Source organism: Nonomuraea sp. NPDC004580 (assembly GCF_040609855.1).
In the GTDB taxonomy this organism is placed as follows: Bacteria; Actinomycetota; Actinomycetes; order Streptosporangiales; family Streptosporangiaceae; genus Nonomuraea; species Nonomuraea salmonea.
In genome coordinates, this window is record NZ_JBEXLH010000004.1 from 166,415 (window position 1) to 220,059 (window position 53,645).

The 53,645-nt window shown below is 72.5% G+C and carries 60 protein-coding genes and 3 pseudogenes (2 of these 63 running past the window's edge); 37 read left to right on the forward strand and 26 right to left on the reverse strand.

What is annotated here, in order from left to right; translation table 11 throughout:
- Window positions 1-677, forward strand: the 3' portion of a protein-coding gene (locus ABZW11_RS07910) for a GntR family transcriptional regulator (protein WP_355413866.1). 445 nt of this gene lie to the left of the window's left edge; the window shows 677 of its 1,122 coding nt (coding positions 446-1,122); its start codon lies off the left edge, out of view; its stop codon occupies window positions 675-677.
- A 14-nt stretch (window positions 678-691) separates the two neighbouring features.
- Window positions 692-1,741 (forward strand): glycoside hydrolase family 76 protein, encoded by a 1,050-nt coding sequence (locus tag ABZW11_RS07915; RefSeq protein WP_355413868.1) that lies wholly within the window; start codon window positions 692-694, stop codon window positions 1,739-1,741.
- On the opposite strand, the gene ABZW11_RS07920 is transcribed toward ABZW11_RS07915, so the two are convergent.
- Window positions 1,733-2,116: a VOC family protein gene (locus tag ABZW11_RS07920; protein ID WP_355413870.1), complete on the reverse strand. Its 384-nt coding sequence runs from the start codon at window positions 2,114-2,116 to the stop codon at window positions 1,733-1,735. The genes ABZW11_RS07915 and ABZW11_RS07920 overlap by 9 nt on opposite strands.
- 100 nt (window positions 2,117-2,216) lie before the next feature.
- Entirely contained in the window at window positions 2,217-2,984 is a 768-nt protein-coding gene (locus ABZW11_RS07925) for a helix-turn-helix domain-containing protein (RefSeq protein ID WP_355413872.1), read from the reverse strand.
- 53 nt (window positions 2,985-3,037) lie between these two features.
- Here ABZW11_RS07925 and ABZW11_RS07930 point away from each other — a divergent pair, with 53 nt between their 5' ends.
- Window positions 3,038-3,457: an alpha/beta hydrolase gene (locus ABZW11_RS07930; RefSeq protein WP_355413874.1), complete on the forward strand. Its 420-nt coding sequence runs from the start codon at window positions 3,038-3,040 to the stop codon at window positions 3,455-3,457.
- Here the strand turns inward: ABZW11_RS07930 and ABZW11_RS07935 are convergent.
- Window positions 3,439-4,221: a hypothetical protein gene (locus tag ABZW11_RS07935; protein ID WP_355413876.1), complete on the reverse strand. Its 783-nt coding sequence runs from the start codon at window positions 4,219-4,221 to the stop codon at window positions 3,439-3,441. The genes ABZW11_RS07930 and ABZW11_RS07935 overlap by 19 nt on opposite strands.
- Window positions 4,222-4,538: 317 nt before the next feature.
- Between ABZW11_RS07935 and ABZW11_RS07940 the strand changes: the two genes are divergently transcribed.
- The 10 genes from ABZW11_RS07940 to ABZW11_RS07985 all read left to right on the forward strand — a co-directional run bounded on the left by ABZW11_RS07940 (window position 4,539) and on the right by ABZW11_RS07985 (window position 13,282).
- Window positions 4,539-5,762 (forward strand): histidine kinase, encoded by a 1,224-nt coding sequence (locus ABZW11_RS07940; protein WP_355413878.1) that lies wholly within the window; start codon window positions 4,539-4,541, stop codon window positions 5,760-5,762.
- Between the two features lie 11 nt (window positions 5,763-5,773).
- Window positions 5,774-6,472, forward strand: coding sequence for a response regulator transcription factor (locus tag ABZW11_RS07945; protein ID WP_355413880.1), 699 nt, complete (start codon window positions 5,774-5,776; stop codon window positions 6,470-6,472).
- Window positions 6,469-6,756, forward strand: a complete 288-nt coding sequence (locus tag ABZW11_RS07950; protein WP_355413882.1) for a hypothetical protein — start codon at window positions 6,469-6,471, stop codon at window positions 6,754-6,756. Before ABZW11_RS07945 ends, ABZW11_RS07950 begins: the two co-directional genes overlap by 4 nt.
- A gap of 275 nt (window positions 6,757-7,031) precedes the next feature.
- Window positions 7,032-8,459, forward strand: coding sequence for an amidase (locus ABZW11_RS07955; RefSeq protein ID WP_355413884.1), 1,428 nt, complete (start codon window positions 7,032-7,034; stop codon window positions 8,457-8,459).
- 10 nt (window positions 8,460-8,469) lie between these two features.
- Window positions 8,470-8,715 (forward strand): hypothetical protein, encoded by a 246-nt coding sequence (locus ABZW11_RS07960; protein ID WP_355413886.1) that lies wholly within the window; start codon window positions 8,470-8,472, stop codon window positions 8,713-8,715.
- A 115-nt stretch (window positions 8,716-8,830) separates the two neighbouring features.
- Entirely contained in the window at window positions 8,831-9,064 is a 234-nt protein-coding gene (locus ABZW11_RS07965) for a hypothetical protein (RefSeq protein ID WP_355413888.1), read from the forward strand.
- An 85-nt stretch (window positions 9,065-9,149) separates the two neighbouring features.
- Entirely contained in the window at window positions 9,150-10,478 is a 1,329-nt protein-coding gene (locus tag ABZW11_RS07970; RefSeq protein WP_355413890.1) for an FAD-binding oxidoreductase, read from the forward strand.
- A gap of 17 nt (window positions 10,479-10,495) precedes the next feature.
- Window positions 10,496-11,368, forward strand: a complete 873-nt coding sequence (locus tag ABZW11_RS07975) for an RNA polymerase sigma-70 factor (protein WP_355414060.1) — start codon at window positions 10,496-10,498, stop codon at window positions 11,366-11,368.
- A 154-nt stretch (window positions 11,369-11,522) separates the two neighbouring features.
- On the forward strand, window positions 11,523-12,629 hold the full coding sequence (locus tag ABZW11_RS07980; protein ID WP_355413894.1) for a histidine kinase: 1,107 nt from the start codon (window positions 11,523-11,525) through the stop codon (window positions 12,627-12,629).
- A complete protein-coding gene (locus tag ABZW11_RS07985) occupies window positions 12,626-13,282 on the forward strand; it encodes a response regulator transcription factor (RefSeq protein WP_355413896.1) in 657 nt (218 codons plus the stop codon). The genes ABZW11_RS07980 and ABZW11_RS07985 overlap by 4 nt, the downstream gene beginning before the upstream one ends.
- Before the next feature lies 1 nt (window position 13,283).
- Here ABZW11_RS07985 and ABZW11_RS07990 read toward each other — a convergent pair whose 3' ends face one another.
- Together ABZW11_RS07990 and ABZW11_RS07995 are read right to left on the reverse strand one after the other, a co-directional pair.
- Window positions 13,284-13,940: a maleylpyruvate isomerase N-terminal domain-containing protein gene (locus ABZW11_RS07990; RefSeq protein WP_355413898.1), complete on the reverse strand. Its 657-nt coding sequence runs from the start codon at window positions 13,938-13,940 to the stop codon at window positions 13,284-13,286.
- A 42-nt stretch (window positions 13,941-13,982) separates the two neighbouring features.
- Window positions 13,983-14,999: a LacI family DNA-binding transcriptional regulator gene (locus ABZW11_RS07995; RefSeq protein ID WP_355413900.1), complete on the reverse strand. Its 1,017-nt coding sequence runs from the start codon at window positions 14,997-14,999 to the stop codon at window positions 13,983-13,985.
- A 31-nt stretch (window positions 15,000-15,030) separates the two neighbouring features.
- Between ABZW11_RS07995 and ABZW11_RS08000 the strand changes: the two genes are divergently transcribed.
- Window positions 15,031-16,320, forward strand: coding sequence for an MFS transporter (locus ABZW11_RS08000; RefSeq protein ID WP_355413902.1), 1,290 nt, complete (start codon window positions 15,031-15,033; stop codon window positions 16,318-16,320).
- Here ABZW11_RS08000 and ABZW11_RS08005 read toward each other — a convergent pair.
- From ABZW11_RS08005 to ABZW11_RS08020, 4 genes are all read right to left on the reverse strand, one after another.
- Window positions 16,265-18,652: an excinuclease ABC subunit UvrA gene (locus tag ABZW11_RS08005; protein WP_355413904.1), complete on the reverse strand. Its 2,388-nt coding sequence runs from the start codon at window positions 18,650-18,652 to the stop codon at window positions 16,265-16,267. The genes ABZW11_RS08000 and ABZW11_RS08005 overlap by 56 nt on opposite strands.
- Window positions 18,653-18,806: 154 nt before the next feature.
- Window positions 18,807-19,427 (reverse strand): TetR/AcrR family transcriptional regulator, encoded by a 621-nt coding sequence (locus ABZW11_RS08010; protein WP_355413906.1) that lies wholly within the window; start codon window positions 19,425-19,427, stop codon window positions 18,807-18,809.
- Window positions 19,427-20,275 (reverse strand): oxidoreductase, encoded by an 849-nt coding sequence (locus tag ABZW11_RS08015; protein WP_355413908.1) that lies wholly within the window; start codon window positions 20,273-20,275, stop codon window positions 19,427-19,429. The genes ABZW11_RS08010 and ABZW11_RS08015 overlap by 1 nt, the downstream gene beginning before the upstream one ends.
- A gap of 90 nt (window positions 20,276-20,365) precedes the next feature.
- Window positions 20,366-20,557: a hypothetical protein gene (locus ABZW11_RS08020; RefSeq protein WP_355413910.1), complete on the reverse strand. Its 192-nt coding sequence runs from the start codon at window positions 20,555-20,557 to the stop codon at window positions 20,366-20,368.
- Between the two features lies 1 nt (window position 20,558).
- On the opposite strand from ABZW11_RS08020, the gene ABZW11_RS08025 reads away from it, so the two are divergent.
- Window positions 20,559-20,918, forward strand: a complete 360-nt coding sequence (locus ABZW11_RS08025) for a hypothetical protein (RefSeq protein ID WP_355413912.1) — start codon at window positions 20,559-20,561, stop codon at window positions 20,916-20,918.
- 31 nt (window positions 20,919-20,949) lie between these two features.
- Window positions 20,950-21,726: a maleylpyruvate isomerase family mycothiol-dependent enzyme gene (locus ABZW11_RS08030; protein WP_355413914.1), complete on the forward strand. Its 777-nt coding sequence runs from the start codon at window positions 20,950-20,952 to the stop codon at window positions 21,724-21,726.
- 4 nt (window positions 21,727-21,730) lie between these two features.
- On the opposite strand, the gene ABZW11_RS08035 is transcribed toward ABZW11_RS08030, so the two are convergent.
- Complete coding sequence (locus ABZW11_RS08035; RefSeq protein WP_355413916.1) at window positions 21,731-22,204, reverse strand: hypothetical protein; 474 nt, start codon at window positions 22,202-22,204, stop codon at window positions 21,731-21,733.
- Between the two features lie 77 nt (window positions 22,205-22,281).
- On the opposite strand from ABZW11_RS08035, the pseudogene ABZW11_RS08040 reads away from it, so the two are divergent.
- The 7 genes and pseudogenes from ABZW11_RS08040 to ABZW11_RS08070 form a co-directional block, all read left to right on the forward strand.
- Window positions 22,282-22,518: pseudogene (locus tag ABZW11_RS08040) on the forward strand (MgtC/SapB family protein); the annotation flags it as partial.
- A 136-nt stretch (window positions 22,519-22,654) separates the two neighbouring features.
- The gene (locus ABZW11_RS08045; protein ID WP_355413917.1) at window positions 22,655-23,047 is read left to right on the forward strand and encodes a GntR family transcriptional regulator; all 393 of its coding nucleotides are present in this window, start codon (window positions 22,655-22,657) and stop codon (window positions 23,045-23,047) included.
- Window positions 23,044-23,889, forward strand: coding sequence for an ABC transporter ATP-binding protein (locus ABZW11_RS08050; RefSeq protein WP_355413918.1), 846 nt, complete (start codon window positions 23,044-23,046; stop codon window positions 23,887-23,889). The genes ABZW11_RS08045 and ABZW11_RS08050 overlap by 4 nt, the downstream gene beginning before the upstream one ends.
- Window positions 23,886-24,848: a hypothetical protein gene (locus tag ABZW11_RS08055; RefSeq protein WP_355413920.1), complete on the forward strand. Its 963-nt coding sequence runs from the start codon at window positions 23,886-23,888 to the stop codon at window positions 24,846-24,848. The genes ABZW11_RS08050 and ABZW11_RS08055 overlap by 4 nt, the downstream gene beginning before the upstream one ends.
- Window positions 24,849-24,938: 90 nt before the next feature.
- Window positions 24,939-25,853, forward strand: coding sequence for a serine hydrolase (locus tag ABZW11_RS08060; RefSeq protein WP_355413922.1), 915 nt, complete (start codon window positions 24,939-24,941; stop codon window positions 25,851-25,853).
- Between the two features lie 31 nt (window positions 25,854-25,884).
- Window positions 25,885-26,457, forward strand: a complete 573-nt coding sequence (locus tag ABZW11_RS08065) for a dienelactone hydrolase family protein (protein WP_355413924.1) — start codon at window positions 25,885-25,887, stop codon at window positions 26,455-26,457.
- Between the two features lie 40 nt (window positions 26,458-26,497).
- Window positions 26,498-27,097 carry a TetR/AcrR family transcriptional regulator gene (locus tag ABZW11_RS08070; protein WP_355413926.1) on the forward strand — a complete coding sequence of 200 codons (600 nt, stop codon included), beginning with the start codon at window positions 26,498-26,500 and terminating at the stop codon, window positions 27,095-27,097.
- Between the two features lie 88 nt (window positions 27,098-27,185).
- Here the strand turns inward: ABZW11_RS08070 and ABZW11_RS08075 are convergent, their stop codons facing one another.
- Window positions 27,186-27,968, reverse strand: coding sequence for an SDR family oxidoreductase (locus tag ABZW11_RS08075; RefSeq protein ID WP_355413928.1), 783 nt, complete (start codon window positions 27,966-27,968; stop codon window positions 27,186-27,188).
- 86 nt (window positions 27,969-28,054) lie between these two features.
- Here ABZW11_RS08075 and ABZW11_RS08080 point away from each other — a divergent pair, with 86 nt between their 5' ends.
- From ABZW11_RS08080 to ABZW11_RS08090, 3 genes are all read left to right on the forward strand, one after another.
- Window positions 28,055-28,900 (forward strand): helix-turn-helix transcriptional regulator, encoded by an 846-nt coding sequence (locus tag ABZW11_RS08080; protein WP_355413929.1) that lies wholly within the window; start codon window positions 28,055-28,057, stop codon window positions 28,898-28,900.
- A 67-nt stretch (window positions 28,901-28,967) separates the two neighbouring features.
- Entirely contained in the window at window positions 28,968-29,558 is a 591-nt protein-coding gene (locus ABZW11_RS08085) for a TetR family transcriptional regulator (protein WP_355413931.1), read from the forward strand.
- Between the two features lie 46 nt (window positions 29,559-29,604).
- A complete protein-coding gene (locus ABZW11_RS08090; RefSeq protein WP_355413933.1) occupies window positions 29,605-30,816 on the forward strand; it encodes a cytochrome P450 in 1,212 nt (403 codons plus the stop codon).
- Window positions 30,817-31,022: 206 nt separating this feature from the next.
- Here ABZW11_RS08090 and ABZW11_RS08095 read toward each other — a convergent pair whose 3' ends face one another.
- Both ABZW11_RS08095 and ABZW11_RS08100 read right to left on the reverse strand, forming a co-directional pair.
- Window positions 31,023-31,694: a response regulator transcription factor gene (locus ABZW11_RS08095; protein WP_355413935.1), complete on the reverse strand. Its 672-nt coding sequence runs from the start codon at window positions 31,692-31,694 to the stop codon at window positions 31,023-31,025.
- Window positions 31,679-32,863 carry a histidine kinase gene (locus ABZW11_RS08100; RefSeq protein ID WP_355413937.1) on the reverse strand — a complete coding sequence of 395 codons (1,185 nt, stop codon included), beginning with the start codon at window positions 32,861-32,863 and terminating at the stop codon, window positions 31,679-31,681. The genes ABZW11_RS08095 and ABZW11_RS08100 overlap by 16 nt, the downstream gene beginning before the upstream one ends.
- A gap of 237 nt (window positions 32,864-33,100) precedes the next feature.
- On the opposite strand from ABZW11_RS08100, the gene ABZW11_RS08105 reads away from it, so the two are divergent.
- Both ABZW11_RS08105 and ABZW11_RS08110 read left to right on the forward strand, forming a co-directional pair.
- A complete protein-coding gene (locus tag ABZW11_RS08105; RefSeq protein WP_355413939.1) occupies window positions 33,101-34,033 on the forward strand; it encodes an ATP-binding cassette domain-containing protein in 933 nt (310 codons plus the stop codon).
- Window positions 34,030-36,288: an alpha/beta fold hydrolase gene (locus ABZW11_RS08110; protein WP_355413941.1), complete on the forward strand. Its 2,259-nt coding sequence runs from the start codon at window positions 34,030-34,032 to the stop codon at window positions 36,286-36,288. Before ABZW11_RS08105 ends, ABZW11_RS08110 begins: the two co-directional genes overlap by 4 nt.
- A gap of 68 nt (window positions 36,289-36,356) precedes the next feature.
- Here the strand turns inward: ABZW11_RS08110 and ABZW11_RS08115 are convergent, their stop codons facing one another.
- The 7 genes from ABZW11_RS08115 to ABZW11_RS08145 form a co-directional block, all read right to left on the reverse strand.
- Complete coding sequence (locus tag ABZW11_RS08115) at window positions 36,357-38,159, reverse strand: alpha/beta fold hydrolase (RefSeq protein ID WP_355413943.1); 1,803 nt, start codon at window positions 38,157-38,159, stop codon at window positions 36,357-36,359.
- Window positions 38,160-38,170: 11 nt separating this feature from the next.
- The gene (locus tag ABZW11_RS08120) at window positions 38,171-38,740 is read right to left on the reverse strand and encodes a TetR/AcrR family transcriptional regulator (protein WP_355413945.1); all 570 of its coding nucleotides are present in this window, start codon (window positions 38,738-38,740) and stop codon (window positions 38,171-38,173) included.
- A gap of 69 nt (window positions 38,741-38,809) precedes the next feature.
- Window positions 38,810-39,565 (reverse strand): GntR family transcriptional regulator, encoded by a 756-nt coding sequence (locus ABZW11_RS08125; protein WP_345406961.1) that lies wholly within the window; start codon window positions 39,563-39,565, stop codon window positions 38,810-38,812.
- A gap of 9 nt (window positions 39,566-39,574) precedes the next feature.
- Complete coding sequence (trpA, locus tag ABZW11_RS08130; protein ID WP_355413947.1) at window positions 39,575-40,366, reverse strand: tryptophan synthase subunit alpha; 792 nt, start codon at window positions 40,364-40,366, stop codon at window positions 39,575-39,577.
- Window positions 40,363-41,520: a tryptophan synthase subunit beta gene (gene trpB / locus ABZW11_RS08135; protein ID WP_355414062.1), complete on the reverse strand. Its 1,158-nt coding sequence runs from the start codon at window positions 41,518-41,520 to the stop codon at window positions 40,363-40,365. The genes trpA and trpB overlap by 4 nt, the downstream gene beginning before the upstream one ends.
- A 274-nt stretch (window positions 41,521-41,794) precedes the next feature.
- Window positions 41,795-42,817, reverse strand: coding sequence for a HAMP domain-containing sensor histidine kinase (locus tag ABZW11_RS08140; protein WP_355413948.1), 1,023 nt, complete (start codon window positions 42,815-42,817; stop codon window positions 41,795-41,797).
- The gene (locus ABZW11_RS08145) at window positions 42,814-43,461 is read right to left on the reverse strand and encodes a response regulator transcription factor (RefSeq protein ID WP_355413950.1); all 648 of its coding nucleotides are present in this window, start codon (window positions 43,459-43,461) and stop codon (window positions 42,814-42,816) included. The genes ABZW11_RS08140 and ABZW11_RS08145 overlap by 4 nt, the downstream gene beginning before the upstream one ends.
- A gap of 89 nt (window positions 43,462-43,550) precedes the next feature.
- Here ABZW11_RS08145 and ABZW11_RS08150 point away from each other — a divergent pair, with 89 nt between their 5' ends.
- From ABZW11_RS08150 to ABZW11_RS08165, 4 genes are all read left to right on the forward strand, one after another.
- Window positions 43,551-43,874, forward strand: coding sequence for a hypothetical protein (locus ABZW11_RS08150; RefSeq protein WP_355413952.1), 324 nt, complete (start codon window positions 43,551-43,553; stop codon window positions 43,872-43,874).
- Window positions 43,874-45,268: a S41 family peptidase gene (locus tag ABZW11_RS08155; RefSeq protein ID WP_355413954.1), complete on the forward strand. Its 1,395-nt coding sequence runs from the start codon at window positions 43,874-43,876 to the stop codon at window positions 45,266-45,268. The genes ABZW11_RS08150 and ABZW11_RS08155 overlap by 1 nt, the downstream gene beginning before the upstream one ends.
- Before the next feature lie 29 nt (window positions 45,269-45,297).
- On the forward strand, window positions 45,298-45,573 hold the full coding sequence (locus ABZW11_RS08160; RefSeq protein WP_355413956.1) for a recombinase family protein: 276 nt from the start codon (window positions 45,298-45,300) through the stop codon (window positions 45,571-45,573).
- Window positions 45,574-45,846: 273 nt separating this feature from the next.
- Complete coding sequence (locus ABZW11_RS08165; protein WP_355413958.1) at window positions 45,847-46,716, forward strand: oxidoreductase; 870 nt, start codon at window positions 45,847-45,849, stop codon at window positions 46,714-46,716.
- Here the strand turns inward: ABZW11_RS08165 and ABZW11_RS08170 are convergent.
- Window positions 46,713-47,738 (reverse strand): helix-turn-helix domain-containing protein, encoded by a 1,026-nt coding sequence (locus ABZW11_RS08170; protein WP_355413960.1) that lies wholly within the window; start codon window positions 47,736-47,738, stop codon window positions 46,713-46,715. The genes ABZW11_RS08165 and ABZW11_RS08170 overlap by 4 nt on opposite strands.
- A gap of 72 nt (window positions 47,739-47,810) precedes the next feature.
- Here ABZW11_RS08170 and ABZW11_RS08175 point away from each other — a divergent pair, with 72 nt between their 5' ends.
- Window positions 47,811-48,575, forward strand: a complete 765-nt coding sequence (locus tag ABZW11_RS08175; protein WP_355413962.1) for an NAD(P)H-dependent oxidoreductase — start codon at window positions 47,811-47,813, stop codon at window positions 48,573-48,575.
- Window positions 48,576-48,578: 3 nt separating this feature from the next.
- Here ABZW11_RS08175 and ABZW11_RS08180 read toward each other — a convergent pair.
- Window positions 48,579-48,764 (reverse strand): annotated as a pseudogene (locus ABZW11_RS08180) (rhodanese-like domain-containing protein); the annotation flags it as partial.
- Between the two features lie 24 nt (window positions 48,765-48,788).
- Here ABZW11_RS08180 and ABZW11_RS08185 point away from each other — a divergent pair.
- Window positions 48,789-49,337 carry a helix-turn-helix domain-containing protein gene (locus ABZW11_RS08185; protein WP_355413964.1) on the forward strand — a complete coding sequence of 183 codons (549 nt, stop codon included), beginning with the start codon at window positions 48,789-48,791 and terminating at the stop codon, window positions 49,335-49,337.
- Here ABZW11_RS08185 and ABZW11_RS08190 read toward each other — a convergent pair.
- The gene (locus tag ABZW11_RS08190; protein WP_355413966.1) at window positions 49,312-50,070 is read right to left on the reverse strand and encodes a MerR family transcriptional regulator; all 759 of its coding nucleotides are present in this window, start codon (window positions 50,068-50,070) and stop codon (window positions 49,312-49,314) included. The genes ABZW11_RS08185 and ABZW11_RS08190 overlap by 26 nt on opposite strands.
- A 40-nt stretch (window positions 50,071-50,110) precedes the next feature.
- Window positions 50,111-50,257: pseudogene (locus ABZW11_RS08195) on the reverse strand (SDR family oxidoreductase); the annotation flags it as partial.
- A gap of 185 nt (window positions 50,258-50,442) precedes the next feature.
- Here ABZW11_RS08195 and ABZW11_RS08200 point away from each other — a divergent pair.
- A complete protein-coding gene (locus tag ABZW11_RS08200; protein ID WP_355413968.1) occupies window positions 50,443-51,903 on the forward strand; it encodes an FAD-dependent monooxygenase in 1,461 nt (486 codons plus the stop codon).
- Between the two features lie 238 nt (window positions 51,904-52,141).
- Here the strand turns inward: ABZW11_RS08200 and ABZW11_RS08205 are convergent, their stop codons facing one another.
- Window positions 52,142-52,567: a DUF5655 domain-containing protein gene (locus ABZW11_RS08205; protein WP_355414064.1), complete on the reverse strand. Its 426-nt coding sequence runs from the start codon at window positions 52,565-52,567 to the stop codon at window positions 52,142-52,144.
- On the opposite strand from ABZW11_RS08205, the gene ABZW11_RS08210 reads away from it, so the two are divergent.
- Window positions 52,525-53,001 (forward strand): hypothetical protein, encoded by a 477-nt coding sequence (locus tag ABZW11_RS08210; protein ID WP_355413970.1) that lies wholly within the window; start codon window positions 52,525-52,527, stop codon window positions 52,999-53,001. The genes ABZW11_RS08205 and ABZW11_RS08210 overlap by 43 nt on opposite strands.
- The gene (locus ABZW11_RS08215; RefSeq protein WP_355413972.1) at window positions 52,944-53,237 is read left to right on the forward strand and encodes a Tn3 family transposase; all 294 of its coding nucleotides are present in this window, start codon (window positions 52,944-52,946) and stop codon (window positions 53,235-53,237) included. Before ABZW11_RS08210 ends, ABZW11_RS08215 begins: the two co-directional genes overlap by 58 nt.
- 9 nt (window positions 53,238-53,246) lie before the next feature.
- Here the strand turns inward: ABZW11_RS08215 and ABZW11_RS08220 are convergent, their stop codons facing one another.
- On the reverse strand, window positions 53,247-53,645 hold the 3' portion of the coding sequence (locus tag ABZW11_RS08220) for a LysR family transcriptional regulator (RefSeq protein ID WP_355413974.1). The gene runs 492 nt beyond the window's last position; the window shows 399 of its 891 coding nt (coding positions 493-891); the start codon falls outside the window, past its right edge; the stop codon is at window positions 53,247-53,249.

Consider the following 53,645-nt stretch of genomic DNA (forward strand, 5'->3'; position numbering starts at 1 on the left):
TGGTCGACGCAGGGCTCGCCGAGGGGCTGATCGTCTTCCCCGTGCACGGGGAGTACTACAACGCCGGGCTGCTGCGTACCATCCTCGACGGCTACCCGCTCGTCCTCGTCGACCGCTATCTCGCCGGCATCCAGGTGTGCGCCGTGCACACCGACAACGTGGCCGCCGCGCGGGCCCTGACCGAGCGCGTGCTCGACCAGGGGCACCGGCAGGTCGCGTTCGTCTCGCCGCCACCGGAGAACACCTCCAGCATCGAGGAACGGCTGGAGGGCTTCCGCGCCGCCTTCGCCGGGCGCGGCCTGTCCCTCGGCGACGCGCGCCAGCTGACCGGCCTGTCCAGCACCCTGCCCGGCGCGTTCACCCAGGAGAACGTGCTCGCCGACGTCGAACGCATCCGCGCCTTCCAGGCCGGCGAGCCCGGGGTGACCGCGTTCGTCGTGTGCGAGTACAACCTGGCCCGCGTCATGGACAGGGCCATCGCCGGCGCCTCGCCGCGCCCCCTGATCGCCTGCTTCGACTCGCCGCTCGACCCGATCGCCGGGCCGGAATTCCTGCACGTTCGCCAGGACCAGCGGGAGATGGGCCGGCAGGCGGTGGACCTGCTGCTCGCCCAGGTGCGCGGCGAACCGGTGCCGCCGCGCTCCATCGTCCCCTTCTCGATCGTCGAGCCCAGCTGACCCACGGAGGACCTTTGACGCCCCCTGCCCTCTGGAACGACCGCGCCGAGCTGGCTCAGCGCAGCCTCGACCACTACTTCGCCGCCCCCGGCGACCAGCTCTTCCACAACTGGCACCCGCTGGAGCCCGGCGACGACGACGTCTTCAACTACTGGTGGCTCGCGCACGCCATGGACGTCCGGATCGACGCCCACCGGCGCAGCTCCGACCCCGCCAGGCTCGACCAGGCCGCCGCCATCCTGGCCGGCATCCGCCGCCGCAACGGCGGCGCGCTGTTCAACGACTACTTCGACGACATGCTCTGGCTCGCACTCGCCACCCTGCGCCTGGCCGAGGCCACCGGCTCCGCCGACCTGCGCGGGGACGCCGTCGTGATCTGGCAGCACGTGCTCGACCACGGCTGGAACGACCACGAGGGCGGCGGCATCGCCTGGCGCGTCCAGCAGCCGTACTACAAGAACACCCCCGCCAACGCGCCGTTCGTCATCCTGTCGGCCCGGCTGCACCGCGCGACCGGCGAGGCCCGCTACCTCGAGTGGGCGGTCAGGACGATGGACTGGCTGGAGGACGCGCTGGTGCGGCCCGACGGGTTCGTCGAGGACGGCGTCAACCGGCAGGAGGACCACGCCATCGACGTGGACTGGCGCTTCACGTACAACCAGGGTCTGTACGTCGGCGCGTGCGTCGAGCTCGCCCACGCCCTCGACAAGGACGAGCACCTCGCCCGCGCCGCCCGCACGGCCAGGACCGCGATCACCGAGCTGGCCTCCGACGGCGTCTTCGCCGACGAGGGTGAGGGCGGCGACGAGGGCCTGTTCAAGGGCATCTATTACCGGTACGCCCACCTGCTGGTCTCGGTGCACGACGTACCCGACGTCCGCGACTTCCTGCTGGACAGCACCGAGCGGCTGTGGGGCTCGTGCGTCCGCGACGGACTCCTGCTGGCCGGCCAGGACTGGAACCGGCCCCCTGGTCCCAAGGTCTCCCTGTCGGCGCAGCTCAGCGCCGTGATGGCGACCGAGGTATGCGCTGCCCTGGCCACCACCACGGCCGGCTCAGCGTAGGGGACCGGTGATGATCCACAGATGCCCGAACGGGTCCCGGATCCGTCCCGACCGTTTCCCGTAGGGGCGATTCTCGATCGGAACGACCACCTCGGCGCCGTGGGCGATCATCCGTTCGCCCACGGCGTCCGCATCCTCGATCTCGACCTCGATGAGCACCGGCGAGCCGCCGAGGTCCTCGGGTGATCGCCACCCCCACGCCTGAACGGCCGGCGACACCCGAAACGATCCCCCTTTGACGCGGTGCTCGATCATGCTCGGCCGGCCGTCCTCGGCCGGGGGAGCGGTGAACACCTGCTCCGCACCCAGGGCCGCCTGGTAGAAGGCGGAGGCACGGACGGGGTCGGGGACGATGAGACGTGGAAAGAGCATCATGCGCCCATCGTCCTGGCGGTCCGGATCCAGGGTCTTGAAGATTCGGGAACGCCCCTCGGCGAACGCGCCTTCCGCGGGACCTGGTAGGGCCGGTGCATCGTCAGGCGGCCAAGCCTTCGGTGCGTAGCCACTCCGTCGGTGTGCATCCGGCCATGGCGCGCCATTCCCGGGTGAAGTGCGCCTGGTCGGCGAAGCCCGACTCCGCGGCGATCGTCGCCAGGCTGATCGTTTGAGTGCGGGCGGCTGCTGCGAGCGCGCCGCGTGCGGTTTCGAAGCGCAGGAGCCGTTGGTACCCCTTTGGGGTCACGCCCAGCGCGGCGCGGACCGTACCGCTCAGGTGGCGGCGGGAGCATCCCAGGAGGCCGGCCGCCTCTTCCACTCTCGCGGTGCTGGACAGCGCCTTCAGCGCGGCCCGTACATCCCGCCCTTCGGCATGCCTTTGATGCCGTGCCCAGCCGGTGAGCAGGGCGTTCTCGACCAGGGCGCGGCGTTGCGGCCACGACCGGCAGGCCGCCAGTTGCTCGGGCAGGTGCGCCATCGCCGGGGACACGTCCGCGAGGTCGGCGATCTGCCCGCTCAGCTCCGACGCCGGTACGCCCAGCAGCGCTCCGGCTCCCAGCGGGCTGAGCGTCAGCCAGACACCGCGCGTACCGCCCCGTTGCCGCAGCTCGGCGGCGTCCAGGTGCAGCCCGGCGACGGCGGCGCTGAACCGCCGCGGCGGTTCCGGCCGTTCGAGCCAGGCGATCTCGACCGCGTCCGACTCCGGGATGGTGACGGTGATCGTGGACGAGGGCAGCCCGCGGTGCGCGCTCGGGCCCAGCTCGTACGGGCTCAACGCCACCACGAACGAGGCCAGGGCGTGAGTCATCACTCCACAGTACGGGTTCGTCGCCAGTTGGAAGGATGGGGACATGTACGTCGATGAGGTCGGGCACGCAGGCGAAGCCACTGCGGTTCCCCGGGGCGACGCTGGGGCTCCTCGCCGCCAGCGCGCCGCTCGCCAGGCAGGAGTGGTTCGCGAAGCTCCAGGCCAAGCAGTTGTTCATCCCGGACGAGCTGCTGGCCGACTACGTCCGTGACAGTGCGCGTACGAGCCGGGCGACCCTGCTCGCGAGCGTCGGCGAGAACATCCGCTTCACCCTTCCCACCGGATGGTCCGAGTTCGGGAATCCGGTGCTGGTGATGGTGGGGGAGCGCGAGCGCGGGTTGATGCACGCCTCCGCCCGTGCCATCCACGACGCAGCCCCCGGCAGCCGGCTCATCACCGTACCGGACTGCGGCCACGGCATCCCCCTCCAGTGCCCGGACCTGTTCGCCGACCATCACCCCTTCGGCCCGTAAGCCGTCATGAGGACGTACACGACAGCGAGAACTCCGACCAAGACCAGAGCACGCCTGGTCGGCGGCGGCCCGGCCCGCAGCAGCGAGAACCCGAGGGGGATGAGGGCCACGCAGAGACCGCCCACGGCGAGGAAGGACTGCGGGATCTGGGTGCCTTTGAGCGGCCCGAGCGCGAGCATCGCCATCAGACCGAGCGCCACCGACCGCCCCAGCCCCAGGGCACCGGACCGATAGGCGCCGACGGCCAGCACGACCCACCCGAAGAACGCCGGCCCCGAGATGGCCCTGAACGGATGCCACCGCGTCTCGCCCCAAGCCGTGTAGTAGGCGTCGACACCGTCGAGCATCATCCGCAGACCGAGACTGTCGGTGAGATGAAAGGCCAGGTGATCGGTCCCGAACTGGAAGATCCTGGTGAACAGACCCACGATCACCAGACATCCTCCCCACATCCCCCACAGGGGACTGGTGGCGGCGATCCGCTGCGCCAGCGTCACGACCCCCGGCCACAGCATGATGAACCCGGCCGCGAAGCAGGTGTAGGCGGCGGTGATGAGCGCAGGGTGCTGGCTGTAGGCGATGAGCTGCTGCGGAACGAAGAAGTGAAACGGCGAACGCAGCAGCGTCCCCGCCATGATCAGGAGAGGCCCGCCGATCAGCGACACCGCACTGACCCACCGCCCAGGGAACGGGTGCTGCCTTTCCAGGCCGGCCGCGGCATTGGCCTGCCGCCGCTCCCCATCGCTCTGCCGCCATCGCGCCACACGCCGCTGGATTTGGGACATCATTCGGTTCCCGCCCGTCCTGTCGCTGCCTCCCGGCACGATCCGCCGGGTCCAGCAGCATCGTCGCGAGCAGGACGAGGTGAGCGCGTCTGTCCCAGGTCGCATCTTTCCGCCGGTCAAGCGCCGGCGCTACGACCCCGGTCAGACGTGAGACGCCCCGGTCGTGGTCAGCCGACCCCGTACGGACGCGAGAGGTCGCACCGCACACGGGGACCGGTGGTCGGACCACGGTTGGATGCGGAAAGTCCGACCGTGGTCAGATGCCGGGCCGGGTGCGGGGGCGATACGGTCCGGGCATGAAGTGGGGCGGGCAGCGGCTCGATGGGTGGATCGTCACCGACGTGGTGACGGCGATCGTCGTGGCGCTGATCATCAGATACGCCGTCGCCGATCCTCCTGGGCCGTCGTCGTGGTGGCCGGCCTGGGCGGCGTGGCCGATCGGGGCGGTCCTCGCCCTGCCGATCGCCGTACGGCGGCGCGGATCTCGTGCCGTGCTCGCCTTCGCGGCCGTCACGGCTGTGCTGGCGACCGTGGCCGGCGCCGTGGCGGCTGGCGCGATCTGGGTGACGTACGTGCCGGCCGCGCTCGTCCTGTACCTCGTGGCCTCCACCACTTCGCTGGCCTGGTCGGCGGCGAGCCTGGCGGCATGCGCTTCAGGCGCGGTCACAGCGGTCCTGATCTTCTACGAGCAGGTGTTCCCCGGTCTCGAGCCCGCGGCCGGGCCGAGCGAGCTGCCACCCGCGTGGCCGATCGAGATCGGGGTGATCTCCGTGCTCCTGATCAGCGCGGGGGCCGTCGGAGCGGCCGTCCGCTGGAAACGGGACACGACCGCACGCCTCGTCCGCCACCTTTCGGAAGCGGTCGTGGCCGACGAGCGCCGCCGCATCGCCCGAGAGTTGCATGACGTCATCGGCCACAGCATGAGCCTGATCGCCGTCAAGGCCACCGTGGCCAACCACGTCGCCGACGCCCGCCCGCAAGAGGCCCGCGCCGCGCTGGCCATCATCGAGCAGACGAGCAGGAGCACGCTGACCGAGATCCACCGAGTGCTCGGCCTCCTCCGCTCCGACGGCGACCCCCGGCTGCCCCAGGAGGAGACCCACCTGCCCGTCCCCGGCGTGGCGGACCTGCCCGGGCTCGCCGACCACGCCCGCTCGGCCGGAGTGGAGGTAGACCTCGCCGTCCACGAAGAAGCCGAACTCCCACCCACGGTGGCGATGTCGATCTACCGCATCGTCCAACAAGCCCTGACCAACGTCATCACCCACGCCGCACCCACCCACTGCTCGGTGACCGTGACCATCGACCCCCGAGAAACCACGATCGAGGTCCTCGACGACGGCCCCCGCCAGGGTCGCCCACCCCGCACCGGCCACGGCGGCCACGGCGGACACGGCCTGATCGGCATGCGCGAACGAGTCAAAGTGTACGGAGGCACCTTCAGCGCGGGCCCCAGGCCCGAGGGAGGTTTCCGCGTGGCAGCTCGCCTCCCGTACGACGACAACGGCACCGCGACATGACCGGTGGCGACATGACCCGTGACGCCGCTCCGCATGAGTCGTCACCGACCATCCGGGTCCTGCTCGCCGAGGACCAGGTGCTGGTGCGCGACAGCCTCAAGGTCCTCATCGACGCCACAGCGGGGCTGGTCACCGTGGGAGAGGCGGGCACCGGCGCCGAGGCCGTGCGCCTGGCCCGCCGGCTGCGCCCCGATGTCGTCCTCATGGACATCCGCATGCCCGACATGGACGGCATCGAAGCGACCAGCCGCATCTGCGCCCACCCCGACGGCGTCCGCGTCCTCATCCTCACCACCTTCGACCTGGACGAATACGTGTACGGCGCGCTACGCGCGGGAGCGAGCGGCTTCCTCGTCAAGAACGCCACAGCGGAGGAGCTCCTGGCCGCCATCAGAGTCGTCGCCGCCGGCGAGGCCCTGCTCGCGCCCTCGGTGACCCGACGCCTCATCGCCGACTTCCTCTGTGGATCCCGCTCCACCCCGGCCGTGCGCGACCTGGGCAGCACCACCCAGCGCGAACGCGAGGTGCTCACCCTGATAGGCAGCGGCCTGTCCAACACCGAGATAGCCGAGCACCTCCACCTCACCGTCGGCACGGTCAAGACCCACGTCGGCCGCCTGCTGTCCAAGCTGCACGCCCGCGACCGCGCCCAACTGGTCATCGCCGCCTACGAAGCCGGCCTCGTCACCGTCCCGGACAACCACCGATGACCAGCAGGCCCGAAGCCGAACTCACCACCACCCCGGTCGGGCTCGTGACGCGGCCGGTCCCAGGAGGGCGGGTCGTGGTCCGAGACGGCGTCGCCCTCCTCGCCGAACGCCTCCAGCGCGCCGCCGACGAAGGCGACCTGCCCGCCGGCCACGACCCCGGGCTGCTCGCCCGCTCCCTCGTGACCGTCGCCAACGGCATCGCCGTCCAGGCCGCGGGCGGCACCCCTCGCGACGAACTGCGCCGGGTCGCCGAGCTGGCCCTGCTCCAGTGGCCGAGCCCATAAGCAAGAAACATGTCCTCTGTCGACTGGACAAATGCCACGGTTTGTGGCCAGTGACGTGATGGGCGGTCTGTTCTGACGAGAATTGAGATGTCTCTCTCGTTGCAGGCAGCGGAGTTTCATGCCTCGCCAGAGCCGAGATTCGCCCGACAGCTCTTCTGACCTGCGGTGAAGCCATTTCCGGCGGAGCTGCCAGGGGGCCATTTCCGCTTCTCCGGTAAATGCCGGTGACACGTGCCGGGATCAGCATTCCTGGCAATCCAATAGAGTCCTCCGCCATGGATACGAAATACCAGTCGGCCGAAGAACTGGCGGTCGCATTGCGGGCCGGGGAAGTGAGCTCAGCAGAGCTGACGGACGACGCGATCGCCCGGATCGAGCGCGACGACGAGGTGACCAACGCGATCTGCGTACCGGACTTCGACCGGGCGAGAGCAGCGGCGCGAGACGCCGACCGGGCGCGCGCCCGCGGTGAGGAGCGGCCGCTGCTGGGCGTCCCGGTGACGGTCAAGGAGTCGTACGACGTCGAAGGGATGGCCACGACCTGGGGCATGCCGCAGCACCGCGACTTCATGCCGGCCGAGGACGCGGTCCAGGTGCGGCGGCTGAAGGAGGCGGGCGCGGTGGTGCTCGGCAAGACCAACGTGCCGCTGGGCCTGCAGGACATCCAGACCTTCAACGACCTCTACGGCACCACCACCAACCCCTGGGACCGCGACCGCACCTCAGGCGGCTCGTCCGGCGGGTCGGCGGCGGCGCTGGCGTGCGGGTTCGGGGCGCTGTCGATCGGCTCCGACCTGGCCGGTTCGCTGCGTACGCCCGCCCACTTCTGCGGCGTCTACGCGCACAAGCCGACGCTCGGGCTGGCGGCGACCCGCGGCATGGCCCTGCCGAAGGAGCCGCCGGCGGAGCTCGACCTGGCGGTCGTCGGTCCGATGGCGCGTACCGCCCGCGACCTCGCGCTCCTCCTCGACGTCATGGCAGGTCCCGACCCGCTGACGCACGGCCTGGCGTACGAGCTCAAGCTGCCGCCCGCCCGCCGCGACCGGCTCGGCGACTTCCGGGTCCTGGTCCTCGACGAACATCCGCTGCTCCCGACCGGCTCGGCCGTGCGGGCGGGCGTGCACCGGGTGGCCGCCGCGCTCACCGACGCAGGCGCCCGCGTCGAGTGGCACAGCCCGCTGCTGCCGGACCTGGCGGAGGCCGCGAGGCTCTCCATGCAGCTGCTGATCTCGGGTGCGGTCGCGCGCTTTCCCATGGGGGCGCACGAGCACGTCCCCGACGACCAGAGCCTCGAGTCCGTACGGCTGCGCGCCCTGACGCTCAGCCACCGCGACTGGCTGAAGGTGAACAGCCGACGCGAGGCCCACCGGCACGGCTGGCGGGCGTTGTTCGCCGAGTTCGACGCCGTGGTGTGCCCGGTGACGCCGACGCCGGCGTTCCCGCACGACCACAGCCCCGATCCGATGCGGCGGCGCATCGACATCGACGGCACCGACTACCCGTACTTCGACCAGCTCGTCTGGGCCGGCCTGGCCACCATGCCCGGCCTGCCGGCCACCGCCGTCCCGGCGGGCGGATCCCCCGAAGGGCTGCCGGTGGGCGTGCAGCTCATCGGCCCGATGTTCGAGGACCGCACCCCGCTCCGGCTGGCCGAGCTGCTGGAGCAGGAGATCGGCGGCTTCCAGCCGCCGAAGGCACGATAGCGTCGAGGACATGATGATCGAGCTGGACGTCCACGTGGACGGGGGTCGCACGCTGCACGTCTACGACACCGCTCCAGGCGACGGCGAGCGGCTGCCGGTCATGTGGCACCACGGCACGCCGAACCTCGGCGCGCCTCCCGAGCCGCTCTTCGCAGCGGCCGACCGGCTGGGGGTGCGCTGGCTGGCGCTCGACCGGCCGGGCTACGGGGGCTCCGACGTGGCGCCGGGGCTGGACGGTCGCGTCCGTCGCCGGTGACGCGGCGGCCGTCGCGGACGCGCTCGGCATCGGCGGGTTCGCCGTCGCGGGCTATTCGGGCGGCGGCACCTACGCGTTGGGGTGTGCCGCGCTGCTGGGTGACCGTGTCCGGGCGGTGCTGAGCCTGGCCGGCATCGCCCCGTACGGCGCCGACGGTCTGGACTGGTTCGCCGGGATGATCCCGTCCGGGGTGGCCGCGCTGGGCACGGCGGCGGGCCGGAAGGTACGGGCGGCCTGGCTGGCCGAGCACTGCCCGGCCGCCGACCTGCGGCTGCTCAAGGGCGACAGCCACTTCACCGTCGTCACCCACGCCGAAGCCGGCCTGGAGTGGCTGTGCGGCGTGGCGTAGATCACGTCACCGCGATGTCACAACGAGCGGGCGGCCGGCATCTTCTGCTCGACCGGGAACAAGCCCGGCGTGTGGAAGGAGCACCATGAACGCCCTCTTGGCCACCACTTTCGGCGGCGACGTCATCGAGCCTGGCACGGCCGGCTACGAGGAGGCCGCTCGCACGATGCTGGTCCCCGGCAGTCCGGCCTACGTCCTGCGGCCGGCGAGCGTGGCGGACGTGCAGGCCGCTGTCCGGTTCGCCGCCGACGCGGGTCTGGTGCTGTCGGTGCGCGGCGGCGGTCACGCCTTCGCCGGTTTCGGCACCAATGACGGCGGCGTCGTCCTCGACCTCGCCAGGCTCGCCGACGTCGAGGTCATCGACGAGGCACGTCACATCGTCCGCGTGGGCGGCGGCGCCACCTGGGGCCGGGTCGCGGACGCCCTGGCTCCGCTGGGCCTGGCGATCTCCTCGGGAGACACCAGGAGCGTGGGGGTCGGCGGGCTGACGTTGAGCGGCGGCATCGGCTGGAAGGTCAGGAAGCACGGGCTGACCCTGGACAGCCTGGTCGCCGCCGAGGTCGTCACCGCCTCCGGTGCGGTGCTGCGCGCCGGCGTGGAGGAGAACCCCGAGCTGTTCTGGGCGCTGCGGGGAGGCGGCGGCAACCTCGGCGTGGTGACCGCCTTCGAGCTGGCGGCGCACCCGACGACGGACGTCTTCTTCGGCGCGATCACCTTCCCTGCCGCGGAACTGGCAGAAGTCCTCCAGGGCTGGGCGGCCTGTATGCGAACGGCCCCGGACGAGCTGACCTCCATCGCGAGCTTCGCTAACCCCTTCGAGGGCGGCCACGAAGCGCCGGTGAGGATCCAGGTCGCCTTCGACGGCGACGACGCCGAGGCGGCCGCGAAGGCCATCGGCCCGATCCGCGCTCTGGGCACGGTGCTGAGCGACGACGTCGCGCTCCTGCCGTACGCGGACATCCTTGAGGAGGGCCAGGCCGCGCCGCCCGGCATCCGGCTGCTCACCCGCAGCGCGTTCGCCGAGGCCAGGTCGGTGCGCCAGGTCCTGGAGCTGCTCGCGGAGATCGGGGCGGCGCAGGGCTCACCGTTCATCTCCGTCCGCAGCGTCGGAGGCGCGGTCGCCCGGATCCCCGACGACGCCACCGCCTACGCCCACCGTCAGGCGGAGCTGATGTTCGTGACCACCGCGGCCGGGCCGGAGCCGATCGTCGAGGCGGCCCGCCCGGCCCTGGAGGCGATCTGGGCCAGGCTTGCGCCCCACGTCAGCGGGGCGTACGCCAACTTCCTCACCTCCGCCACGCCGGACGACGTGGCCGCGGTCTACCCGCCGCGGACCCTCCGGCGGCTCGCGGCGGTCAAGCGCCGGCACGACCCCCGCAACCTGTTCTCCCGCAACCACAACGTCCGCCCGTGAACGAGCGCCCCGGCCGGATGGACCCGGCCACCGAGGACTTCGTGGCCCACAGGAACCTGCTGTTCACCGTGGCGTACGAGCTGCTCGGCTCGGCCGCCGACGCCGAGGACGTGCTGCAGGAGACCTGGCTGAAGTGGGTGGGCGTCGATCTCGGCACGGTGCGGGATCGGCGGGCGTACCTGATCAGGATGGTGACGCGGCAGGCGCTGATGCGGCTGCGCACGCTCGGCCGGCGCAAGGAGTCGTACGTCGGCCCGTGGCTGCCCGAGCCGCTGCTGACCACGCCCGACGTGGCCGAGGACGTCGAGCTGGCCGAGAGCGTCTCCATGGCCATGCTGCTGGTGCTGGAGACGCTCACGCCGGCCGAGCGGGCGGTGTTCGTGCTGCGTGAGGTGTTCGCCCTCGGCTACGACGAGATCGCCGAGGCCGTGGACAAGAGCCAGGCCGCGGTCCGCCAGATCGCCCACCGGGCTCGCTCGCACGTCGCCGCCCGCCGGCCGCGCGCGGGCGTCTCGCCGGCCGAGATCCGTGACGCGCTCGACGCCTTCCGGCGGGCGGCGGAGACCGGCGACCTGCAAGGGCTGCTCGCCGTCCTCGCGCCCGACGCCGTCTTCCTCAGCGACGGCGGCGGAGTCGTGGAGGCGCTGCTGGAGCCGCTCGTGGGGGCCGAGCGGATCGCCCCGCTGGCCGCCGCGCTGTCCAGGTTCGGCGCCGGCGCGCTGCAGCCGGCCCACGTCAACGGCCATCCGGCCCTGGTGCTCCGCGTCGATGGCGGGATCGACGCCGTCATCACGGTGCGGGTCGAGGGCGGCCTGATCAGGGGCGTGTACGCCGTACGCAATCCGGAGAAGCTGTCGCGCGTGTATGAGGAGACCCCGGTGAGCCGCTGAGCGGGACGGGCGGGCCCGATCGCTTCATCGGCCCTGGAACGTCGGACGAGCAGGACGCCGGCGGCCCGCCCACCAGCGGGCCGCCGGCAGTGGGAACAGAACAGTACTTTCGGCCGGTACAAGCCCATGGGACCCGTGCCCTAGCGTGGCCGCCGTGCGTGCTCCCGTTCGGCTCGAGGTGGCGGCCGAGATCGGACTCGGCGTCGTGCTCGCGCTGGCCATCGCCTACCAGGCCGTCCGCCTCGCCGCCAGCTGGGGTGGCGGCTATTGGGTGCCCGGCGCCTGCGTCGGCGCGGTGGTGGCGGTGCTCGCCGTGGCACGCCGCGCCGCCCGGCTGTGGACGGTCGTGGCCGGCCTGACCGTGGCCGGGCTCGCCGTCCTGCCCGCACACCTCCTCCGCCTGCCGGCGGAGCCGGGCCCTGCCACCGCGCTCGGCCTGGCGGTGCTCATCGGCTCCGCGGTCAGGGAACTGCCCGCCGTCCAGGCGCTCGCCGTGGCCGCCGCAGGGGCGGTCGTCATGACGGGCGGCCTGCTGACCGGCTCCGGCTCGCCCGTGCCGGTCCAGGGCGGCCTGATCTGGCTCGCCGCTCTCGGGAGCGGGCTCGTCCCCCGATGGCTGGCCGCCCGCCGCCGCGCCGCCACCGAGCGCGTACGCCGTGCCGAGCGCCGCGAGCTGGCCAGGGAGCTGCACGACGTCGTGGCCCACCACGTCACCAGCATCGTGCTCCAGGCGCAGGCCGCCCAGCTCGTCACCGCCAAGCACCCGGACAGGACGGCCGCCTCGCTCGCCGGCATCGAGGCCGCGGGCCACGAGGCGCTGGCCGCGACCCGCCGCGTGGTCGGCCTGATGCGCGAGAGCGCCCACGGCGTGACGGGTTCCCAGGAGCTCGCCGAGCTGGTCGAACGCTTCGACGGCCCCGGCCGATCGGCGCGGCTGCGGCTGGCCGCCGAGCCCGACGGCTGGCCGGCCGAGGTGCGCAGCACCGTGTACCGCGTCGTCCGCGAGTCGCTGACCAACGTCGCCAGGCACGCCGGGCACGCCCGTGTGGTCACCGTCGGCATCACCCAGGACGAGCAGGCCGTCACGGTCGTGGTCGAGGACGACGCCCCGCACCCGGCCGCCCGCCCCCACCGCGCCGGCTACGGCATCATCGGCATGCGGGAACGCCTCGACGCCCTGGGCGGAACCCTGACCGCCGGCCCCGGCCCTGGCGCGGGCTGGGTCGTGCGCGCCACCGTCCCCGCCGGGGAACGCCGATGACGCCGCCCATCCGGGTGCTGGTGGCCGACGACCAGGCGATGATCAGGGCCAGCCTGCGCATCATCCTGGAGGACCAGCCCGAGATCGTCGTGGTCGCCGAGGCGGGCGACGGCGACGAGGCCATCGAGCAGGCCCGCCGGACACGTCCTGACGTCTGCCTGGTGGACGTCCAGATGCCCCGCCTCGACGGGATCGAGGTGGCCCGCGCACTGGCCGACGCCCCGACCAGGGTGGTCATGGTCACCACGTTCGACCTGGACGAATACGTCCACGGCGCGCTGCACTGCGGCGCGGCCGGGTTCGTGCTGAAGGACGCCGGCCCCGCGCTGCTCGTCGAGGCCGTACGGGCCGCCCACGCGGGCGACGCGCTCATCTCGCCGTCGATCACGCTGCGGTTGCTGCGCCGGCTCGCCGACCGCGGAGCGGGGGGCGCGGCCCGCGCGCCCGCGCAGCCCCTGACCGCGCGGGAGACCGAGATCGTCCTTGCGGTCGCCAGGGGGTGCAGCAACCAGGAGATCGCCGACGAGTTGTTCATCGCGGTGAGCACGGTCAAAGGGCATGTGGCGGGCGCCCAGGCCAAGCTCGGCGTCCGCAACCGGGTCGAGATCGCGGCCTGGGCCTGGGGGAGCCGCATGATGGACGCGGAGCGCTAGGTCAGCCCACGACGAACGGCAGCCGGCCGGCCAGGTCGCCCAGCCCGTCCCGCTCCGCTGGGGTCGGGGTGCGGCGGCCGGTGCCGACGAGCAGCGCGGCCTCGTCGGAGAACGACGCGGGGAACGCGGCCCCGGCGATCTTCTCCAGCATCTCCCGCGACTGGGCCGGCCCCTCAGCGGGCGGGCCGGGCACGCCGGGCAGGTGGGCGATCAGGTCGAGGTGGTGCAGCGTCCATTCGAGCACGTACGCCGTGAGGTAGTCGCCCGCCGTGAGCACCTCGTCCCGCGTACGGACCCGCATCGCGGGGTCGGCCAGCGCGGCGGCCCGTCCCGCGGCGGAGCCGACGTCGTCGAGGTGGAACTTCAGCAGGTACGGGTCCTCGTAGGCGGCGGCCAGCCGGACCGTGAGCGCGTCGAGCGGGTCGTCACCGGTCGGGGGAGTGCCGGTGACCTCCCAGTACGTGATCGCGTCGCGGGTCGGCGGCTCGTCGGTCGGGGTGACGAGGGTGATCAGGACGTCCTGGGCGTCGATGACCAGGTGGCAGACCAGGTCGCGCACGAGCCACCCGGCACAGCCCGACGGCTCGGCGAAGGCGTCGTCGGGCAGGTCGGCGACCGCGGCGCGCAACGCCGCCCAGGAACGTTCGAAGGCATCCACGCGCCCACACCGTAGCGGCTGGTCACGAGGCGGACAACCGGCTCACCCGGTGATGCTCCACGGGATCTCCCGCTCACCGGCGTCGCCTGGGTCGAGGGCGAGCTGCGCGCAGCGGCGGCCCTGGTCGCGCAGCGGGTTGGTGACGGAGGTGATGCCGAGCCGCCGAGCTGCCGGTGAGGCGTCCCAGCCGAGGTAGGCGGCGCCCGGGTGGGAGTCTTCGAGTGCCTGGCGGGCGCCGATCGCGAGCTCGTCGCTCATGGCGATGACGAGCGCGTCCGCGGGCAGACGGTCGGCGAGGTCGCGGGCGGCGGCGGCGCCGTCGGCGCGGGTGTTGCGGGCGACGACCGCGACCGGTATGCCGTCCCAGGTCAGGCCGGCCTCCTCGATGGCGTCGCGGTAGCCGCGCAGGCGGGCGTCGGTGACGGGGAACGGGACGTGCGGCGGCAGACCGGCGCCGGTGGTCGTCATGGCCGCGCGGGCGCGGTCGAGCGGGAACGAGATCACGGCGGGCGTACGGCCCTCGCGCAGCGCGCGGGCGGCGATGGCGCGGGCGGCGGCGCGGTCGTCCTGGGTGACGCGGGCGATGCCGTCGCGCCCGGGGCCGCCCTGGATGACGGCGGGCCGCGGATCGCCCGCGACGGCCGCGAGCACCGGGTCGTCCTCGGTGGTGGTCCATAGCACGAACGCGTCCACGGCGGCCGACAACACCCGGTCGGCGTCGTCGGCGTCGCCCCGCGTCGGGATGAACGTCAGCCCCTGCCCCTCCTCGACGCACACCTCGGCCACGCCCGCGAGGAACCTGGCCGCCTGCGGGTCGTCGAAGGCGTAGACCAGGTGCTCGCTGAAGACCACGCCGAGCTGCCTGGTGCGGCCGGACTTCAGCGCGCGGCCCACGGCGTCGGGGTGATAGCCCAGCTCGCCGGCCGCGCGGTGGACGCGTTCGCGGGTGGCGTCGGCGACGCGGGCGGGGCGGGTGAAGGTGTAGGAGGCGGTCATCAGCGAGACGCCCGCGCGGGCGGCCACGTCCTTCAGCGTCACGCGTCTGCGGTTGGTGGACACGCCGCCATCCTAGTTGTGTATCGTTACACATATGACTGAAGCCAGCTTGCCGGGTCGTGCCGCGCCGTTTCTGGGTTTCGCGGGGTTCGGGGTGTTCTGGGGGGTGTGGGGTGCCTGCCTGCCCCTGCTGCGCGCCCATGCCGGGGTGGGTGATGCGCGGTTCGGCGTCGCGCTGCTGCTGGTGGGGGCCGGGGCGCTGCCCGCCATGCTGCTGACCGGGCGGCTCGTGGACGCCGTCGGGCTGCGGGTGGCCGGGATGCTGCTCACGCTGCTGGGCGTCGCGGGCGTGGTGCTGTGCGCGGTCTCGTCCGGCTATGCCGGGTTGTGCGCGGGCATCCTCGCCGTGGGTGCCGCCTCAGGGGCTACGGACGTGGCCATCAACACGCTCGCCGCCACCGCGGAGAAGCGGACCGGCCGCCCTGTCGTGGCCCGCTCGCACGCCGCCTTCTCCGCCACCGTCGCGGCGAGCAGCCTGGCAGCGGGCGCGCTGGCCGCCGCGACCGGCAGCCTGCTCGCCGCCTTCGCCGCCGCCGCCGTCGTCGTGGTCGCGCTCGGCACGGTCGTGGCCGCCGCCACCCGATCGACCACGGTACGGGACGGCGCCGCGCCCGACGGCGACCAGGCCGCTGCCGCACAGGAACCGGCGGGCCATCGGGACGAGCAGGCCGACGGCGCGGCGGTGCGGGCAGAGGGCGGCGGGCGGTTGCCGGGGCGGGGGGCGTTGCTGGTGGTCGGAGGTGTGGGGGCGTTGGCGTTCGCGGCGGAGAACGCGTTCCAGACCTGGGCCGCGGTGCTGCTGACCGACGCGTTCGCGGCCTCGCCCGCGCTGGCCGCCGTCGCCCCTGCCGCGTTCGCCACGACGGCCGCGCTGGCCAGGCTGGCGGGCGGCCCCGTCATGCTGCGCCGCCCGATCGCCACGCTGGTCACCGCGGGCCTGATCGCGACGGCGGGCGGCGTGCTGACGGCGTTCGCCCCGTCGCTGCAGCTCGCCCTGGCGGGCGTCGTCGCGGCGGCGCTGGGCACCGCGACGCTCTTCCCCACCCTCCTGTCGTACGGGCTGCGGCCCGTCCCCGACGCGTTCAGGGGCCGGGCCACCTCGGCCATCTCGACGGTCGCCTACCTGGGCTTCCTGGCAGGCCCTGCGTACTTCGGCCTGCTCGCCGACGCCGGCGGCGTGCAGCGGGCGTTCCTCGGCGTGGCCGCGCTGACCGGATTGCTCCTGGCGGCCGTCCCGGTGCTGCCCAGACTGGGGAGACCGGAGCCGATCACGCCCCGACGTACGCGGCCAGATGCTCGCCCGTCAGCGTCGAACGGGCCTTGACCAGCTCGGCCGGCGTGCCCTCGAACACCACCCGGCCACCGTCGTGACCGGCACTGGGACCCAGGTCGATGATCCAGTCGGCGTGCGCCATGACCGCCTGGTGGTGCTCGATGACGATGACCGACTTGCCGCTGTCCACGAGCCGGTCGAGCAGGCCGAGCAGCTGCTGGACGTCGGCCAGGTGCAGGCCGGAGGTCGGCTCGTCCAGGACGTACACGCCGCCCTGCTCGGCCATGTGGGTGGCCAGCTTGAGCCGCTGCCGCTCGCCGCCGGACAGCGTGGTGAGCGGCTGGCCCAGCGTCAGGTAGCCGAGCCCGACGTCGGCGAGCCTGGTGAGGATGGCGTGCGCGGCCGGCGTACGGGCCTCGCCCGCGCCGAAGAACTCCACGGCCTCGGCCACCGGCATGGCCAGCACCTCGCTGATGTCGCGCCCGCCGAGCTTGTGCTCCAGGACCGACGGGTGGAACCGCTTGCCCTCGCACTCCTCGCAGACGGTGGTGACGCCGGCCATGAAGCCTAGCTCGGTCTCGACGACGCCGGAGCCGTTGCAGTCGGGGCAGGCGCCCTCGGAGTTGGCGCTGAACAGCGCCGGCTTGACGCCGTTGGCCTTGGCGAACGCCTTGCGGATCGGGTCGAGCAGGCCGGTGTAGGTGGCCGGGTTGCTGCGCCGGGAGCCGCGGATGGGGCTCTGGTCGATCGACACCACGCCGGCGCGGGCCGGGATCGAGCCGTGGATGAGCGAGCTCTTGCCGGACCCGGCCACGCCGGTGACGACGGTCAGCACGCCGAGCGGGACGTCGACGTCCACGTTCCGCAGGTTGTTGGTGGTGGCGCCGCGGATCTCCAGGACGCCGGTCGGCTCGCGCACGGTGTCCTTCAGCGTGGCGCGGTCGTCGAGGTGGCGCCCGGTGATGGTGCCGGCCGCCCGCAGCCCCTCGAGGGTGCCCTCGTAGCAGATCTCGCCGCCCGCCGAGCCGGCGCCGGGCCCCAGGTCCACCACGTGGTCGGCGATCGCGATCGTCTCCGGCTTGTGCTCGACGACCAGCACCGTGTTGCCCTTGTCGCGCAGCCGCAGCAGCAGGTCGTTCATGCGCTGGATGTCGTGCGGGTGCAGGCCCGCGGTGGGCTCGTCGAAGACGTAGGTGACGTCGGTGAGCGAGGAGCCGAGGTGGCGGATCATCTTGACGCGCTGCGCCTCGCCGCCCGACAGGGTGCCCGCCGGCCGGTCGAGCGACAGGTAGCCGAGCCCGATCTGGACGAACGAGTCGAGCGTGTGCGCCAGCTTGCCGAGGAGCGGGGCCACGGAGGGCTCGTCGAGGCCGCGCACCCATTCGGCCAGGTCGCTGATCTGCATCGAGCAGGCGTCGGCGATGTTGACGCCGCCGATGCGCGAGGAGCGGGCCAGTTCGCTGAGGCGGGTGCCGTCGCACTCGGGGCAGGCGGTGAACGTGACCGCCCGCTCCACGAACGCCCTGATGTGCGGCTGCATCGCCTCGGGGTCCTTCGACAGGAACGACTTGCGGATCTTCGGGATCAGCCCCTCGTACGTGAGGTTGACGCCGTCGACCTTGACCTTCATCGGCTCCCCGTACAGGAAGTCGTTCAGCTCCTTCTTGGTGAAGTCGCGGATCGGCTTGTCGGGGTCGACGAGGCCGGAGGCCATGAAGACGCGGACGGTCCAGAAGCTGTCGACCTTGTAGCCGGGCACGGTGATGGCGCCCTCGGAGATCGACTTGGAGTCGTCGTAGAGCTGGGTGAGGTCGAGGTCGTTGACCGTGCCGCGGCCCTCGCAGCGCGGGCACATGCCGCCGGTGCGGGTGTAGGTCGCCTTGACCGGCTTCTTCTTCTCGCCGCGCTCGACCGTGATCGCGCCGCTGGCCCGCACGGTGGGCACGTTGAAGGAGAACGCGTTGGGCGAGCCGATGTGCGGCTGCCCCAACCGGCTGAACAGGATGCGCAGCATCGCGTTGGCGTCGGTGGCGGTGCCTACCGTGGAGCGCGGGTCGGCGCCCATGCGCTGCTGGTCGACGATGATCGCGGTGGTGAGCCCGTCGAGCACGTCCACCTCGGGCCGCGCCAGCGTCGGCATGAAGCCCTGGACGAACGTGCTGTACGTCTCGTTGATCATCCGCTGCGACTCGGCGGCGATCGTGCCGAAGACCAGCGAGCTCTTGCCCGACCCCGACACCCCCGTGAACACCGTCAGCCGGCGCTTCGGGATCTCGACGCTGACGTCCTTGAGGTTGTTGACGCGGGCGCCGTGCACGCGGATGAGGTCGTGGGTGTCGGCGGCGTGGGGCGCGGGCGACTGGGTGTCCGTGCTCGTGGCCATGCTGTCGGAGTCTCCATCTGTCTTATGGGCGCTGCCGCTGGTCGGGCAGTATGAGCAGTATGTCGGTTTTCGCCGCTCTCAGGGGGCGGCGGCCGCGCATGCGACTCAGGTTAGGTGCGCGCCCGCGACGAGGGCTTCTCCAATACTGACCGTTTCACCCCTGCCTGGTCAGCCCGGCACACGTCAGCCAGATGTGCTCGCATGCCGCCGACGCCAGCTCCAGGCTCCCTGGCGACTCCTGCGAGGCGTGGTAGAAGCTCCGCTCGATCATCCAGCACAGCGCGCGGGCCATCGCCGCCGCCTGGTCGGGCGCGCCGCCGGCCGGCACGCCCGCCCGTTCCAGCACGGCGACGATGGCTCCGGTGAACAGGTCGGCCGTGTGGCTCCACAGCTGCCCGATCTCCGGCACGGTCAGCGACAGGTCGATCGCCGTGCGCATGACCAGGCCGTGCTCGTTCCACAGCTCGATCGTGCGTCGCATGGCCGCCGCGATGGCCTGGCGCGGGTCGTCGCTCTCGGCCGTGGCCCGCGAGCGCTCCCACAGGTGCTCGACGGTCCGCGCCACGAGCGCCGTGACCACCTCCTGCTTCGAGCCGAAGTAGAAGTAGAGCGCGCCGCGGGTGATGCCGGCGCCCTGGGCGATGTCGCCGACCGTCATCGCCTCGTAGCCCTTCTCCGCCAGCAGCGACTCGCAGGTGTCGAGGATCGCCCGCTCCCTCAGATCCCCCTTGCGCTCCGTGGCGCGCCGGCGCCGCGCGGGCTGGGTGCCGGGCATCAGAGCTGCGCGCCCTCGGGGAAGTCCGTCGTACGGGAGAGCTCCTCCCATGCGCGGATGTCCTCCTCCACGGCGGCGCGCTGGGCGGCGATCAGGCGCAGCGCGTCGGAGCCCAGCACCAGGTGGGCCGGCGGCTCCTCGATCGAGGCGATGTGCACGACGGCCTCCCCGGCCTTGGCCGGATTGCCCAGCTGGTTGCCGCTCGCCTTGAGCCGCTTCTGGCGGATGGGCATGAACAGCTCGTCGTAGTCCTCGATGAAGTGCTCGGCGCGCGTCATGGACCGCCCCGCCCAGTCCGTACGGAACGAGCCCGGCTCGATCGCCGTCACGTGGATGCCGAACTGCTCGACCTCCTGGCCCAGCGACGCGAGGATGCCCTCCATGGCCCACTTGCTACCGCAGTAGGCGGACATGCCGGGCACCGTCATCATCCCGGCCATGGAGGTGACGGCCATCAGGTGGCCGCGGCGGCGCTGCCGCATGTAAGGGAGCACCGCTCGCAGCGTGGACACCGCCCCGAAGACGTTGACCTCGAACTGCCGCCGCACCTCCGCCAGCGGGGTCTCCTCGAACGTGCCCTCCAGGCCGTAACCGGCGTTGGCGATGACGACGTCGAGCGGGCCGACGTTCTGCTCGACGTCGGCGAACACCCGGGTGACCGCCTCGTCGTCGGTCACGTCGAGCATGCGGCCGTGCGCGCGGCCCGGCTCCAGCTCCTCGAACGCCCGCAGGTCCGCCTCGGAGCGGACGGTCCCCGTGACGGTGTGCCCGGCGGCCAGCGCCGCCTGGGCGATGGCCCGGCCGAGGCCCGAGCTGACGCCGGTGATGAGCCACTTCTGTTGCTGCATGTCCCCCTCCAAGGGCTCCGAGGAGGAGCCCGGCCGGCTCCCCACAGCACAAAATCTACACTATGTCGATTTTTCTCGCCAAGGTGTCGATTATCGTTGTGGAGCGGCGGCGCACCAGATCTCCGCCGCCGCGCACACCACCGCCGCGAGCACCATCGCGGCCGCCGGCCCCGCAACGCCGCCCATGACGGCGACGCCGAGCATGGCCCCGGCCTGCCGTACGGCGTTGAGCAGCCCTCCCGCCTGCGCGGGCGAGTTGTCGGGCGAGCGGCTGCTGGTCAACGTGCCCTCCTGCTCCTTCCACCTGGCCGCCGACCGGGCCTTCTGGCCCGCGATGGAACGCGTGCAGGCGGGTAGGGTCGCGCCCAGCCTGGGCGGCCCGGTCGCGCACGCGGCCGTCGCAGGACGGACGGACTCTCCGCGGCACGGGCTGGACCTCCTCGAAGCCCTCCCGACCGAGCGGGAGCGGTTCCAGCCGTACCACGCCGTACGGGGTGACCTGCTGGCCAGGCTCGGGCGGCACGAGGACGCGGCGGCGGCGTACGCGCAGGCCGTCGGACTCACCACCGATCCGGCAGTCCGCGCGTTCCTCACGACTCGGCGATCTCCCGGCAAAATGTCGGACGAGGCCGGTACGGTCTGATCGACAACATCGAGCATCTGGAGTAGTGGCCATGGACACATCCGCATACGTGAGGGCCGCCGTCGAGCAGACGGACACGCTGGCCGACTGGGTCGACGGCAAGGACGCCGCGACCCCCGTGCCGACCTGCCCTGAGTGGACGCTGGCCGACCTCGTCGACCACGTCGGCGGGGTGCAGCGGATGGTGACCATGCTGGTCGGTGACCGGCTGATCGACCCGACCCCGGCGTTCACCGGCGCCGTCCCCGGTCCGACGGATCCGGCCGAGTGGCGCGAATGGCTGACCCGCTGCGCGGCCGAGGTGCGGCAGGCATACTCCTCGGTCTCCGATGACACGCCGGTGTGGGATCCGTCGGGCGCCGCGGCGGGCGTGCCGTTCTGGGCGCGCCGGGTGTTCGGCGAGGTCTGCGTCCACCGGGCCGACGCGGCGGCGGCGCTCGGCCTGCCCTACGAGCTGGCGCCCGACCTCGCGGTCGCGGCCCTGGCCGACTGGCTGACCACGATGACCTCGCGCGGCTACTGGGACAACGTGCCGCGCTTCGCCGAGGCGATGCGCGGAGACGGCCAGACCCTGCGCTTCCGCGCCACCGACGCCGCCGGCGACTGGCTGGCCCGCCGCGAGCAGGACGGCGTCGTCCTGGAGCAGGGCGGCGACAAGGCCGACGTCACGGTCAGCGGCCCGGCCACCGACCTCCTCCTCGTGATCACCAGGCGCCGCGCCCTCGACGCGGCGCCCGCGCTCGACGTGCAGGGCGACCGGGCGCTGTTCGAGCACTGGATCGACCACATGGACTGGGTCGCCGGCTGAGCCGTCACTGGCCGATCATGCGGACCTTCATCACGTACCAGAACGACTCCTCGTACGTGCCGACGATGTTCTTCGTGTAGGTGTAGACCTCGCCGGGGTCGAGCGTCTGGCACGTCCCGCCGTAGACCTCGACCTCGCCCAGCTCGACACCGGCCCCGACCAGCGGCGGGGTGACCTCGCGCAGGCTGTAGGACTTGATGGTGTTGCCGCTGATGGTGATGTCGGGGATGTTGAAGTCGGCGGGGTCCGCGTCGTCGCCGGCGCGCATGTTCACCCAGCCCCCGGGATACAGGTACGGAAGCAGCCGCACCCGGATCTCGTCCTTCCCGTCCGATTCGGCCACCTCGATCGCGTCGAGGTCGTAGAACTCCACCCGGCACGACGACGTCGCCGTGGCCGCCTGCGCCGCCGGTGCGGCCGGCACGCCCACGGCCGCCGTCAGAGCGAGCGCGGTGGCGAGTTTGTACGAGTACCGCATACTGCTTCCCCTCCTGGTGAACTGCCTGGAAACGTGCCGCCAGGGTCCGGCAGGACGCGTGAGCCGACCGTGAGAGCCCAGCTCATCGCGGGTGTGCGGGGCTGTGGACGCACACGCTGGTCGGCTTCGCCTCTGCACTGATCATGCTGGTCTCCAAGTACGGCTTCGCGGACGTGCTCGGCGACAACGTCGCCCTCGACCCTTCCCGGGTGGCCGCGCAGATCGTGTCGGGCATCGGCTTCATCGGCGGCGGCCTGATCTTCGTGCGCCGCGACGCGGTGCGCGGCCTGACGACGGCCGCGGTGATGTGGCTGACCTGGACATCGACGGCGTGCTGACGGTCGCCGGCACCGACCTCGACGCCTCCGTCTCCTGAACCGGGCGAGTTGACAACGAGCGACCTCCTCCATCACCCTTTCACTACTTAAATAGTGAAAGGGTGATTCTGGCTTGATCGAGTTCAACCTGGAACGCGGGTCGGGGGTCTCGACCTACCTGCAGCTCGTGCACCAGGTGAAACAGGCTCTCCGGCTCGGCACGCTGCGGCCCGGCGACCAGTTGCCGACCGCCCGCGAGGTGGTCGAGCGCCTGGCCATCAACCCCAACACCGTGCTCAAGGCGTACCGGGAGCTGGAGCGCGAAGGGCTGGTCGAGGGGCGGCCTGGGATGGGGACGTTCGTCCGGCAGGGCATCGCGGGCGCGACGCTCGCCGACCACACGCGGCTGCGGCGGTCCCTGGAGTCGTGGGTGCGCGACGCCCGCGCGGCGGGGCTCGACGAGGAGGACCTGCGGGCGCTGTTCACCGTGGTCGTGGCCGACGTCGCGAAGGAGGGCGCGGCATGAACCCCGCGCTGGAGGCGACCGGGCTGTGCGTCCGCTACCGCCGTACGTGGGCGCTGCGCGACTGCTCGCTGTCGCTGCCCGCAGGACGCGTGGCGGCGCTCGTCGGCCCCAACGGCGCCGGCAAGACGACGCTCATGCACGCGGCCGTCGGCCTGCTGCGGCCCGCGATGGGCGGCGTGCGGGTGGCCGGCGAGGTGGCGTTCGTGGCCCAGGACAAGCCGCTGTACGACGCTTTCACCGTCGCCGAGATGCTCACCTTCGGCCGCCGCATGAACCGGCACTGGGACGACGCCGCCGCGGCCGACCGGCTCGCCGCGCTGGGCATCCCGCTGGATCGCAAGGCCGGCCGGCTGTCGGGCGGCCAGCAGGCACAGGTGGCGGTCACCCTGGCGCTGGCAAGGCGGCCCGACCTGCTCGTGCTGGACGAGCCGCTGGCCAACCTCGACCCCCTGGCCCGCCACGACGTGATGCGGTCGATCATGGCGGAGGTGGCCGGGCGCGAGCTGACCGTGCTGCTGTCCTCACACGTCGTCTCCGACCTGGAGGAGACATGCGACTGGCTGATCGTGCTCAACGGCGGCAGGCTGCAGGTAAGCGGCGACATCGAGGACTTGCTCGACGGGCATGTCGTGCTCACCGGGCCGGAGGAGGCGTCGACGGCGGGCACCCACGTGGTGACCGCGAGCCGTACCGGCAGGCAGGTCAGCCTGCTGGTCAGGGGCGCGCTCCCGCCCGACCCGCGCTGGCAGGCGCGCCGTCCAGGGCTGGGCGAGCTGGTCATGGGCTACCTGCGCAGCCCTGAGTCGGCGGCGCTGCCGGGGCTCGCGGGGGTACGCGCGTGATCTGGGTGACGTGGCGCCAGCACCGGGCGCAGATCCTCGTGACGGCGGGCTTCCTGGCAGCACTCGGCGTGCTGCTGCTCGGCTCGGGAGTGGAGGCCGGCCGGTACGTCGCCGAGCACGCACCGCCCGGCTGCCCGGGACCCGCCGTGGCCTGCGGCGACCTGGCCGTGGCACTCGGGCAGCGCTACGACGCGGTGTACTCGGTGTTCGGCTGGATGCCCCTGGTCGCTCCTGCGCTGATCGGCGCGTTCTGGGGCGCACCGCTGCTCGGCCGCGAGTACGAGCGCGGCACCCACCGCCTGGCCTGGACCCAGTCCGTGTCCGTGGGGCGCTGGCTGGCGATCAAGCTGTCGGTGCTGGGCGGGGCGGTCGTGGCCGGCGGGCTGCTGCTCTCGCTCATGGTGAGCCTGTGGCGGCCGGTCTTCAGGACGGGGATCGACTCCGCGTTCGGCAACATCGGCGTGTTCAACATGGTCGGCGTGGCGCCGGCGGCGTGGTGGCTGTACGCGTACGCGCTCGGCACGCTCGCCGGCACCATGTTCCGGCGGACGCTGCCCGCGATGGCGCTGGTCGTGGCCGGTGTGGCGGCGACCATGTTCACGCTGTTCCAGCTCAGCGACCACTACGCCGAGCCGGCCCGCGCTGAGCTGACCGGCACGGTGGTGCTGCCCGACCAGGACGCCCGGCTGGTGCGCGCCGCCTGGGTCGAACCGTCGGGGAAAGAGGTGGACGACCCTTCGAACACCGGCTGCCCGCGCCGCGTCGACGCGGGGCGGAGCAACAGGAACGCCGAGGCATGGCAGGCGTGCCTGTTCGGCAAGGGCTACCGCTACGCCGTGTACTACCACCCGCCGTCCCGGTTCTGGCGCTTCCAGTGGACGGAGGCGGCGATCCTGACGCTGGCCTCGGCGGCACTCGGCGGGCTGGCCGTGCGCCGCACCCTCCGCCGTCCGGGCTGAGGCCGTTGCTACACACCTGACGCATGGTCGCCGCCCGGCGGAGACGCGCTCATCGCGGGCCGGAGACATCGGTGCCGCACGCTGGCCGGCATGCGGAGATTCGTGATGCTTGTGCTGGTGTGCGTGCTGTCCGGGTGCGGGGTCGCCTCCGGCACGGACGTGCCGCTGCCGTGGCCGGACGAGGGGCAGGCCGCGGTGGAGGTCGTGGGCGTGGGCGGCCTGGGTTCGAGCGGGGGCGCCGAGCCGGTGCCGATCGCGAGCGTGACGAAGGTGATGACCGCGTACGTGCTGCTGCGCCGTCACCCGCTCAGGCCGTCCGGCCAGGGCCCGTGGATCACCGTGGACCGGACGGCGGCCGAGGAGTCCTTCCTGCCGCAGGAGTCCACCGTCCCGCTGGTCGAGGGCCGGCGGATCCGGCTGCGGCGGCTGCTGGAGCTGATGCTGGTGCCGTCCGGCAACAACGCGGCCCGGCTGCTGGCCCGGTGGGACGCCGGCTCGGAGGAGCGCTTCGCCGTCCGCATGAACGCCGCCGCGCGCCGCCTCGGCATGACCGCCACCACGTACACGGGGGCCAGCGGCATCGAGGACAGCACGGTCAGCACCGCGTCCGACCAGCTCAAGCTGGCCAAGGAGGCCATGCGCGACCCCGTCTTCCGCGCGGTGGTGGCGCAGGCGGACACCGCCGTGCCGGGCGACTCCAGGCGGCTGCCCAGCACGAACACGCTGCTGGGCACGCACGGCGTGATCGGCGTGAAGACCGGCTCGGGCACCGCCGCGGGCGGCAACCTGATGTGGGCCTCCCGGGTCGAAGGTCGCCTGGTGCTGGGCGTGATCCTCGGCCAGGCGGCCGGCACCAACCCGGTGGCGGGCAAGGCGGCGGCGCTGGAGGCGGGCGCGCGGATGAGCGCGGCAGTGGAGCAGTGGCTACGCAAAGGGGTCACCGCCGCAGCCGGAGGCGCCGCGCTCGACCACCGGCTGCGCGCCGCCGCCCCCGCGCCCGCGTGAGCCGCCCCGCCGGGGCGGCTAAGCTGCGCGCATGGCACGGATTCTCCTCTTGCACTCGATGTACGGCCTGCGGCCCGCCGTCCACCAGGCCGCCGACAGGTTGCGGACGGCCGGACACGAGGTGCACGTGCCCGATCTCTACGACGGCCGGGTGGTCGGCATCCCCGAGGAGGGCATCGCGATCAAGGAGGAGCTCGGCCGCGACGAGCTGCTCAAGCGGGCCGTTGCCGCCGCGGCCCCGCTGTCGGAGCACGGCCTGGTCTACGCCGGCTTCTCGCTGGGCGCCGCGCTGGCACAGAACCTCGCCCTGGGCGACGAGCGCTCGCGCGGCCTGCTGCTCATGCACGGCACCTCCGACATGGCCGACGGCGTCGCGGCCGACGACCTGCCGGTGCAGCTCCACGTCGCCGACCCCGACACCAGCGAGCCGGCCGACTGGCTCAACGCCTGGTACATCCAGATGCGCAGGGCGCGGGCCGACGTCGAGGTGTTCCGCTACGCGGGCGCCGGCCACCTGTTCACCGACCCCGACCTGCCCGACTACGACCCCGAGGCGGCCGAGCGCGCCTGGGCGATCGCGCTGGACTTCGTGGCCGACCTGTGAGACCCGCCGGTCTCACCGCACATCGAGAGGGAGACGGACGATGCCGACCGGCATTGCCATCCGCGACGTCCGCGCGCAGCTGTTCGGGGCGGCCGAGCGGGTGCTGCTGCGCGCCGGCCCCGAGGGCCTGACCAGCCGGGCGCTCACCGCCGAGGCGGGGGTCGCCAAGGGGGTGCTGCACCGCCACTTCGCGGACTTCGACGCGTTCCTCGTCGAGCTGGTACGCGACCGCATCGCCCGCCTCGACGCCCAGGCCGCCGCGCTCGTCGCCGCCGCGGGCACCGGCACGGTCGCGGGCAACCTCACCGCCGCGCTGATCGAGCTGTTCGACCCGGTCACCGTGTCGATCGCCGGTTTGATCATCTTCCGCGACGAGCTGCGCGCCCGCCTGCGCCAGTCCACCCCGTCCGGGGTCCCGCTGCTGGCCGAGGGGGTTGCCATGCTGCGGTCCTACCTCGCCCGCGAGTGCGAGCTGGGCCGGGTCGCCGCCGACACCGACGCGGCGACGCACGCGCTGACTCTGGTCGGGGCCGGTCACCTGCTGTTCGCCGACCGCGCGGCGGGGCCGCCCGAGGAGCAGGCGGTGGCGGCCATGGTCAGCACGGTGATCGCCGACATCGTCCAGCGACGCCTCCTCTGACCGCGCGAGCAGGCCTGGATCAGGCTGCTTCGACCCTCGCGCGGGCCGGGCCGCGCCGGGCCGCGTGCGGGTCGGAAACCCGCGCGGGTCAGGCGCCGGCGCCGCCGTCCACCGGGACGATCGCGCCGGTCACCATCGAGGCGCGGTCGCTGAGCAGCCACGCCGCCACCTCGGCGACCTCAAGGGGCTCGGCCATCCGGCCGAGCGGGGTCATGGCGGTCGCGTGCTTCTGGACGCCGGGTGTCATGGCCTCCCATTCGTCCATCATCTCGGTGACGGTGGCGCCGGGGGTGATGCCGTTCACCCGGATGCCGTCGGACGCCCAGCTCACCGCGGCGGTCTCGGTGATGCTGTTGAGCGCCCGCTTCATCGCCCCGTACGCCGGCAGCGCGGGGTTGGCGCGGCGGCTGCCGATGCTGGAGGTGTTGACGATGGCGCCGCCACCGCCGCGCCGCATCAGCGCGGCCTCGGCGGTCATGGCCGTCCAGTGCCCGCGGAAGTTCACCGCGAACTGCCGGTCGATGTCCTCGTCGCTGGTGGTGTCGAGCGGCCCGGGCTGCTGGATCGCCGCGCCGTTGTTGAACGCGCCGTCCAGCCGCCCGTGCAGCTCCTCGACCCGCTCGACCGCCGCGCGGACGCTCGCTCGGTCGGCCAGGTCCACGGCCACGGCGTCGGCGACGCCGCCGTCCTCGCGGATCTCGGCCACGATCTTGTCCAGTACGCCGGCGCTGCGGGCGGCGAGCACGACGGCGGCGCCCTCGCGGGCGAAGAGCCGGGCAGCGGCCTCGCCGATGCCGCGGCTGGCGCCGGTGATGAGCGTCACCTTGCCGGTGAGCAGGCCGACAGGGGCGGAAACAGTGGTGTTGGTCATGCGATCAGTGTCAGCCGGGTGGCCGGTGCGGATGCAGGCACAACCGGTACCAGGCTACGCGGCCACGCGGCGGGCACACTGGAGATATGGACAAACAGGAACTCGCGGCCTTTCTTCGCAGCAGGCGGGAGCGGCTCCGCCCGGAGGACGTCGGCCTGCCCTCGGGGCCGCGCCGCCGGACACCCGGCCTGCGCCGCGAGGAGGTGGCGGTGCTCGCGCACATCTCCACCGAGTACTACGTCCGCCTGGAGCAGGGCCGGGCGCCGCGCCCGTCGGGTGAGGTCCTGGCCGGGATCGCCGCCGCACTGCGGCTCACCGACGCCGAGTCCCGCCACCTCCACGTGCTGGCGGGCACCGCGGAGAGCCGTACCGGGCTGCACCCGCGCGACGTGCGCCCGAGCATCCTCGCGCTGCTGGAGCGGCTGCCGCAGACGGCCGCCTTCGTCACCTCTGCCGCGTTCGAGGTGCTCGCATGGAACCACCTGGCCACCGCGCTCATGGAGGACTTCGGCAAGCTCGCCCCGAAGGATCGCAACGTCGCGCGCCGGGCCTTCCTGCCCTGGACACTGGAGGGGCCCCGCCCGTACGGGATCTCCGACGCCGGCGTCTTCCGCCAGCACGTCGTCATGGAGCTGCGCCGCACCCAGGCCCGCTACCCGTCCGACCCCGAGGTCGCCGAGCTGATCGAAGAGCTGCGTACCGGCAGCCCCGAGTTCGCCCGCCTCTGGGAGCGGCACGACGTGCAGCCCGCGCCCACCCTCTCCAAGACCTTCCACCACCCGGTCGTCGGTTCCGTCACCGTGGACTGCGACTCGCTCGCGCTCACCGACTGCGACCAGCACCTCATCCTCTACAGCGCGCCTCCAGGATCCGCCGACGCCGAGGCCCTGGCGCTGCTGAACGTCCTCGGCCCCGACTACGCGAACCGTTAAGTCAACAGCGATTTACATCCACGGCCGGTCGCCGCTATCCTGCCGGAGTAAACGGAAAGGGACATCGATGACCGGAGGCGGCACCGAGGTCGTCCGGCGCCGCGACGCGGCCAGGACCCGGCAGCGGCTGCTCGACGCGGCGCTCAAACGCTTCGCGCACGACGGCTACGCCGCGACGACCGTCCGCGACATCACCGACGACGTCGGTGTCAACGTCGCCCTCGTCAACCGCTACTTCCAGTCGAAGGAAGGGTTGTTCGAGGCGTGCCTGGAGGCCGCGTCCGAGGAGCTGCGCCGCATCGCCGACCACGCCCCCATCCCCGACGCCATCAGGCACGTCATCACCGCGACCGGCGAGGGGCGGCTGACCGACGTGCTGCTGCTCCTGCTGCGCACGTCCGGTGACGAGCACACCGAGCGGATGCGCGTCGGGCTGCTCAGGTCCACCAGCGAGGACCTGGCCGCCGCGGCAGGATGGCGGCCTGACGTGCCTGAGGGTGAGCGGCTGATGCTGCGCGCCCAGCTGGTGCTGGCCCTGTCCGTCGGGGTGGCCACGCTGCGGGTCTCCACCGGGCTGCGGCCCCTGGCCACGGCCTCGGACGAGGACCTGGCCGGACCGCTGCGCGAGGCCGTGGACGCACTGCTGCCCAGGCCGTGAGCGCCGCTTCCGTCACATCGATGGGCCGTGATGAAGGGGGAGAGTCTTGACCATTGACTCCGCTGAGACGCTGCAGACCGCGCGCGGGTGCCCGTTCGCCCCGCCCGAGCAGCACGTGCGGCTGTTGCGCGAGCGGCCCGTCGCCAAGGTCAAGCTGCCCACGGGCCGCGACGCCTGGGTGGCCACCCGCTACGAGGACATCAGGACGGTTCTGAGCGACCCGCGCTTCAGCGCGAACCGCCGCCATCCCGCCGCGCCGCGCCTGGTCAACGACGGCAGCGAGCAGCCCGCGTCCTCGCCGCTGCCGAAGATGATGCTGGAGATGGACCCGCCCGAGCACGGGCCCGTCCGCCGGGCCGTGGTCGGCGAGTTCACGCTGCGGCGCATCGCCGCCATGCGGCCGCGCATCCAGCAGATCGTGGACGAGCACCTGGACGCCATGCTGGCGGGTCCGCGCCCGGCCGATCTCGTGCACGCCGTCGCGCTGCCGGTGCCGTCGCTGGTGATCTGTGAGCTGCTCGGCGTGCCGTACGACGACCACGACTTCTTCCAGACCAACTCCGCGCAGCTGCTCAACCGGCGCGCCAGCGAGCAGGAACGCCAGCACGCGGTGCTGGAGCTGGCCGTCTACCTCGACAAGCTGATCACCGCCAAGGAGCAGCAGCCCACCGACGACCTGCTCGGCCGTCAGATCGCCAAGCAGCGCGAGACCGGCACGGTGGACCACCAGGCGCTGATCAGCCTGGCGTTCCTGCTGCTCATCGGCGGTCACGAGACGACCGCGAACATGATCTCGCTGGGCACGTACCTGCTGCTCCAAGAGCATCCCGAGGCGGCGCAGGCGCTGCGCGAGCACCCCGAGAAGGCCGAGCACGCCGTCGAGGAGCTGCTGCGCTACTTCACGATCGCCGAGTTCGCGATGGCGCGGGTCACGCTGGAGGACGTCGAGCTGAGCGGCACCGTGATCCCGGCCGGGTCGGGCGTGCTCATGCTGGCCAACGCCGGCAACCGCGACCCGGAGGTGTTCGAGGACCCCGAGCGGTTCGACATCGAGCGCGGCGCCCGCAACCACCTCGCCTTCGGCTACGGCGCCCACCAGTGCCTGGGCCAGAACCTGGCGCGGGTGGAGCTGGAGATCTTCTTCAGCACGCTGTTCCGCCGGGTGCCGACGCTGCGGCTGGCCGTCCCCGCCGAGCAGCTGTCGTTCAAGGAGGAGGCCACGGTCTACGGCATGCACGAGCTGCCCGTCACCTGGTGACCAGCAGGAACGCGCTCGCGACGCCGCCACCCAGGATCAGCTCCGATCCCAGGGTGGCGGCGACGTCACTTCTGCGGCGCCACCGAGCAGGATCGACAGGCAGATCGAGCCGACGATCTGCTGGGCAGTCGTCGATTCGCGGGTGTCGTAGAGCTGCCGGGTAGGCGACGGTCCGCTCACGCTGTTCCAAGCAATGCAGGTGAGCGCTACGCCGGTGGTCGTGATGGTGTGGGTGTGGCTTGCAGGTAGGCCAGAACCGCCATGACGCGCCGGTTGTGATCGTCGGACGGAGGAAGGCCGAGTTTGGCGAAGATGTTGTTCGTGTGCTTGCCGATCGCCTTGTCGGTGACCTGGAAGCGGGCGGCGATGGCCAGGTTGGACATGCCCTCCGCCATGAGCGCGAGCACCTCACGCTCCCGGACGGTCAGTGTGGCGAGCGGCTCGTCGCGGCTGCGGCGGGTCAGCAGCTGGGAGACCACCTCCGGGTCCATCGCGGTGCCGCCACCGGCGACCTGGCGTACCGCGTCGACGAATCTGTCGACGTCGCCCACCCGGTCCTTCAGCAGGTAGCCCACACCGCCGGAGTGGTCGCACAACAGCTCCCTGGCGTAGAGCTGCTCCACGTACTGCGAGAGGATCAGCACCGGCAGCCCCGGCACCTGGCTGCGCGCCTCCAGCGCCGCGCGCAGCCCCTCGTCGGTGAAGCCGGGCGGTAGCCGCACGTCGATCACGGACACGTCCGGGCGGTGCCTGACCAGGGCCTCCAGCAGCATGGGACCGTTGTCCACGGCCTCCACGACGGTGAAGCCGTTCGCCGACAGCAGGCGGACCAGCCCGTCCCTCAGGAGTGTCAGGTCTTCGGCTATGACAACGCGCACGGGACCTCCATGGTCAGTATGGTAGGGCCGCCTTGAGGGCTGCTCACAGTGAGCGAGCCGTCGAAGGCGGACAGGCGGTCCTCGATGCCACGCACTCCGGTGCCACCGTCACAACGCACCATGCCGCACCCGTTGTCGCCCACGGTCATGCGAAGCACGCCGGTGGTGTGCCGCAGCCGCACCCATGCGCGTGAGGCGCCGCTGTGCTTAGCCACGTTGACCAGCGCCTCGGCGACGGCGAAGTAGACGGCGGACTCCACGGGCGGTTGCGGGCGGCCGGGCAGATCGATGTCGACCTCGACCGGTATCGGGCACAGCAGCGCGGACGCCTCGATGGCGCCGGCCAGACCTCGGTCGGACAGCACCGGGGGATGAATGCCACGCACCAAGTCGCGCAGGTCCGTCAGCGCCTGGCCGGCCACCTCTCGCGCCTCGTCGATCATGCGGGCCATCTCGTCCGGATCACGGGAGCCGCGGGCCAGCCCCAGGTGCATGGAGATGGCGATCAGCTTGGCCTGGGCGCCGTCGTGCAGGTCGCGTTCGATGCGCCGCAACTCGGCGGCGCGCGCGTCGACCACCGCGGCTCGCGACGCGGTCAGCGCCCGGATCCGCGCGTCCGTCGCGGTGCCACCGTCCAGCAGCCGTCGCGCCAGTCGCGCCTGCCCGATGCGGAACTGGAAGATGGCCATGAGGGCGACCGCCGCGATAGCCACGATGGACAAGCTGAGCGCGAACGTGTTCAGCGTGCCCGTCTGCGCCGGCTGCAGCCGGAACCAGACGTAGTCCAGGGCGGCCAGCATCGCCCACACCGCCGCCACCGGAGCGGGGCCCGTGACGACGTGCACGGCCAGCCAGCCCAGTTCACGCCGCGTGCCGCGCCGGCGCGCTTCCGGCACCTCAGTGGCCCGCCATGGCCGGCCCATTTCACGCCGGTGACCTCCTGCGGCGCCGTCCCTGTCGAGTACCCGGCCCGCCCAGCGGCGCTGGTGGGCGGCCAGGCGATGGACGAGACCGAGCCCGAGGCCGAGCGGCGCCCGCCCGAGACCGGCCACCGGCACGAGGGCGGCGCTCACCACCACCAGAGCGAGCACCACCAGCGCCGCAAGGCCGGTGACCGCGTTCAGCGCCAGTGCCGCCAGGCTGCTCACCGCGTTCCGCGCGTACCCCACCAGAGCATTGACGGCCTGTCGCGCCGGCCCGCCGAACGCGGGTCGTATCCCTATCACAGGTGCAGTCTGCCCTGCCGGCGAGGAGAACACGGTGGGGCCGGCCCTACCCCTTGAGGTGGCTGTTTCCCACCCTGGCCGGTGGGCCGGCACCTATGGAGGCCGGAGCCCGGGGCCGCGAGGCTGATCCGGCCGATCGGATCGAGCTGATCGGCCGGATCTGGCGGACAAGGATGAGACGTGATCGAAGTGCGAGGGCTGAGCAAGCGATACGGCCGCACGCTCGCCGTGGACGACCTGACCTTCACGGTCAAGCCGGGCCTGGTGACCGGTTTCCTGGGGCCGAACGGAGCAGGCAAGTCCACGACCATGCGAGTCGTCCTCGGGCTGGAACTCCCCACCGCGGGTGAGGCGCTGGTGGACGGTCGCCCGTACGCGGCGCTGCGCCGTCCCATGCGCACGATGGGGGCGCTGCTGGAGGCCGGGGCGGTGCACGGCGGGCGTACGGCCCGCGACCATCTCGGCTGCCTGGCACGCAGCAACGGTATCGGCGTGCAGCGGGTGGCCGCCGTGCTCGACCAGGTCGGCTTGACCGACGTGGCGAACCTGCGGATCGGCGGGTTCTCCTTGGGCATGAAGCAGCGCCTTGGCATCGCGGCCGCGCTGCTCGGCGACCCGGCGGTGCTGATGTTCGACGAGCCACTCAACGGCCTGGACCCGGAGGGCATCCGCTGGATCCGCGACCTGCTGCGCTCGCTCGCGGCCGACGGTCGTACCGTCCTGCTGTCCAGTCATCTGATGAACGAGCTGGCCCTCACCGCCGACCACGTCATCGTCATCGGGCGCGGCCGGCTGATCGCCGACACGACGACGGACGCACTCGCCGCACGGTTCCAGCGCGATGTCTTGGTCCGCACGGCGCATCCGGATCGGCTGGCGCAGACCCTGCGCGCGCACAGCGCGAGCGTGACCGCAGACGCCCTGGCGCCGGGCGACCTGACGGTGCGAGGCATGGACGCGGCAGAGATCGGCGAGCTGGCCCTGCGGGCGGGCATCGCGCTGCGGGAGCTGACGCCGCGCAGCGCCTCGCTGGAGGAGGCGTTCATGGAACTGACCGAGGACAGCGTCCAGTACGGCGCCCGCCCCGCCACCGTCTCGGGGGTGCCCCGATGAGGGATGTGATCGCCTCGGAGTGGTACAAGCTGCGCTCGCTCCGCTCCAATGTCTACCTGCTGGCCGTCTCGGTCCTCGCCGTGCTGGTCTGCGCTGGGGTGGCGTACCTGGTGGGCCGGGGGTTCGACCGCCAGACGTTCGAGGAGCGGATGCGCTTCACCAGCAACGGCGCCGGGCTGGGCACCGGGCTGCCGGTCGCCTACTTCGTGCTGGGCACGCTGGGCGCGCTCTCGATCACCTCCGAGCACGCCACAGGGATGATCCGTACAAGCCTGGCGGCGGTGCCGCGGCGGCAGGTGTTCCTGTTCGCGAAGATCCCCGGGCTGGCCGCGGTCACCCTGGTCGCCGGCCAGGTGCTGGCGTTCGCGATGCATCTGGCCGCCCAGGCCGTCCTCGGTGACCGCGCCGGTCAGATGCTGCTTGACGGGGGCACCCTCGGCACCCCGCTTTCGGAGCCGGGCGTGCTCGCCACGGTGATCGTCGCCGGGCTGTCCATGACGGCCGCGGCGCTGATCGGGCTCGGTGTGGGGGCGGCGATCCGGTCGACCCCCGGCAGCCTGGTCGCGCTCGTCATGTTCTTCCTGGTGATCCCGATCGTCGCCCAGGCGCTGCCGTCGCCGCTGCGTTCGCAGGTGGGCTCGTACATGATGGAGAATCTGCCGTCGCAGATCGCCGGAGTGGGCGGCGGCCTGCTGCCTTCTGGGGCGGCGGCCGCGCTGCTCGTCGTCTACGTCGCCGCAGCCCTGACGGCGGGCGCGACGGTGACCGCGCTCAAGGGACGCCTCAAGGTGGCGGCCGTTGGAGCGGCCGCCACGCTTTCGGCCGCGCTGGTGGCGGTGCCCGCCACCGCAGACTCGGCCGGCTCCGGCCCGTCCTCGCTGGCTTGGGGACCGTGTACCGACAAGGACGCCCCTAAGGACATGCGCTGTGCCTCCGTCCAGGTGCCCCTCATCTGGACGGAGCCCGCGGGACGGAAGATCACCGTGCCCATCGCGATGCTTCCGGCCTCCGGTGCGGCACGCCGGATCGGCACGGTGTTCGCCATCCCCGGCGGTCCCGGTGTGTCGGGCATCGATGAGCTGAAGCAGTTCCACGCGAGGTTCGCCAAGCTGCGTGACCGCTTCGACGTGGTCACCTTCGACCCGCGCAACACCGTCAAGCCCGGCGGCGTACTGCCGTACGAGTGCCTGGCCACCGGCCCTTACATCACCCTGCCGGACACCCGTGCCGAGTACGCCGCACTCGCCCGGACCAACCGCGAACACGCGCAGCGGTGCCGGTCGGCGGACCCGGCTTTCTTCGACCACATGGACTCGGCCTCGGTCGCCCGCGACATCGAGGCCGTCCGCACCGCGATGGGCGAGCAGCGGCTGAGCTTCCTCGCCACCTCCTACGGCGGGCATCCCGCGCTGGCCTACGCCCGCCTGTTCCCCTCCCGCATCCGCGCCATGGTCATGGACGGCACCGCCGGCCATGTCGAGGAGACGGTGGCCAGGGAACCCTCCATGTATCTGAGGGCGGAGAAGGCACTGGAGCGGTTCGCCGCCTGGTGCCGTTCGGCCACGGCCTGCGCCCTGCACGGGCAGGACACCGGTGAGGTGTGGCGTCGGCTGGTGGTCGCCGCCGACCGCTCACCCGTACCGGTGCACAACGACCCGACCGGAGCCGCCTACACCGGGTTCGACCTGAAGGTGGCCGCCGCCCCCAGCTTCATCTCGCCCGGCCCGGAACCGGACGTGCCGCGCTGGGTCGAGCTGGCCGAGGCGATCAAGAAGGCCGCCGAGGGCGACGCCTCCGGATTCGCCGAGTACGTCCGTCGCGCCACCGGCAGCCCCAAGCTCCCCTCACTCGCCGGGCAGAACATGACCCACTGCCTCGACGGCCGAGCATACGAGAGCTACGCGGCCTACCGCAGCGCACTGCGCAGGGCGCAAGAGCTGTCGCCGAACTTCGCGGGGCAGCGGGCGTGGTGGCCGCTGGGCTGCGCCGGTTGGCCCGCTCCCGTCACCAACCCGCCGACGCCGCTGCCCACCAGCGGTCTGGTGCCCTTCCTCGGAGTCGGCAGCTGGACCGACCACGACGAGGTCGCCGGCATCATCCGCCACGTGCCGGGCTCCGCAAGCGTCCGCTACGACGGACATGGCCACGCGCTCTACGTCTACGGCAAGGGCGGCTGCGTCACCGCTCACGTCAACCGCTACTTCACCAGCTTGAGGCTCCCGTCCCCGGGCACCACCTGCCAGGCCACCGCATGACGACCGGCCGCACTTCCCAGTGCCGCAACCCTGGGGAATGCGGCCGCCGATGATCGAAGGGGCATGGATCAGCTGGCGCTCCGGGAGCCCACCTTGGCTTCGAGGTGGGTGGCGAGCGCCGCGGGGTGGGTGAGCTGCGGGAAGTGGCCGGCGCCGTCGATCGTGGTCACGGGGACGTCCACCGCGACGGTCAGCGGGTCGGCCGAGCCGACCACGATCTCCACGGGCACGTCGATGCGTTCCAGGAGCCGGCGGAGCTCGTCGCGCCGGCCGTGGGCGGCGCGCAGGGCGGCGACGAGGGCGCGGGCGCGGCCGGGGCGGGCCAGGTCGGCCGTGCTGCCCACCGGGACGTCCAGCGTCCTGGCCAGGCGGGCGGCCGGCAGGCGGCGCAGCAGCGGCACCGCCGCCCACGACCGCAGCAGCCGGGAGGCGGGGTTCTGCAGGAACGCGGGAGCCACCAGCACCAGACGGGAGATCGTGCCGGGGTGGGCGGCGGCGTGGCGCAGCGCGGGGCCGCAGGCCAACGAATGCGCCACCAGCACCGGCCGCGTCGCCACCGGCTCCAACAGCCCGGCCACCCACCCCTCCGGCGTCCCCGTTCCGGCCGGCCCTGATCTGCCGTGGCCTGGCAGGTCGGCGGTCAAGGTGGAGGCGTGGAGCCGGTCGACGGTCGGCGTCCAGGAGTCGGCGTCCAAGGGCAGGCCGTGGAGCAGGACGTGACCGGGCTGCTCCCGGTCACCCCTCAGCCAGGTGCGCACGCCGGCCACGTCCTGGTAGCCGTAGCGGCCGGTGGGCGTGGAGGCGGTGCCGAAGCGGGCCGCCACCAGGGCGTCGGCCCAGGTCGTGAGCACGGTCTCGGTGGGCGGCAGGCTGAGGCCGGCCTTTTCGGCGAAGGCCCGCGCGGGCGCGGTGTCGTAGCGATCGGCCGACAGGAACGACAGCGTCTCGGGGTCCACGCCTGTCAGCGCCCGGGGGAGGCGGCGCAGCAGGCCGACCGGGATCGAGCGCCGGGGCGCTCGCACGCCCATGTGCCGGGCCAGCAGCGCGATGAGGTCCGGCAGGACGGGCGTGCGGTCGTCGAGGATCCAGTACGCCCGGCCTGCCGTCTCCTCGTGCTCGGGCAGCCGGGTCATGAACGCCGCGAGGTAGCCGACGTCCACGACCGGCACGAACACCTCGCGTCCGCCGGGCAGGGCGGGCAGGCGGCCGTGCCACAGGTCCGACACCACCGACGCCAGCCCTATGTACTGGCCGGGTCCGATGGCGGTGGAGGGGTTGGCGATGGTGAGCGGGATGCCACGCTCGCCGGCGCGGGCCCGCACTGCCGCGTCGCCCTCCTTCTTCGACGCCTCGTACGATCCCAGCCGCTGGTAGTCGGGCGCAGTGTCGTCCGCGCTGACGCGGTACCCGCTGACGTGCACGACGCGCCGCAGGGCCGGCAGTTCGGCCGCCCAGTCGAGGACGTTGAGCGCGCCGGTCACGTTCGCCGCCCGAGCCTCGGCGACGCTCAGCCCGAACGCGAAGCGGGCCGCGCAGTTGTAGACGTCGCGCACGCCGTCCAGGCCGGTGGGCGGCAGGCCGAGGCCGGTACGGGTGATGTCGGCGCGGACGACGCTCAGCCCGCCGAGCGGCACGTCCTGACCCGCCAGCCAGGCGGTGAGCCGGCCGGCGTCGCCGCGAACGGCGGCGGCGACCCGCCGCCCACGGCGCAGCAGCTCGGCCACCACGGAACGGCCGATGAAACCGCCCGCACCGAAGACGACGGAGTCCGGCGATCCGTCGGACGGATCAAGAGGGCTGGCAGAGCCGGGCAGGTCGTATGGGCCGGAGGAGCCGGGCCGGACGAGGGGACCGGGGGAGTCGGAGGGCATGGGGGTTCTCCTCATTGGGTGGTGAGCAGGAGGGCGGCGCGGCGGGCTGCGGCGTCGAGGGGGCGGCGGTGGCGGCGGGCTCTGGCCAGCAGGAGCGCGCCCTCGATCAGGGCGAGCACGGTCGTGGCGGTGTCGTCGGCGTCGGGGTGGCCGTCGGCGGCGAGCCGGTCGGCCAGGATGCGCTCCCAGGAGGCGTAGACCTCGGCGCACACCTGCTGGAGCACGTCATGAGTGGCCGCCAGCTCCAGCGCGACGGTGGCGACCGGGCAGCCCTTGCGCCACCCGGACGCCTCCAGCCGGTCACCGAGCAGCGTGATCATGCCGGTGAGCAGGGCCGTCGTGTCTTCCGCCGTGGCGGCGAGCCCGTCCACGGCGGCGGCGATCTCCCGCCCGGCCCGCCGCAGCGCCTCGGCGACCAGCTCGTCCTTGCCGCCGGGGAAGTGGAAGTAGAGCGAGCCCCGGGGCATCCCGCTGGCCGCGATGACCTGGTTGAGCCCGGCACCGAAGTAGCCCCCTGCTTCGATCAGCTCCTGGGTGGTGTCGAGCAGCCGTCCGCGCGTCTCCGCGCCTTTACGTCCCATGCCGAAAAAGTAGACCGGTCTGCATATTTTGGCAAAACGGCAAGCCGGCAAGCCGTTCAGGGGCGAAGGTCAGGTGGTGGCGCCCCAGGTGAGGGACAGGCCGGTGGCGGCGCGTTCGGTGCGGATCTCCATCATGCTGCCCAGGATGGTGGCGTGGTCGGACACCACCGGCGTGGCGTCGAGCGTCGCGGTGACGCGGGTGCTGACCAGCACCGGGCTGCCCTCGGGCTCGAGCAGGTGGCGGGCGGCCGCGGCGTCGAGCAGGCCGGGCCGCACCACCTCCGATGCGCGGGCGACCGCCACGCCCGCGTCGGCGAGCGCGGTGTAGAGGGAGACCTCGGTGAAGTCGCGGTCGCGGATGTGGTCGGCCATCGGCCGGCGTACCCAGGAGACCTGGTGGACGGCCGGGCGGCCGGCGAACTCGCGGACCCGCTCAAGACGCAGCGCGCTCTCGCCGGGCGGCAGCCGCAGCTCGGCGGCGATCCTGGCGGGAGCGCGCCGCACCGCCCGGCCGACGACGACGGTGCGCACGTCGTGGCCCTGCTTGCGCAGGTCGTCGGCCAGGCTGCGAAGCGAGTCGAGCTGGTACGCCAGATGCGGCGGCGCGACGAACGTACCCTTGCCCGGCCGCTGCACGATCAGCCGCTCGTCGCTGAGCTGCCGCAACGCCTGGCGCAGCGTCATCAGGGTGACCCCGTAGGAGGCGCTCAGCTCGCGCTGCGGCGGCAGCGCCTCGCCAGGGGCGTAGTGGCCGGACCGGATCTTCGCGGCGAGGTCGGCGGCGATGGCGCGGTATCTCGCCTCGTGCCCGGCTTCGGCGGTCATCGTGGTGCATCACTCCTGGTCGAGGGCCTCCCGCAGGCTCGTGACGAAGGCCCGCAGGTCATCCGGCCCCGCACCATCGAGCACCCGCCGCATGACGGCGGCGCCGACCACCACGCCGTCGGCGTGCCGGCGGGCCTCGCGGGCCTGGTCCGGGGTGGAGATGCCGAATCCTAGCAAGACCGGCAGGTCGGTGACCCGCCTGAGCCGCGCGGCGAGCCGCTGCGCCGACTCGGCGAGCGCGGCCCGCTCGCCGGTGGTGCCCATGACCGACACGGCGTAGACGAAGCCGCGGCTGCGGGCGCCGATCTCCGCCAGCCTCGGCTCCGGCGTGGTCGGCGAGGCCAGCAGGGCGGGCTCGATGCCGGTCGCCTTGGCCGCGTCGGTCAGCTCGTCCGCCTCGTGCACCGGCAGGTCGGGCACGATCAGGCCGCCGACGCCCGCCTGGCGCAGCGCGGCGCAGAACGGCTCGGGGCCGGCGTTCAGCACCAGGTTGTAGTAGGTGCTGACGACCAGGGGCACGCCCACGTCGGGCAACGCGGCGAGGATGTCGCGGGTGTTCGCGCCTCTTGCCAGCGCGGCCTGGCTCGCCTGCTGGATGGTGGGGCCGTCCAGTGTGGGGTCGGAGAAGGGCAGGCCGACCTCGATCGCGTCCGCCCCCGCTTCGGCGAAGGCGTGCAGGTAGCCGGTCCAGTCAGGTGTGATGCCGGCGGTGACGTACGGCATGAGCAGGCCGCGGCCGGTGTCACGGGCGGCCCGCAGGTGGCGTTCGACCGCTCCCGCGACCAGGACGGAGTCGTTCACAGCAGCTCCTTCAACGTCGCCATGTCCTTGTCGCCGCGCCCGGACAGCGTCATCAGCACCGTCGATCCGGCCGGCAGGTCGCCGTCGGCGGCCGCGCGGATGATCCAGGCGAGGGCGTGCGCCGATTCGAGTGCGGGCAGGATGCCCTCGGTGCGCGCCAGCCGTACGGCGGCGGCGACCGCCTCCTCGTCGGTCACCGTGACGTAGCGGGCCCTGCCCAGGTCGCGCAGGTGGGCGTGCTCGGGGCCGACTCCGGGGTAGTCGAGCCCGGCGGCGATGGAGTGCGCCTCGGTGATCTGCCCGTCGCCGTCCTGGAGGAACAGCGAGCGGGCGCCGTGCAGCACGCCGAGCCTGCCGCGCGCGGCTCCCGCGCCGCCCTCGGCCTCGACGCCGACCAGCCGGGCCGAGGTGTCGGCGAACCCGGCGAACGTGCCGGCCGCGTTGGACCCGCCGCCGACGCAGGCCACCACGTGCTCGGGGACGCCGGTGGGCAGCTCGGCGGCGCACTGGGCGCGCGCCTCGTCGCCGATGACCCGCTGCAGCTCCCTGACCAGATACGGGTACGGGTCGGGCCCGACGACCGAGCCGATGCAGTAGTGGGAGTCGCCGGTGGTGCCCACCCAGTGGCGCATGGCCTCGCTGGTGGCGTCCTTGAGCGTACGGCTGCCCGTGGTCACCGGCACCACCTCGGCGCCGAGGACGCGCATGCGGAAGACGTTCAGCTCTTGGCGTTCGATGTCACGGGCGCCCATGAACACCGTGGCGCGCAGCCCGAGCAGCGCGGCGGCGGTGGCGGCGGCCACGCCGTGCTGGCCCGCGCCGGTCTCGGCGATCAGCCTGGTCTTGCCCATGCGGGAGGCCAGCAGCGCCTGGCCGAGCACGTTGTTGATCTTGTGGGAGCCGGTGTGGGTGAGGTCCTCGCGCTTGAGATAGAGCCGCACGCCCAGCTCGTCCGACAGGCGGGCGGCGGGGGTGAGCGGGGTGGGGCGGCCGGCGTGCACGGCCAGCAGTGTGGCCAGGGCGCTGCGGTAGCCGGGGTCGGCCCAGGCGGCGCGGAACGCCTCGTCCACCTCGCGGCAGGCCTCCACCAGGGACTCCGGGGCGTACCTGCCGCCGTACGCGCCGAACCTGCCCCGCTCCCGGGGCCCGTTCATCGTCGCGTCGGGCGGGGCCGGGTCTCTCCAGGGCAGCGCGTCGTACATGCCGAAACTCCTCTCGTTATAGAACTCATCATAGAGTTCTATAACTGTGAGTGTGACACGGAACCAAGCGGACGCGCCACCGACCCCCGGGGTGTCGTCAACGAACGTGTCACCAGCCCGAACGGAGATGATCACGGCCTGGCAATCGGCGTATGATGGTCGCTTCGCCGGGACGGATCTTTGTTCTCCTGGTTCACCCGGACCGCCGGCGCCCGCGAGGAGAGGGTTAGGCGGAAGGCAGCGTGACGGTGACCTCGAGCCCGCCTTCCGAGCGCGGTCTGAGGTCCAGGTGGCCCTGGTGGGCGTCCACGATGGCGGCCACGATCGACAGCCCGAGTCCCAGGCCCTCGCCGCTGGCTTTGCGTCCCGCCTCCAGCCGCTGGAACGGCTCCAGCAGCGCGCCGATCCGGTCCGGCGGGATGACCGGGCCACTGTTGGCCACGACCAGGACCGCGTGGCCGTGCCGTACGAAGGTGTCGACGTTGACCCAGCCACCCGGCACGTTGTAGCGGCGAGCGTTGTCGAGCAGGTTGGCGACGAGGCGCTCCATCAGGGCCCGGTCTCCCAGGAACGGGGCGGGCGCGCCCTGTCCTGCGAGGTCGGCGAGGTCGAGTGGCTCGCGGCGGGCCAGCCCCTGCTGGCCGCGTGCGAGGGTGAGCAGGGCCTCGATCAATCGCTCCTGGTGCTGGCCCGCCGCCAGGAGTCGTACCAGGACCGAGCGCAGGTCCGCCTCGGGGTCAGCCAGGGCCACCTCGGCCATGGCGCGCTGGACCGTCAGCGGGGTGCGCAGCTCGTGGGAGGCGTTGGCGACGAAGCGCCGCTGCGCGGTGAAGGCGGCCTCCAGCCGGTCGAGCAGGTCGTCGAAGGTGTCGGCCAGCTCCTTCAGCTCGTCGTCAGGCCCGGAGGCGGCCAGCCGGCGGTCGAGCCGGTCGGCGGTGATGCGGCGCACGGTAGCCGTCATGTGCCCCAGGGGCCGCAGCACCTTCCCCGCCACCACCCAGCCCAGCCAGGTCGAGGCCACCGCCATGACGCCCAGCGTGATCAGGGAGGCCTGGAGCAGCCTGCCGGAGTCGGGGAAGGGTTCGGGAACCGAAAGCGCGCCTCCTCCGGGCGCCACCGGCGCCGGCGGCGCCGGCGGCGCGGGCAACCATCTGAGCAGGCCGAAGAAGAGCAGTGCCAGCAGCACGGCGGCGACCAGGAACAGACCCGAGTACAGCGCGGTCAGGCGCAGCCGTACGGTCTGTCTCATATGCGGTATCCCGCCTGCGCGACGGTCTCGATGAGCGGTGGATCGCCGAGCTTGCGGCGTAGTCGGCTAACAGTGACCTTGACGGTCTGGCTGAACGGGTCGGCGTACTCGTCCCAGGCGCGCTCCAGGAGCTGCTCGGCCGAGACGACCGCGCCGCGCGCGGCCAGCAGCAGCTCCAGCACCGCGAACTCCTTGGGGCTGAGCGCCAGCCTGCGGCCATCGCGGGTGGCCACCCGGGTGGCGGGGTCGAGCCGCAGGCTGCCGTGGACCAGGACGGGCGGCAGCGCGGAGGTGCTGCGGCGTCCGAGCGCGCGGATCCTCGCGACCAGCTCGGCGAAGGCGAACGGCTTGGCGAGGTAGTCGTCGGCGCCGACGTCGAGGCCGCTCACCTTGTCCTCGATCGTGCCGGCTGCGGTGAGCATCAGCACCCGCGCCGGATGCCCGGCCAGTGCCCTGCACACGTCGTCGCCATGCAGGCCGGGCAGGTCGCGGTCGAGCAGGATCACGTCGTAGTGGTTGATCAGGGCGCGTTCGAGCGCGTCAGCGCCGTCGAACACGACATCGACGGCCATGCCCTCACGGCGCAGCCCGGCGGCCACCGTGCGGGCCAGTTCCTCGTGGTCCTCCACCACCAGCACTTTCATGATCTGCCTAGCATGCCCAGGTGGTGGTTACAGCGCGGTAACCGCCGCTGTTTCCTCCCCGTAACCGGCCAGGAGATTGGCTGAGCGCCATGAAGACACGCAACCTGCTCTTGGCCGCCGCCACGGCCGCCTCACTCTGGGCGCTGCCAGCCGCCCTAGCCGGGACCGAGGCCGGCGACGGCGGCACGAAGTTCACCGCCTGCATGCGGGCCCAGGGCCTGCCCGGCTTTCCCGACGTCGCCGTCTCCTCCGACGGCTTGGTCAACCTCACCATCGGCAGCGAGCGGGTGGAGGCGTTGTCAGACAAGTACGGCCAGGCCGTCCGGGCCTGCCGGCACCTGCTGCCCGCCGGGGCTGTCCTGCCCGGCAGACCCATGGCACCGCAAGCCCCGATCGTGAGGTTTCCCGGCTGATGCCCAGAAAGCTGTGCGCCGCCGGGCTGGTAGCGGCCTGCGTCATGTTCGCACCCGCGTGCACATTCGTCTCGGCCTCCACCTCGACGCTCACCTCGACGCCCACGCCGGTTCCCACTCCGGTTCCCACGTCGACCTCCGGGCCGGCCAAGGGGTGCACCGCCATCACGGCACCACCGCCGCCACCGGCGTCGTCAACCTCGGTAGACACGCTCCGACAGGCGTACTTCTGCGTGCTGGACAACTACTACAGCGGACCGGTCATGGACTCGAAGGCGCTGCTGCAGAGCGCCTTCTCCGCCTACACACACGATCTGATGCGGCGCGGCGGCGACCGGGCCGATCTTCGGCTGCCCGCCTTGACCGGAAACCCCGGCACCGACTGGGCCGCCTTCGCGCAGGTCCTCGGCGTCGGCGACTCCTCCGCCCTGCACGCCGCGATCACCGGCATGGTCGCCGGACTGCACGACAACCACGCCCGCTGGGTCACGCCGGACCTTTCGCCCCAAGGCGAGCCGACCGGAACCGGCGTCGTCGGCGTGTCGGCCCAGCAGGGGCCTCAGCTCGATCCTGCGGCCCGGCCGCCACTGTTCATCACCCGCGTTCTGCCGGGCAGCCCCGCCGCCAGAGCCGACGTCAGGGCCGGTGACATCATCGAGAAGGTCAATGGCATGCCGGCGTTCATCGGATACGCCGTCAATCAGGCCATCCGCGACGCCTTCGTCTCCGACCGGGTACGGCTCACGCTCAAGCGGCCCACCACCGGACGGACCCGCGTCGTCGAGCTCAAAGCAGGCCCTGTTACGCGGCGACCCGCGGCGGTGACCTCTCGGAAGCTCGCCGACGGCGTCACCTACGTCCACCTGCCTGAATTCCACGAAGGCGTCGCCGACCAGGTCATCGCCAAGCTACGGGACAAGCCGAAAGCCGCGATCCTTGACCTACGCGGCAACGGCGGCGGCTCGCCTCGCGAGGTGACGCGCCTGCTCGGTGCGTTCGCGCACGGCAAGATCACCAGCTACTTCTGCCCTCTCAAGGGCGACTGCGTGCCCAACCGGACCGACGACAGCATCGCGCTGCTCGGCTCGCGCCTGATCATCCTCACCGACCGCGCATGCGCCTCGGCCTGCGACGACTTCAGCGCCGCGGTCAAGGACAACGGCCTGGGCACCCTCGTTGGGACCCGCACCGCGGGGGCGATCTCCGGCCCCAGCACGGCCTACCTCCTGGATGACGGCAGCGTCCTGCTCCTGCCCAAGGTCCGCCATCTCGGGCCCGCCCGGGAGGTCATCGACACCATCGGCGTGCCAGTCGACCACCACGCCCCCACGACCGCCCACGACCTGGCCACCGGACACGACCCAGGCCTGGCCAAGGCGCTGACGCTTCTCTAAACCCCCTGCCGATCCCCACCCGGGCCCTGGTGCGCCCCGGACTCGAGCGAGCCGTCGCCCTGGCGGCCGAGGTGCGGGCCTCCGGTCTGGCGACCACCCTGGTGATGCACGAGCACAAGCGGCTCGGGCGCGACCTGGCCGCCCTGGCCGATCAGCTACGCGCGACGGGCATCGGCCTGGAGTTCCTGTCCGGCGAGCTGCAGGACGGCCACGGCCCTTCCGGGGTCGTCTTCACCGTGCCGGCGGCGCTGTCGGGGATGGAACGCGCATACATCCGCGACCGCACCTTGGAAGGCCACGAATAGGCCGGCGCCGGGGGCAAGACGAAGGGCCAGCACCCCTCCCCAGCCACCGTGCTGCGCATGCTTCGCGACCACGACGAAGCGGCCAGGAGGCCCGCTGCGCGCGGGCTATGACCTGGAAAATGGCGCTCGTTCGAGGCTGGTGACACGTTCGTCAACGGCATCCCACCCCGGGTGAACTGGTATCCTGATCAAGCACCTGTGAGCCTCCTCGTCCGCCGCGAGGAGGCTTTTTTGTGCCCGGAACCGGGCGAACCCTCTTCGATGGAGATTGAGATGAGTGCAACGTGGCGGCTCGGCGACCTGACCGTGAGCAGGATCGGTTTCGGGGCGATGCGCCTGGCCGGGCGGGTCGCGTTCGGGTCCGACCAGCGCGGCCGTGACCGGGCGATCGCGGTGCTGCGGCGGGCCGTCGAGCTCGGCGTGAACCACATCGACACGGCGGCCTTCTACTTCACCGGCGACCTGGCGGCCAACGGTTTGATCAGGGAAGCCTTGGCCCCGTACCCGGACGATCTCGTCATCACCACCAAGGTCTGGCCGGCCCGCCACCCGGACGGCGGCTGGTGGTGGGCCACGCCCGAGCAGCTGCGCGGCCAGGTGGAGGACAACCTGCGGGCGCTCGGCCGCGACCGGCTCGACGTGGTGAACCTGCGCGTACCCCCCAGCAGGCAGGACGGCTCGATCGCCGAGCACTTCGGCGCGCTGGCCGAGCTGCGCGAGGCCGGGCTCATCCGGCACCTGGGCGTCTCCAACGTCACGGCGGAGCAGCTCGCCGAGGCGCAGGCCATCGCGCCGGTGGTGTGCGTGCAGAACGCCTTCGGCGTCGGCGCCCCCGCGCAGGAACGCGAGCTGCTGCGCGGTTGCGGACAGCAGGGCATCGCGTACGTGCCCTTCTTCGCGATCGCCGGCTCCGGCCGCGATTCGGGGACGGGGACGGGCGAGCACGAGGCCGTGGAGGAGGTCGCTCGCGCTCACGGCGCGTCACCCGCCCAGGTCCGCCTGGCCTGGACGCTCGCCCAGGGCCCGCACGTCCTCGCCATCCCCGGCACCGGCGACCTCGACCACCTGGCCGAGAACGCGGCGGCCGGCGCCCTGCGCCTCACCGCCGACGAGCTCACCCGCCTGAACGGCCTCGGCGCCTAGGGGCCGCGGAAGGTGGCGCGGTAGGCGGTGGGGGAGACGCCCAGCTCGGCCTTCATGTGCAGGCGCAGTGAGCCGGCGGTGCCGAAGCCCGCGGCGACGGCGATCTCGTCGACGGGCAGGTCGGTGCGTTCCAGCAGCGAGCAGGCCCGCTCCACGCGCTGCCGGGTGAGCCACCGCCCCGGCGAGGTGCCGATCTCGTCACGGAAACGCCGGGTGAAGGTGCGCGTGCTCGTCGCCTCCTGGGCGGCCAGCTCGCGCAGCGTGATGGGCCGGTGCAGGTTGGTCAGCGCCCAGCGGCGCGCCCTGCCGGTCGAGGAGACCTTCGGGTCCGGCATCGGCCGCCGCACGTACTGCGCCTGCCCGCCCTCGCGGTGGGGCGGGACGACGGAGCCGCGCGCCACGTCGTTGGCGACGGCCGCGCCGTGGTCGGTGCGGATCATGTGCAGGCACAGATCGACGCCCGACGCCCCGCCCGCCGAGGTGAGGACGCCGTCGTCGTCGGTGTAGAGCACGTCGGGGTTGACGACGACGTCGGGGAAGCGCTCGCGAAACCGGGCGGACGAGCGCCAGTGCGTGGTCGCCCGCCGTCCGGCCAGCAGGCCGGCCGCGGCGAGCACGAACGCACCCGTGCAGATGGCGGCGACGCGGGTGCCGGGCCGGATCCGCGCCAGCGCGGCGACGATCGCGGGTGCGAGCGGCTCGTCCGGGCGCTCGAAGTCGTCGTGCTGGAAGTCGTCGTGCTCGAAGTCGTCGTGCTCGAAGTCGTTCAGGGAGGCCGGCACGACGACGGTGCCGGCCTCGGCCAGCGCTTCGAGGCCGTGCGCGACGGTGAGGGTGAAGTCTCCGTCGGTACGCAGCTCGCCGGGCTCGGCCGCGCAGGTCACGACCTCGTACAGCGCGGCGCCTTCGGCCGAGCGCGCCTGGCCGAAGAGCCGGTGGACGATGCCGAGCTCGAAGGAGAGCGCCCGGTCACGGGCCAGCACGGCCACCCGGTGCCGCCCGTCATCGGAGAAAACGGACATGGCCCGATCTTCGCACATGTTGTCCATCAGGCCAGTCGTGCGGGCGGGCGCCGCACGACCAGCATGGACGCCATGAACGTCCTCTGGATCCTCGCCCACCCCGAACCGCGCTCGCTCAACGGCCACCTCGCCGCGGAGGGGCAGCGCGCGCTCCGCGCGGAAGGCCACCGCGTCGAGGTGTCCGACCTGTACGCGATGGGGTGGAACCCCGTCGTCGACCCCGCCGGCTACGCCCACGACCCGGCCGATCGGTTCCAGGTCGCCGCCGCCGCGAAGCAGGCGTACGAGAGCGGCGTCCTGAGCCCCGACATCCGTGCCGAGCAGGAGAAGATCGACCGGGCCGACACCCTCGTCGTCCAGTTCCCGATGTGGTGGTTCGGGATGCCCGCCATCCTCAAGGGCTGGTTCGACCGGGTCTGGCACCAGGGCTACGCGTACGGGCTGCGCGGCCCGGACGGCGAGTGGATCGGCTACGGCGACGGTTTCCTCGCCGGCAAGCGCGCGATGGCGGTGGTGACCATGGGCGGGCCCGGCTGGTTCTACGGCGCGCGGGGCATCCACGGCGCCGTCGACGAGCTGCTGTTCCCGCTGCAGCACGGCACCCTGTTCTACGCGGGCGCGCAGGTGCTGCCCCCGGTGCTGATCTTCGGCGCCGACCGGTTCACGCCCGGCGAGGGCCGGACGGCGGCCAAGGAGCTGACCGAACGCCTGCTCGCCATCCCGGAGACCGAGCCGATCCCGTACCGGACGCAGAACGGCGGCGACTATGACGGGAACCTGGTCCTCCGGCCGGACGTGGCCCCTGACCTGACCGGGCTGCGGGCGCACACGGCATGATTCTCAGCAGTCGCACGTCACGGTCAGCTCATCCCCCTGACGTCGCCTGACCCCGTCGCGGGTGCGGACCGGGAGGTCCTCACGCACCCAGTACTCATATCCGCCGATCATCTCCTTGACCGGGTGGCCGAGCCTGGCGAACTCCAGCGCGGCCCTGGTGGAGCCGTTGCAACCAGGGCCCCAGCAGTAGGGTTCCGGCAGCGCCACCCGGCGGTGGACCTCGACCCCGACGTCCTCTACATCGACGACGGGCCGCTGCTCACCAGCGCCGGCAGCGCCGCAGGGCTCGACCTGTGCCTGCACGTCGTGCGCAGCGACTACGGCCCCGCGATCGCCAACGCGGTCGCCAGGCGGCTGGTGATCCAGCCCCACCGCGACGGCGGGCAGGCGCAGTTCATCGAGGCCCCGCTGCCCGCCGACCCGGCCGACGACCGCACCGCCCGCAGCATCGCGTGGGCCCTGGCGCACCTCGGCGAGGCGATCACCGTCGAGCGGCTGGCCGGGCAGGCCCACATGTCCGCCCGCACCTACCTGCGGCACTTCGCCCGCGCCACCGGCACCACCCCGATCCGGTGGCTGATCCAGCAGCGCGTCCAGGCGAGCCTCGCCCTCCTGGAGACGACGGCCACGCCGATCGAGAAGGTCGCCAGGGCGGTGGGCTTCGACACGGCCGTCCCCTACCGCCACCACTTCGCCGCCATCATGCGCACGTCGCCGTCGGCGTACCGGAACGCCTTCAGCGGGGCAGGCGGTCACCGATGAGGCGGATGGCGCGGCGGACCACCTCCGCCTGGGCAGGGGCCAGGCCGTCCAGGAACGGCTCGACCGCGTCGGCGCGCCAGCCGTCCTGCGTCTGGCCTGCCAGCACATGGTCCAGGCTGAACGCGGCCAGCTCCTCGGCCATCGGCCCCACCCGAGGATCATCGGGCCTCGCGCCGGCCAGATCGTCCAGCCTGCGGTAGAAGTCGTGGCCGCGCGCCGTCAGCTCGGGGTCGGCGGCCAGTGCGTCGAGCACGGTGAACGCCCGCCCGTCCGGCGTCTTGGAGGCGCTGTCGACCAGCACCAGCAGGTCGCGGTCCCAGGCCGCCGACGCCGAGGCCGGCACGTCGATGACCTTGAGGAACGACACCAGGTCGGGGGACGCGGTGTCGTCCGGGCCGAGCGTGCCGTCCTCGGCCCGGCGCAGCACCTCCGCCAGCCTGGCCCGCCGCAGGCGGATGTCGCGTTCCTGCGCGGCCAGGTCGGCGTCGATCTCGGCGAGGATCTCGGGCAGCTCCCTGGAGCGCTCCTCGGCCATGACGTCGCGGATCTCGTCGAGGCTGAGTCCGAGCCCCACCAGCCGGCGTACGCGGGCCAGGGCGATGGCGTCGCGCATGCCGTACTCGCGGTAGCCGTTGGCCAGGCGCGGCGGCTCCGGCAGGACGCCCTGGTGGTGGTAATGGCGCACGGTCCGGGTGGTCACCCCGAGTAGCGCGGCCAGCTCTCCGATCCGCATGACCCCTAGTTAAGACCTTGACGCGGCGTCAAGGTCAAGCTCAGATCTGGTTGAGGCCGCCGTCCACGTACAGATTGGAGCCGGTGACGAAGCTGCTCTGCCCACTGGCCAGGAAGAGCACGGCGGCGGCGACCTCGTCCGGGCTGCCGAGCCGGCCCAGCGGCACCTGCGCCGCCAGGTTCCGCTGCCGTGTAAAGCGTTGGACGGGCCGGTGGCCTGGCCTGTAGCGTGCCGGTGACCGTGACCCGGCCGGAGGAGGTGAGACCCATGAACGCTGTAGCGACGTGGGCGCTCCGCCCTCCCGCCACGGTCAGGCGGCCGACGTAGGTGCGCCGGGAGCGCCGCCACAGGCACTCCCGAAAGGCACCACAGATGCACACTTCCCCCTACGACGTCGTCATCGCCGGCTGCGGGCCCACCGGCGCGATGCTCGCCGCCGAGCTGCGGCTGCACGACGTACGGGTCCTCGTCCTGGAGCAGGACACCGAGCCCGGGTCGATGGTCCGCGTCGTCGGCCTGCACATCCGCAGCCTGGAGCTGATGGCCATGCGGGGTCTGCTCGACCGCCTGCTCCCGCACGGCCGGCGCCGCCCGGCGGCCGGTTTCTTCGCCGCCATTCCCGCGCCCCCGCCCGAGGGCCTCGACTCCCCGTACGCCTACCTGCTCGGCATCCCGCAACCGGTCATCAACCGCCTGCTGGAGGAGCACGCCGTCGCGCTGGGCGCCCACGTCAGGCACGGTCGCGCGGTGACCGGCTTCGAGCAGGACGACGACGGCGTGACCGTCGAGTTGTCCGGCGGCGAGCGGGTGCGCTCGCGCTACCTCGTCGGCTGTGACGGGGCGCGCAGCACCGTACGCAAGCGGCTCGGCGTCGCCTTCCCCGGCGAGCCCTCGCACAACGACACGCTCATGGGCGAGATGGAGGCCGGCGTGCCGCAGGAGGAGATCGCCGCCACGGTCGCCGCGGTCGCCGGGTCCCACCGGCCCTTCTGGATCAGGCCCTTCGGCGAGGGCGCGACGTACAGCGTCGTCGTCCCGGCGGCGGACGTCAGCGACCGTACGGAACCGCCCACCCTCGACGACTTCCGGCGGCAGTTGCGCGCCGTCGCGGGCACCGACTTCGGCGTGCACGCGCCGCGCTGGTTGTCCCGCTTCGGCGACGCCACCCGCCTCGCCGACCGCTACCGGGTGGGGCGGGTGCTGCTGGCCGGGGACGCGGCGCACATCCATCCGCCGTTCGGCGGGCAGGGACTCAACCTGGGCGTCCAGGACGCGGTCAACCTCGGCTGGAAGCTCGCGGCGCAGATCCGCGGCTGGGCGCCGGACGCCCTCCTCGACACCTATCACGCCGAACGCCACCCGGTGGCCGCCGATGTGCTGGACAACACCCGCGCCCAGGCGGAGCTGGCCTCCCCTGAGCCGGGCCCGCGCGCGGTGCGGCGGCTGCTCACCGAGCTGGTGGCCTTCGACGAGGTCAACCGACACCTCATCGAGAAGACCACCGGCCTCGCCGTGCGCTACGACTTCGGCTCCGGCCCCGGCCTGCTCGGCCGCCGCCTGCCCGACCTGGAGCTGAAGCGGGGCCGCCTCTACCCCCTGCTGCACCGGGGCCGCGGCCTGCTGCTCGACCGCACAGAACGCCTCACCACCGGCGCCTGGTCGGACCGCGTCGATCAGCTCACGGATCCGGGGGCGGCGCTGGACGCCCCGTGCGTCCTGCTCCGCCCGGACGGCCACGTCGCCTGGATCGGCGACGACCAGCGGGACCTGGACGACTGCCTCACACGCTGGTTCGGCGCGCCCGTCACACCCGGCCGGGAAGCCGGGCGGTGACCTCCTGCAACCCCCAGCCGTCGCCGTCCGGGTCGCTGCACGACAGGGACGAGCCGTAGGGCCGGCCGGCGAAACCGGTCAGGCGCCCACGGGCTGGCACAGGGGCCTTGGCGTTCCTGCTGCGCTCGTCGGCCAGCCCCTCGGCGCGGCCGGCGAGCCCTCCAGCGGCCGGATGCCCGAGTCGCCGACCCCCGCGTGGCGATGGCGGGAACGCTGCCCTTACCGCGCGTGACCTGCCTCACGTGAGCAGGTGACGACCCTGCCCCACGTCGTACGCTTCCCGCAGCCACCCGGCGAACTCATCGTCCAGCTGCTCGGGCCCGGTGATGCGGAAGGCATGGACGAACAGGCGTTTCGTGTACGGCGACACGCTGGTGAAACGCGGGTCCTCGACGACGCGCTGCAGGTCCATGTAGCCACGCAGCCCCCGGGCGTCGGGACGGGCACCGGCGAAGCCGCGGCGGGTCCCCTTGAGGGTGATCATGCTCTTGGAGACGGCGTAGGTGAAGGGCCCGAAGCCCTGAGCGAGGTCGATGAAGCGGTGATATAAGGCCACGGACTCGTCGGGCTTGCCGCAGTCCTGAGGGCCGATGAGGGATATGCGCGTGGCGGGGCCGGGCGATGCGGATGTATCCCTCGGATTTCGCGGCCTGCTCGGCGCCAGTGCGTTACACGCTGCCGGCGGCGTTGTGCTGGACCCGGCAGGCCGAACTGGTGGACGGGCTGGTGGAAGTGTTGATCGGGCTGATCCACCGGATCAACGCCCGTGCCGAGCGGCGGGTGGAGCAGGAACTGATCGGTCAGCTCGCCGCGGTGCCCGGCAAGCGCGGCATCTTCACCACGATGGTGAACGCCGCGCTGAGCAAGCCCGATGAGACGGTCCGGCAGGTGGTCTTCCCTGCGGTGCCGGGCGGGGAGAAGACGCTGCGGGCGCTGGCCAAGGAGCCGATGGCCACCGAGCGCGTGGTCGCCCAGCGGATCCGCCACTGTATCTCAGCGACGAGCAGCTACGCCGGGAGACCAACAGCGGTCTGCAGGTCGTGGAGAACTGGAACAGCGCCAACGACAAGATCTTCTACGGGCGCGAAGGCGTGCTGACCGTGGCCGACCGTGAGCACGCCGAGGTGTCCATGCTCACCTTGCACCTGCTGCAGTCGGCATTGGCGTTCACTGATACCCAGCTCCTTCAGGACGTTCTGCGAGATCCACAAGGGGCCGGCAAGCTCACCGAGGAGAACCGGCGAGCCCTCAGCCCCGCTGTTCCGGGCTCACGCGAACCCCTACGGCCGGTTCCGGCTGGACATGACACCCGGCTCGACTTCGCCACGGTCTGAACGGGCTCTTCAGGCCGACGGGAGAGGGCCCAGGTCGCGGATGATCCCGGCCAGAGCCCGGATGGGCTCGCTCTCCGCCTCGCTGCGCCACACCAGCGCGTACGGCAGCGGCTCCAGGTCCCTGACCGGCAGGTAGGCGATGTCAGGCCGTGCCCAGTAGCGGCTGACATGGGCGGGGAAGAGCACGACGAGTCCGTCCATGCTGGCGAGGGTCATGGCCTCTTCCGCGTCGCGGACCACGGGGCCCCGCTCGATCTGACGGCCCCGGTGGGTGAGGCGCGGAGCGTAGGCGTCGAACCAGTAACCGGGGCCGGTGTCGGCGTGCGGGTGCTGAAAGTCGGAGATCGTCTCCAGCGAGACCGACGCGCGCCCGACGAGCTGGTGGTCGGCGGCGACGGCCAGCACGCG

What these genes read in the sequence shown, in the direction of transcription:
- ABZW11_RS07920 (WP_355413870.1), bottom strand. Translation starts at nt 2,116, where the DNA reads ATGATGCTCTTTCCACGTCTCATCGTCCCCGACCCCGTCCGTGCCTCC.
- ABZW11_RS07925 (WP_355413872.1), bottom strand. Translation starts at nt 2,984, where the DNA reads ATGACTCACGCCCTGGCCTCGTTCGTGGTGGCGTTGAGCCCGTACGAG.
- ABZW11_RS07930 (WP_355413874.1), top strand. Translation starts at nt 3,038, where the DNA reads ATGAGGTCGGGCACGCAGGCGAAGCCACTGCGGTTCCCCGGGGCGACG.
- ABZW11_RS07940 (WP_355413878.1), top strand. Translation starts at nt 4,539, where the DNA reads ATGAAGTGGGGCGGGCAGCGGCTCGATGGGTGGATCGTCACCGACGTG.
- ABZW11_RS07945 (WP_355413880.1), top strand. Translation starts at nt 5,774, where the DNA reads ATGACCCGTGACGCCGCTCCGCATGAGTCGTCACCGACCATCCGGGTC.
- ABZW11_RS07950 (WP_355413882.1), top strand. Translation starts at nt 6,469, where the DNA reads ATGACCAGCAGGCCCGAAGCCGAACTCACCACCACCCCGGTCGGGCTC.
- ABZW11_RS07955 (WP_355413884.1), top strand. Translation starts at nt 7,032, where the DNA reads ATGGATACGAAATACCAGTCGGCCGAAGAACTGGCGGTCGCATTGCGG.
- ABZW11_RS07960 (WP_355413886.1), top strand. Translation starts at nt 8,470, where the DNA reads ATGATGATCGAGCTGGACGTCCACGTGGACGGGGGTCGCACGCTGCAC.
- ABZW11_RS07970 (WP_355413890.1), top strand. Translation starts at nt 9,150, where the DNA reads ATGAACGCCCTCTTGGCCACCACTTTCGGCGGCGACGTCATCGAGCCT.
- ABZW11_RS07975 (WP_355414060.1), top strand. Translation starts at nt 10,496, where the DNA reads ATGGACCCGGCCACCGAGGACTTCGTGGCCCACAGGAACCTGCTGTTC.
- ABZW11_RS07985 (WP_355413896.1), top strand. Translation starts at nt 12,626, where the DNA reads ATGACGCCGCCCATCCGGGTGCTGGTGGCCGACGACCAGGCGATGATC.
- ABZW11_RS08000 (WP_355413902.1), top strand. Translation starts at nt 15,031, where the DNA reads ATGACTGAAGCCAGCTTGCCGGGTCGTGCCGCGCCGTTTCTGGGTTTC.
- ABZW11_RS08005 (WP_355413904.1), bottom strand. Translation starts at nt 18,652, where the DNA reads ATGGCCACGAGCACGGACACCCAGTCGCCCGCGCCCCACGCCGCCGAC.
- ABZW11_RS08010 (WP_355413906.1), bottom strand. Translation starts at nt 19,427, where the DNA reads ATGCCCGGCACCCAGCCCGCGCGGCGCCGGCGCGCCACGGAGCGCAAG.
- ABZW11_RS08015 (WP_355413908.1), bottom strand. Translation starts at nt 20,275, where the DNA reads ATGCAGCAACAGAAGTGGCTCATCACCGGCGTCAGCTCGGGCCTCGGC.
- ABZW11_RS08030 (WP_355413914.1), top strand. Translation starts at nt 20,950, where the DNA reads ATGGACACATCCGCATACGTGAGGGCCGCCGTCGAGCAGACGGACACG.
- ABZW11_RS08035 (WP_355413916.1), bottom strand. Translation starts at nt 22,204, where the DNA reads ATGCGGTACTCGTACAAACTCGCCACCGCGCTCGCTCTGACGGCGGCC.
- ABZW11_RS08050 (WP_355413918.1), top strand. Translation starts at nt 23,044, where the DNA reads ATGAACCCCGCGCTGGAGGCGACCGGGCTGTGCGTCCGCTACCGCCGT.
- ABZW11_RS08060 (WP_355413922.1), top strand. Translation starts at nt 24,939, where the DNA reads ATGCGGAGATTCGTGATGCTTGTGCTGGTGTGCGTGCTGTCCGGGTGC.
- ABZW11_RS08065 (WP_355413924.1), top strand. Translation starts at nt 25,885, where the DNA reads ATGGCACGGATTCTCCTCTTGCACTCGATGTACGGCCTGCGGCCCGCC.
- ABZW11_RS08070 (WP_355413926.1), top strand. Translation starts at nt 26,498, where the DNA reads ATGCCGACCGGCATTGCCATCCGCGACGTCCGCGCGCAGCTGTTCGGG.
- ABZW11_RS08075 (WP_355413928.1), bottom strand. Translation starts at nt 27,968, where the DNA reads ATGACCAACACCACTGTTTCCGCCCCTGTCGGCCTGCTCACCGGCAAG.
- ABZW11_RS08080 (WP_355413929.1), top strand. Translation starts at nt 28,055, where the DNA reads ATGGACAAACAGGAACTCGCGGCCTTTCTTCGCAGCAGGCGGGAGCGG.
- ABZW11_RS08085 (WP_355413931.1), top strand. Translation starts at nt 28,968, where the DNA reads ATGACCGGAGGCGGCACCGAGGTCGTCCGGCGCCGCGACGCGGCCAGG.
- ABZW11_RS08110 (WP_355413941.1), top strand. Translation starts at nt 34,030, where the DNA reads ATGAGGGATGTGATCGCCTCGGAGTGGTACAAGCTGCGCTCGCTCCGC.
- ABZW11_RS08115 (WP_355413943.1), bottom strand. Translation starts at nt 38,159, where the DNA reads ATGCCCTCCGACTCCCCCGGTCCCCTCGTCCGGCCCGGCTCCTCCGGC.
- ABZW11_RS08120 (WP_355413945.1), bottom strand. Translation starts at nt 38,740, where the DNA reads ATGGGACGTAAAGGCGCGGAGACGCGCGGACGGCTGCTCGACACCACC.
- ABZW11_RS08125 (WP_345406961.1), bottom strand. Translation starts at nt 39,565, where the DNA reads ATGACCGCCGAAGCCGGGCACGAGGCGAGATACCGCGCCATCGCCGCC.
- trpB (WP_355414062.1), bottom strand. Translation starts at nt 41,520, where the DNA reads ATGAACGGGCCCCGGGAGCGGGGCAGGTTCGGCGCGTACGGCGGCAGG.
- ABZW11_RS08140 (WP_355413948.1), bottom strand. Translation starts at nt 42,817, where the DNA reads ATGAGACAGACCGTACGGCTGCGCCTGACCGCGCTGTACTCGGGTCTG.
- ABZW11_RS08145 (WP_355413950.1), bottom strand. Translation starts at nt 43,461, where the DNA reads ATGAAAGTGCTGGTGGTGGAGGACCACGAGGAACTGGCCCGCACGGTG.
- ABZW11_RS08150 (WP_355413952.1), top strand. Translation starts at nt 43,551, where the DNA reads ATGAAGACACGCAACCTGCTCTTGGCCGCCGCCACGGCCGCCTCACTC.
- ABZW11_RS08155 (WP_355413954.1), top strand. Translation starts at nt 43,874, where the DNA reads ATGCCCAGAAAGCTGTGCGCCGCCGGGCTGGTAGCGGCCTGCGTCATG.
- ABZW11_RS08165 (WP_355413958.1), top strand. Translation starts at nt 45,847, where the DNA reads ATGAGTGCAACGTGGCGGCTCGGCGACCTGACCGTGAGCAGGATCGGT.
- ABZW11_RS08170 (WP_355413960.1), bottom strand. Translation starts at nt 47,738, where the DNA reads ATGTCCGTTTTCTCCGATGACGGGCGGCACCGGGTGGCCGTGCTGGCC.
- ABZW11_RS08175 (WP_355413962.1), top strand. Translation starts at nt 47,811, where the DNA reads ATGAACGTCCTCTGGATCCTCGCCCACCCCGAACCGCGCTCGCTCAAC.
- ABZW11_RS08190 (WP_355413966.1), bottom strand. Translation starts at nt 50,070, where the DNA reads ATGCGGATCGGAGAGCTGGCCGCGCTACTCGGGGTGACCACCCGGACC.
- ABZW11_RS08200 (WP_355413968.1), top strand. Translation starts at nt 50,443, where the DNA reads ATGCACACTTCCCCCTACGACGTCGTCATCGCCGGCTGCGGGCCCACC.
- ABZW11_RS08210 (WP_355413970.1), top strand. Translation starts at nt 52,525, where the DNA reads ATGCGGATGTATCCCTCGGATTTCGCGGCCTGCTCGGCGCCAGTGCGT.